The 57,671-nt window shown below is 44.3% G+C and carries 54 protein-coding genes (1 of these 54 cut by a window edge); 35 read left to right on the top strand and 19 right to left on the bottom strand.

Annotated features, from left to right (window positions below):
- From B3V56_RS05785 to B3V56_RS05775, 3 genes are all read right to left on the bottom strand, one after another.
- A protein-coding gene (locus B3V56_RS05785; protein WP_289282677.1) for a methanol/ethanol family PQQ-dependent dehydrogenase crosses the window boundary here: on the bottom strand, positions 1-1,475 show its 5' portion. It extends 409 nt beyond the left edge of the window; the window shows 1,475 of its 1,884 coding nt (coding positions 1-1,475); its start codon is at positions 1,473-1,475; its stop codon lies off the left edge, out of view.
- A gap of 274 nt (positions 1,476-1,749) precedes the next feature.
- On the bottom strand, positions 1,750-2,394 hold the full coding sequence (locus tag B3V56_RS05780) for a response regulator transcription factor (RefSeq protein ID WP_286305791.1): 645 nt from the start codon (positions 2,392-2,394) through the stop codon (positions 1,750-1,752).
- Between the two features lie 9 nt (positions 2,395-2,403).
- On the bottom strand, positions 2,404-3,390 hold the full coding sequence (locus B3V56_RS05775; protein WP_289284048.1) for a sensor histidine kinase: 987 nt from the start codon (positions 3,388-3,390) through the stop codon (positions 2,404-2,406).
- A 197-nt stretch (positions 3,391-3,587) separates the two neighbouring features.
- On the opposite strand from B3V56_RS05775, the gene B3V56_RS05770 reads away from it, so the two are divergent.
- Genes B3V56_RS05770 through B3V56_RS05760 form a run of 3 tightly spaced genes read left to right on the top strand, consistent with a single transcriptional unit; the run spans position 3,588 to position 5,428 of the window.
- Positions 3,588-3,911, top strand: a complete 324-nt coding sequence (locus B3V56_RS05770) for a hypothetical protein (protein ID WP_289284047.1) — start codon at positions 3,588-3,590, stop codon at positions 3,909-3,911.
- A 47-nt stretch (positions 3,912-3,958) separates the two neighbouring features.
- Positions 3,959-4,480 (top strand): SRPBCC family protein, encoded by a 522-nt coding sequence (locus B3V56_RS05765; protein ID WP_289282674.1) that lies wholly within the window; start codon positions 3,959-3,961, stop codon positions 4,478-4,480.
- Positions 4,481-5,428: a YncE family protein gene (locus tag B3V56_RS05760; protein WP_289282673.1), complete on the top strand. Its 948-nt coding sequence runs from the start codon at positions 4,481-4,483 to the stop codon at positions 5,426-5,428. It abuts the gene before it with no gap.
- Here the strand turns inward: B3V56_RS05760 and B3V56_RS05755 are convergent.
- The 3 genes from B3V56_RS05755 to B3V56_RS05745 form a co-directional block, all read right to left on the bottom strand.
- Positions 5,425-9,684 carry an EAL domain-containing protein gene (locus B3V56_RS05755; RefSeq protein ID WP_289284046.1) on the bottom strand — a complete coding sequence of 1,420 codons (4,260 nt, stop codon included), beginning with the start codon at positions 9,682-9,684 and terminating at the stop codon, positions 5,425-5,427. The two genes, B3V56_RS05760 and B3V56_RS05755, sit on opposite strands and share 4 nt — an antisense overlap.
- A 271-nt stretch (positions 9,685-9,955) precedes the next feature.
- Positions 9,956-10,426, bottom strand: coding sequence for a tRNA (uridine(34)/cytosine(34)/5-carboxymethylaminomethyluridine(34)-2'-O)-methyltransferase TrmL (trmL, locus tag B3V56_RS05750; RefSeq protein ID WP_289282670.1), 471 nt, complete (start codon positions 10,424-10,426; stop codon positions 9,956-9,958).
- A 6-nt stretch (positions 10,427-10,432) separates the two neighbouring features.
- Positions 10,433-12,013, bottom strand: a complete 1,581-nt coding sequence (locus B3V56_RS05745; RefSeq protein ID WP_289284045.1) for a lytic transglycosylase — start codon at positions 12,011-12,013, stop codon at positions 10,433-10,435.
- An 80-nt stretch (positions 12,014-12,093) separates the two neighbouring features.
- Between B3V56_RS05745 and B3V56_RS05740 the strand changes: the two genes are divergently transcribed.
- The 5 genes from B3V56_RS05740 (at position 12,094) to B3V56_RS05720 (ending at position 16,521) form a co-directional block, all read left to right on the top strand.
- A complete protein-coding gene (locus B3V56_RS05740; protein ID WP_286305781.1) occupies positions 12,094-12,891 on the top strand; it encodes a hypothetical protein in 798 nt (265 codons plus the stop codon).
- Between the two features lie 18 nt (positions 12,892-12,909).
- A complete protein-coding gene (locus B3V56_RS05735; RefSeq protein ID WP_286305780.1) occupies positions 12,910-13,764 on the top strand; it encodes a mechanosensitive ion channel family protein in 855 nt (284 codons plus the stop codon).
- Between the two features lie 107 nt (positions 13,765-13,871).
- On the top strand, positions 13,872-14,672 hold the full coding sequence (locus B3V56_RS05730; RefSeq protein WP_289243773.1) for a DUF2797 domain-containing protein: 801 nt from the start codon (positions 13,872-13,874) through the stop codon (positions 14,670-14,672).
- Positions 14,673-14,684: 12 nt separating this feature from the next.
- The gene (locus tag B3V56_RS05725) at positions 14,685-15,695 is read left to right on the top strand and encodes a quinone-dependent dihydroorotate dehydrogenase (RefSeq protein ID WP_414673347.1); all 1,011 of its coding nucleotides are present in this window, start codon (positions 14,685-14,687) and stop codon (positions 15,693-15,695) included.
- A 1-nt stretch (position 15,696) separates the two neighbouring features.
- Complete coding sequence (locus B3V56_RS05720) at positions 15,697-16,521, top strand: mechanosensitive ion channel family protein (protein ID WP_286305777.1); 825 nt, start codon at positions 15,697-15,699, stop codon at positions 16,519-16,521.
- On the opposite strand, the gene gloB is transcribed toward B3V56_RS05720, so the two are convergent.
- Entirely contained in the window at positions 16,518-17,288 is a 771-nt protein-coding gene (gene gloB / locus B3V56_RS05715) for a hydroxyacylglutathione hydrolase (RefSeq protein ID WP_289284044.1), read from the bottom strand. The two genes, B3V56_RS05720 and gloB, sit on opposite strands and share 4 nt — an antisense overlap.
- A gap of 25 nt (positions 17,289-17,313) precedes the next feature.
- Here gloB and B3V56_RS05710 point away from each other — a divergent pair, with 25 nt between their 5' ends.
- From B3V56_RS05710 to B3V56_RS05670, 9 genes are all read left to right on the top strand, one after another.
- The gene (locus tag B3V56_RS05710) at positions 17,314-18,045 is read left to right on the top strand and encodes a class I SAM-dependent methyltransferase (protein WP_286305775.1); all 732 of its coding nucleotides are present in this window, start codon (positions 17,314-17,316) and stop codon (positions 18,043-18,045) included.
- On the top strand, positions 18,032-18,475 hold the full coding sequence (rnhA, locus tag B3V56_RS05705; RefSeq protein WP_286305774.1) for a ribonuclease HI: 444 nt from the start codon (positions 18,032-18,034) through the stop codon (positions 18,473-18,475). Before B3V56_RS05710 ends, rnhA begins: the two co-directional genes overlap by 14 nt.
- Positions 18,476-18,484: 9 nt before the next feature.
- Positions 18,485-19,222 carry a DNA polymerase III subunit epsilon gene (dnaQ, locus tag B3V56_RS05700; RefSeq protein WP_289282662.1) on the top strand — a complete coding sequence of 246 codons (738 nt, stop codon included), beginning with the start codon at positions 18,485-18,487 and terminating at the stop codon, positions 19,220-19,222.
- 805 nt (positions 19,223-20,027) lie between these two features.
- Positions 20,028-20,567 (top strand): nucleotide exchange factor GrpE, encoded by a 540-nt coding sequence (gene grpE / locus B3V56_RS05695; protein WP_289282660.1) that lies wholly within the window; start codon positions 20,028-20,030, stop codon positions 20,565-20,567.
- A 98-nt stretch (positions 20,568-20,665) separates the two neighbouring features.
- A complete protein-coding gene (gene dnaK / locus B3V56_RS05690; protein WP_289282659.1) occupies positions 20,666-22,588 on the top strand; it encodes a molecular chaperone DnaK in 1,923 nt (640 codons plus the stop codon).
- A 90-nt stretch (positions 22,589-22,678) separates the two neighbouring features.
- Complete coding sequence (gene dnaJ / locus B3V56_RS05685; RefSeq protein ID WP_286305770.1) at positions 22,679-23,791, top strand: molecular chaperone DnaJ; 1,113 nt, start codon at positions 22,679-22,681, stop codon at positions 23,789-23,791.
- A gap of 44 nt (positions 23,792-23,835) precedes the next feature.
- Positions 23,836-24,642, top strand: coding sequence for a 4-hydroxy-tetrahydrodipicolinate reductase (dapB, locus tag B3V56_RS05680; protein WP_286305769.1), 807 nt, complete (start codon positions 23,836-23,838; stop codon positions 24,640-24,642).
- Positions 24,643-24,780: 138 nt separating this feature from the next.
- Positions 24,781-25,830: an HD domain-containing phosphohydrolase gene (locus tag B3V56_RS05675; RefSeq protein WP_289282658.1), complete on the top strand. Its 1,050-nt coding sequence runs from the start codon at positions 24,781-24,783 to the stop codon at positions 25,828-25,830.
- Between the two features lie 38 nt (positions 25,831-25,868).
- Positions 25,869-29,363 carry a transporter substrate-binding domain-containing protein gene (locus tag B3V56_RS05670; protein ID WP_289284043.1) on the top strand — a complete coding sequence of 1,165 codons (3,495 nt, stop codon included), beginning with the start codon at positions 25,869-25,871 and terminating at the stop codon, positions 29,361-29,363.
- Here B3V56_RS05670 and B3V56_RS05665 read toward each other — a convergent pair.
- Together B3V56_RS05665 and mrcB are read right to left on the bottom strand one after the other, a co-directional pair.
- Positions 29,360-29,914, bottom strand: coding sequence for a hypothetical protein (locus B3V56_RS05665; RefSeq protein WP_286305766.1), 555 nt, complete (start codon positions 29,912-29,914; stop codon positions 29,360-29,362). The genes B3V56_RS05670 and B3V56_RS05665 overlap by 4 nt on opposite strands.
- Positions 29,915-29,923: 9 nt before the next feature.
- Positions 29,924-32,281 carry a penicillin-binding protein 1B gene (gene mrcB, locus B3V56_RS05660; protein WP_289284042.1) on the bottom strand — a complete coding sequence of 786 codons (2,358 nt, stop codon included), beginning with the start codon at positions 32,279-32,281 and terminating at the stop codon, positions 29,924-29,926.
- Between the two features lie 365 nt (positions 32,282-32,646).
- Here mrcB and B3V56_RS05655 point away from each other — a divergent pair, with 365 nt between their 5' ends.
- From B3V56_RS05655 to rluB, 12 genes are all read left to right on the top strand, one after another.
- Positions 32,647-33,201, top strand: coding sequence for a thioredoxin family protein (locus tag B3V56_RS05655; protein WP_286305764.1), 555 nt, complete (start codon positions 32,647-32,649; stop codon positions 33,199-33,201).
- Positions 33,202-33,227: 26 nt separating this feature from the next.
- Positions 33,228-35,216: a transketolase gene (gene tkt, locus B3V56_RS05650; protein WP_289284041.1), complete on the top strand. Its 1,989-nt coding sequence runs from the start codon at positions 33,228-33,230 to the stop codon at positions 35,214-35,216.
- Between the two features lie 153 nt (positions 35,217-35,369).
- Positions 35,370-36,368, top strand: coding sequence for a type I glyceraldehyde-3-phosphate dehydrogenase (gene gap / locus B3V56_RS05645; RefSeq protein WP_286305762.1), 999 nt, complete (start codon positions 35,370-35,372; stop codon positions 36,366-36,368).
- A gap of 131 nt (positions 36,369-36,499) precedes the next feature.
- Positions 36,500-37,687 carry a phosphoglycerate kinase gene (locus B3V56_RS05640; protein WP_289282652.1) on the top strand — a complete coding sequence of 396 codons (1,188 nt, stop codon included), beginning with the start codon at positions 36,500-36,502 and terminating at the stop codon, positions 37,685-37,687.
- An 11-nt stretch (positions 37,688-37,698) separates the two neighbouring features.
- Positions 37,699-39,153: a pyruvate kinase gene (pyk, locus tag B3V56_RS05635; protein WP_289243735.1), complete on the top strand. Its 1,455-nt coding sequence runs from the start codon at positions 37,699-37,701 to the stop codon at positions 39,151-39,153.
- A gap of 38 nt (positions 39,154-39,191) precedes the next feature.
- On the top strand, positions 39,192-40,235 hold the full coding sequence (gene fba / locus B3V56_RS05630) for a class II fructose-bisphosphate aldolase (protein ID WP_289282651.1): 1,044 nt from the start codon (positions 39,192-39,194) through the stop codon (positions 40,233-40,235).
- Positions 40,236-40,380: 145 nt separating this feature from the next.
- Positions 40,381-40,755: a fluoride efflux transporter CrcB gene (gene crcB / locus B3V56_RS05625; protein WP_289243737.1), complete on the top strand. Its 375-nt coding sequence runs from the start codon at positions 40,381-40,383 to the stop codon at positions 40,753-40,755.
- A complete protein-coding gene (locus tag B3V56_RS05620; protein WP_289282650.1) occupies positions 40,752-41,054 on the top strand; it encodes a DUF190 domain-containing protein in 303 nt (100 codons plus the stop codon). The genes crcB and B3V56_RS05620 overlap by 4 nt, the downstream gene beginning before the upstream one ends.
- Before the next feature lie 4 nt (positions 41,055-41,058).
- Entirely contained in the window at positions 41,059-42,330 is a 1,272-nt protein-coding gene (gene serS, locus B3V56_RS05615; protein WP_289282649.1) for a serine--tRNA ligase, read from the top strand.
- Positions 42,323-43,000 (top strand): site-2 protease family protein, encoded by a 678-nt coding sequence (locus B3V56_RS05610; protein WP_289282648.1) that lies wholly within the window; start codon positions 42,323-42,325, stop codon positions 42,998-43,000. The genes serS and B3V56_RS05610 overlap by 8 nt, the downstream gene beginning before the upstream one ends.
- A 31-nt stretch (positions 43,001-43,031) precedes the next feature.
- Positions 43,032-44,249 (top strand): tryptophan--tRNA ligase, encoded by a 1,218-nt coding sequence (locus B3V56_RS05605; RefSeq protein ID WP_286305754.1) that lies wholly within the window; start codon positions 43,032-43,034, stop codon positions 44,247-44,249.
- A gap of 20 nt (positions 44,250-44,269) precedes the next feature.
- Entirely contained in the window at positions 44,270-45,169 is a 900-nt protein-coding gene (gene rluB / locus B3V56_RS05600) for a 23S rRNA pseudouridine(2605) synthase RluB (RefSeq protein ID WP_289282647.1), read from the top strand.
- Between the two features lie 15 nt (positions 45,170-45,184).
- Here rluB and B3V56_RS05595 read toward each other — a convergent pair whose 3' ends face one another.
- The 8 genes from B3V56_RS05595 to ispB all read right to left on the bottom strand — a co-directional run bounded on the left by B3V56_RS05595 (position 45,185) and on the right by ispB (position 51,951).
- Positions 45,185-46,102, bottom strand: a complete 918-nt coding sequence (locus B3V56_RS05595) for a GGDEF domain-containing protein (protein WP_289282646.1) — start codon at positions 46,100-46,102, stop codon at positions 45,185-45,187.
- A gap of 113 nt (positions 46,103-46,215) precedes the next feature.
- Positions 46,216-46,923 carry an SDR family NAD(P)-dependent oxidoreductase gene (locus B3V56_RS05590; RefSeq protein WP_289284040.1) on the bottom strand — a complete coding sequence of 236 codons (708 nt, stop codon included), beginning with the start codon at positions 46,921-46,923 and terminating at the stop codon, positions 46,216-46,218.
- A gap of 6 nt (positions 46,924-46,929) precedes the next feature.
- Entirely contained in the window at positions 46,930-47,289 is a 360-nt protein-coding gene (locus B3V56_RS05585; RefSeq protein ID WP_286305750.1) for a hypothetical protein, read from the bottom strand.
- 57 nt (positions 47,290-47,346) lie between these two features.
- Positions 47,347-48,621 carry a hydroxysqualene dehydroxylase HpnE gene (gene hpnE / locus B3V56_RS05580; protein WP_289282643.1) on the bottom strand — a complete coding sequence of 425 codons (1,275 nt, stop codon included), beginning with the start codon at positions 48,619-48,621 and terminating at the stop codon, positions 47,347-47,349.
- On the bottom strand, positions 48,618-49,466 hold the full coding sequence (hpnD, locus tag B3V56_RS05575; protein WP_289282642.1) for a presqualene diphosphate synthase HpnD: 849 nt from the start codon (positions 49,464-49,466) through the stop codon (positions 48,618-48,620). The genes hpnE and hpnD overlap by 4 nt, the downstream gene beginning before the upstream one ends.
- Positions 49,463-49,579, bottom strand: a complete 117-nt coding sequence (locus B3V56_RS14690; RefSeq protein ID WP_339608336.1) for a ferredoxin — start codon at positions 49,577-49,579, stop codon at positions 49,463-49,465. Before B3V56_RS14690 ends, hpnD begins: the two co-directional genes overlap by 4 nt.
- A gap of 237 nt (positions 49,580-49,816) precedes the next feature.
- Positions 49,817-50,902, bottom strand: coding sequence for an HD domain-containing phosphohydrolase (locus B3V56_RS05565; RefSeq protein WP_289243745.1), 1,086 nt, complete (start codon positions 50,900-50,902; stop codon positions 49,817-49,819).
- Positions 50,903-50,982: 80 nt separating this feature from the next.
- Positions 50,983-51,951, bottom strand: coding sequence for an octaprenyl diphosphate synthase (gene ispB, locus B3V56_RS05560; RefSeq protein ID WP_286305745.1), 969 nt, complete (start codon positions 51,949-51,951; stop codon positions 50,983-50,985).
- A gap of 168 nt (positions 51,952-52,119) precedes the next feature.
- Between ispB and rplU the strand changes: the two genes are divergently transcribed.
- The 4 genes from rplU to proB all read left to right on the top strand — a co-directional run bounded on the left by rplU (position 52,120) and on the right by proB (position 55,034).
- The gene (rplU, locus tag B3V56_RS05555) at positions 52,120-52,431 is read left to right on the top strand and encodes a 50S ribosomal protein L21 (RefSeq protein ID WP_007144452.1); all 312 of its coding nucleotides are present in this window, start codon (positions 52,120-52,122) and stop codon (positions 52,429-52,431) included.
- 23 nt (positions 52,432-52,454) lie between these two features.
- Positions 52,455-52,712 carry a 50S ribosomal protein L27 gene (gene rpmA, locus B3V56_RS05550; protein WP_289283084.1) on the top strand — a complete coding sequence of 86 codons (258 nt, stop codon included), beginning with the start codon at positions 52,455-52,457 and terminating at the stop codon, positions 52,710-52,712.
- A gap of 120 nt (positions 52,713-52,832) precedes the next feature.
- A complete protein-coding gene (gene cgtA, locus B3V56_RS05545) occupies positions 52,833-53,897 on the top strand; it encodes an Obg family GTPase CgtA (RefSeq protein WP_286305744.1) in 1,065 nt (354 codons plus the stop codon).
- 6 nt (positions 53,898-53,903) lie between these two features.
- Positions 53,904-55,034 carry a glutamate 5-kinase gene (gene proB / locus B3V56_RS05540; protein WP_286305743.1) on the top strand — a complete coding sequence of 377 codons (1,131 nt, stop codon included), beginning with the start codon at positions 53,904-53,906 and terminating at the stop codon, positions 55,032-55,034.
- A gap of 75 nt (positions 55,035-55,109) precedes the next feature.
- Here proB and rpsT read toward each other — a convergent pair whose 3' ends face one another.
- Positions 55,110-55,370 carry a 30S ribosomal protein S20 gene (rpsT, locus tag B3V56_RS05535; RefSeq protein WP_091712336.1) on the bottom strand — a complete coding sequence of 87 codons (261 nt, stop codon included), beginning with the start codon at positions 55,368-55,370 and terminating at the stop codon, positions 55,110-55,112.
- A gap of 133 nt (positions 55,371-55,503) precedes the next feature.
- Between rpsT and B3V56_RS05530 the strand changes: the two genes are divergently transcribed.
- On the top strand, positions 55,504-56,283 hold the full coding sequence (locus B3V56_RS05530) for an exodeoxyribonuclease III (RefSeq protein ID WP_289243746.1): 780 nt from the start codon (positions 55,504-55,506) through the stop codon (positions 56,281-56,283).
- A 57-nt stretch (positions 56,284-56,340) separates the two neighbouring features.
- Positions 56,341-56,517 (top strand): DUF6435 family protein, encoded by a 177-nt coding sequence (locus B3V56_RS05525; protein WP_289243747.1) that lies wholly within the window; start codon positions 56,341-56,343, stop codon positions 56,515-56,517.
- An 18-nt stretch (positions 56,518-56,535) separates the two neighbouring features.
- Here B3V56_RS05525 and B3V56_RS05520 read toward each other — a convergent pair.
- Positions 56,536-57,671, bottom strand: a 1,136-nt coding sequence (locus B3V56_RS05520) for an RQC domain-containing protein (protein WP_289284039.1), incomplete at its 5' end; no start/stop codon positions are given.

The raw sequence follows: 57,671 nt of genomic DNA, 5'->3' as shown, positions 1-57,671 counted from the left end.
ATCGCGTTGTAGGCTTTAACTTGGCCTGAACCGATACCGTTTTGACGATCACCTTTAGGACCAGGGTATGTCCATACGTTGGCACCAACGAAGAACTGACCTGCACGGTATGGAAGCATGAATGGTTCCCAATCCATACATAGGTGGTTAATACCTAAGTAGAACAGTTCACGTTTAGGATCATAAGAATCGAAACCTTGGTTATGGAAGCCCATCGCTGAAGGACATACATCGCGTGAACGGTGTCCCATGCGTGTGCCATATTCAGGGTCACGAATTGGTAGACCTGTTTCTAGGTCAACTTTTTTCACCCAGTTGGCCGTGTCATCCATTTTGTTGGCAGAGACTAAGTCACCCGTTTCACGATCCAGTGTGTAAACGATACCGTTACGATCAGGGTGAGTCAGCAGTTTACGCATTTTGCCGTTTTTGTCTTTTTGCTCAGAGAGCATCATGACGTTAACGCCGGCGTAATCCCACTCATCATGAGGTGTTTTTTGGTAACCGAATTTAGCTAAACCCGTTTCCAGATCACGACCCCAAATAGTCATGGTCCATTTGTTATCACCTGGACGCATAGTTTCGTTCCATGGAGCAGGGTTACCTGAACCATAATAGAACATGTCTAAATCTGGATCATAAGCGTACCAACCCCAGTTAGTACCACCACCGATTTTCCATGCGTTATCTTCCCAGGTAGATGTACCTAGACCTTTTTGACCATAATGAGGGTTATGTTTGTTGAAGTCTTTATCCAGCCCCACATCTGCGTCAGGACCAGTCGCATACCAACGCCATACCATTTCACCAGTATGAATATCGTAAGCAGTGACATAACCACGAACACCTAATTCCGCACCAGAAGAACCTTGGATAACCAGGTCTTTAGCAACGAATGGTGCTGCAGTTTCTGTTTGGCCTACGCTGATGTCACCGTTTTCTACTTTCCAGTATTCTTCACCTGTTTCAGCATTTAACGCGACAACGTGACCATCCAGTAAGCTCTTAACGATCATGGCTGGTGCTTTGTCGTCACCTGGCCAGTAAGCTAAACCACGGTTTACAACGTCACAACATGCCACAGCACGAGCTGCAGGATCTTGTTTTGGTTTGTGTTCCCATTTGATTACGCCTGGCTCATCCAGATCGATGGCAAAGGTGTTATTTGGGAATGGTGTATGAATAAACATTGTGCCATCTACAACAAGTGGCGCACCTTCGTGACCGTTGAGTACACCTGTTGAGAATGACCATGATGGACGTAGTTTTTTAACGTTATCTTTATTAATTTGTTTGGCAGTACTGTAGTGGGTGCCTGAGAAGTCTTTCCCTTGCATTACCCAGTTTTCATTGCTTTTTGACAGTTCTACTAACTTATCATTTGCAACTGACATGCCTGACATCAATCCGAGTGCGGATGAGACAGCAAGCGCAGTACCGATTTTTGACCACCGGCTATGATGCATTTCTCTCATATATCCTCCTATTTGTTTTGAGAGTCAGTCAATGCTGACTTTGTGTATCAGCTGTAAAAAAGCACGGCTGAGCACAAAGCTCATCTTCTTATCTTTGCTGTGATAGGGGATAGAGAGCGACACCTAAAAGGGTCAGGGAAGTTATCCTTAATTCGGCGGTGAGGCTTTGATGCTATTTATGAATAAATATATTTAACAATGGTTTATAAATATTTTGTTGCTTTCTCAGGGAGTGATGTGAAGAAAGTTCATGAACTTTTTCACTAGCCAAATTTTAATTAGGCGGTGTAGTGATCAGCCCCGTTTTTTGAGCCAGAAAAATAATCTCAGCTAAATTATTGGTGCCTAGTTTTCGCATCATATTTGTTTTGTAGTTGGATACGGTTTTGGGTGCTAAGGCCAGGTTATCTGCCATTTCATTGATACTTTTTCCCTCAGCGACCATACGAAATACAGCAAATTCCTGGTGCGATAAGGAGTGCACTTTTTGATCAGCATGAATCAACTTTTCCATGGCGATGGAGCGAGCAATCTCGGTACTGAGATAATGACCACGGTTTGCAATGGTTTTTACTGCCTCAATTAACACAGAAGAAGGACAGGACTTCGTGATATAGCCTCGAGCGCCCATATCCATTGCCCGCATAGCCAGTGTTGAGTCATCATGCATTGTGCAGACAAGAATTTTAGCTTGTGGGTCACGTGCGATAATACGCCTGATACATTCGAGGCCACCGGCGCCAGGCATACTGATATCGATAATGCAGACATCAGGCTTATGTGTCACATAAAGACGATAGCCCTCTTCAGAGTTGCTGGCCTGATCAATCACATGAAATCCTGATGAATTTAATAAATGTTGGTAACCATCACGCAAAATGGCATGGTCATCAATTAGTAAGATAGTAGTTTTAGACATAATAATTACTCAAACAATGGGGTCATAAGGAAGCGTAATAGTTAACGTTGTTCCCTGTGGTTGACGTGTTGATATATAAAACTCGCCACTTAATGCTTCGCAACGTTCTCGAATACTTACAAGCCCAAGTCCGGATTGGTTCTCTATGTTTGTATCCATACCTTGCCCGTCATCTTCCAGTCTAAGTTGAATACACATATGCTCAGGTTCACGAAACTGGTGTAAGTAAATAAACACATTTTCTGCATTGGCATGTCGACTAATATTACTCAACCCTTCCTGCAGAGCTCGATATAAGGTCAACGCAATAGGTTTAGGGATCTCATCATCATGTACATTCAAAGAGATGTTGTCAGTGCCAGAAAAGGATTGTCTCCATTCTGATAACAGTTCACGAATAGCACCTTTAAGACCAATACTATCTAGGCTGGGTGGCTTGAGATGACGTAGCTTATTGCGTGTAATCGAGCGTAATACCGTGGTGCTGTCCATCACGGACTCGAGAATGGATGTGAGATTTGAGTTGTTTGTCTGGTTTAGAGCGACAGTCAGGTTGGCATCCATTGCAGCAAGATGTTGACCAAAGATGTCATGAAGTTCAGAGGCTAAGTGATCACGTTCAGACTCTCTAACCAACGTGATTCGTTGTACCAGTGACTGTTTTTCGTTAAGCAGCTGTCGGATTTTTTTATTGTTATGCGTAAGCTCAGCCTGCATGGCCAAGTTATGTCTCAATGCTTGTGATAATTCAGATATTCGCCGTTTACTGAACCATATGAGCCCGGCACAGAAAACCAACAACACAAAAATTATCTCATCAAGTTGATATAACTCGCCTAATGCTGTCCAGTTGATATAGCGCTCAGCTAAATCGAAATATAAGGCCAGAAGGTAAGTAGCCAAAGAGAGTGCTGTAACCCAGACAATGTCATGTCTGATACGTTTGGGTTGCTCATTGTCACTGGTGCGGTCGAGCTGTCGCTGCAGGCCATCCATATTTCGAGTTCATTAACAATTAAAAGCAAAATTATGAAGGACTGAAATAGATTAACCCATAGGCAGATATACGATGGGGAGCAAATCACGCAGACATAGATGAAAAGGTCCTGCTGAAATACGAGGACATGTCTCTAACGGTATTGGCACAATGCTCAGTAGGATGGTCGAGTTTTCTATTCACTTTGAGGAAGAACATGAAACTCTTGCCATTACTCCTGTCTTTACTACTTTTTATTCCAGGTATCAGCCATGCTGCTGATGCTACTATGCAAAAACCTTACGAGGAAATGGCCTTCCTCAAACACTTCACAGGTAAAACCCCAGAATTTATCAAAGCGGAGTTAGGTGAACCTGATTCTATTTCTAAAAGAGAAAACTCCAGCGGCAAGATCGAGTTTTGGATTTATCACGATCTCGTGCAGCAGGCTCACTCAGACAAAATTTATCGTTATACCCAATTCGGCATTGTAAACGGTCATGTTGAGACACTTGGTCATACCAACCGCGATCCGAAATAACCTTCTACATTACAAGTCAGCACTTCAATTTTAAAGAGGAATTTTTAATGAAATTATGGGCAACCGCCTTCATGGCAAGTCAATTATTCGTCACTAGTCTTGCTTTCGCTCATGGGCCAACACCGCAGAAAATTGATGAAAAAATGGTGATCGATGCACCGGTTGAGACAGTTTGGAAGAAAGTGTCAGACTTTAACGCCATAGCAGATTGGCACCCCATGGTTGAGTCAGTCACATCACCTGAAGAAGGAACACGAGTACTTAAGATAAAAGGCAAAGGTGAAATTACTGATAGCCTAGATGAAAAAGATGATGCTAAACATTATATGAGTTATCGCTTGCTGGAGGAGAATATCGAAGCATTTCCAGTCAGCTTTTATACCGTCAGCATTGAACTCACGGAAGCAGATAAAGGTACTGAAATGAGTTGGAAGGGGCGTTTCTATCGTGCTGACACAGGTAACTTCCCACCTGAACAGTACAATGATGAATCGGCAGTTAAAGCCATGGAAGCCTTTGCTAAAACCGGTATGGGCAGCTTAAAAGAATCTCTTGAAGGAAAGAAATAAGTGAGGCTGCGTTTAGGTCTCTCATTGAGTTTATTGCTAGTGGCCATGCCACTAGCAGCTCAACATGCTTATATCAGCAGTCAGGCTGCCAATAAAATTACCGTTTTAGATATTGATACACAAAAAATAACAGCCACCGTAGAGGTCACTACCGGACCTGTAGGTGTTTCATTGGATAACAAGCGGCATGAATTATTTGTCACGCACCCTGAGCAAGGGGTGGTGACGATGATAGATACCAGAGATAACAAGAAATTAGCTGAAATTAATACGGGCGGGCAACCTTTTGCCATTGCGGTCGACCCTTCTGAGAAGCATCAGGTATTTGTTTCTGACTGGCATCGTAATGCTGTTGTGGTCATTAATCCTGAAACGAAGCTAGTGGTTGATCTCTTGTCAGTGGGTAAGAATCCTGCTGGTTTAGCACTAGATAATGCAACTCGTCGTATCTTTGTAGCTAACCGCAATAGTGATACTTTAACGGTGCTTGATGCTGATACGCCGCGCCAATATGCTGAGGTTAAGACTGGAAAAGCGCCTTATGCCGTCGCTGTGAGTCCTGATAGCAAACATATCTTTGTCACAGCCATCCAGGATAATACCATTACAGTCATTGATGGTGAGAGCTATGAGGTGGTGAAAACGCTGAAAGCAGGCACTGCGCCATATGGTGTTGCGGTCACACCGGATAACCAGTGGTTATTTGTGGCTAACCAAGGCACGAATGATGTTTGGGTGTTTGATACTGAAACATTAGAAATGGTCACAAAAATCAAAGTAGGCGAAATGCCGGAAACAGTCGCTTTTTCAGATGACAGCCAGTATGCCTATGTAACGAATTGGTTCAGCAATACCTTATCGGTGATTGATATTAAACAACAGCAAGTCGTCCAACATTTGCCGATGCCTGACGGCCCAAGAAGTCTTGGTCGTTTTATCGGTGATTAATGACTTTGTTTTTTTGCATTCAAGAGTGATTGAATGATTCCAAAATGAGATTTTAATTCAGTAATACCAGTATCGTTGGCGCGATGCTGGTTTTCCTGAAACTGGTATTTGAGGCTGTTTGCATTGTGATATAGCTCGGTATAAGCCAGTTTCATTGATTCTATCCAGACTTTATCAAACAGGTTCTGTTTCTTAGCTTGTTCCAGCCATAGACCAAAGTGACACTTTTTATGGTTCATTAAAGGCCAGTACTCAATTTTGTCTGAGGTCGATTGCAGGTTGCTGACAACCCGATTAAGCCAATAATTTATTTGCAAATCCATCAACTCAAGTAGTGTTTGTTCAGCGTCAAGTTTTCTCTCGGCCAAATCTATCCAGCGTACATTCGGCTGATAAGTGCTAATCCATTGATTACAGTCATCCGCTGACATGGGATAGGCAATGCCATATCCTTGAGCCAAATCACAGCCCATGGCTAGTAACATCAAGCCATGCTCCGTTGTCTCTACTCCTTCAGCAATGACTTGGTGATGGAAGGCATCTGTGAGGCCGATAACACCATCAATGATGGTGTAGTCATTGGGGTCATCAATGAGATCACGGACAAAACTCTGATCGATTTTAACGGTGTCGACAGGCAGATGACGTAGATGTGTTAAAGAGGAATAACCAGTACCAAAATCATCCAAGGAAATTTTGAGGCCTAGGGTATGACGACAGGTCTTAATAATTGAGGAGATATTGTTGATGTCTGTCAAAACACTGCTTTCCAAAATCTCTAACTGGATCATATAAGAGGGCACATTCGGATACCTGGCAAGCACACGATCCAGATGGTCAAAAAAGCCATTCCATTGCAAGTGTCGTGATGAAATATTAATACTCATTTCAAGCGACCAGCCACGTTGAATCCAGTCATCAAGTTGCTTGATAGCGTGTTCAATTACCCAGTTGCCGATATTAATTTCCAATGGGCTACCTTCCGTAGCAGGCAAAAATGCCCCCGGCATGATTAAACCTTGCTCAGGATGCTGCCAGCGAATCAATGCCTCAGCACCAATAATTTCACCTGTACGCATATTCACTTTTGGCTGATAGAACAAGACCAGCTGATCGGATATAAGCGCATCTTCGATTGATTTAAATTGATTCTGCTTTTCGGAAATTTGCTCGTCTTGCTGCATATCAAACATATGATGACGCTGACGACCTGAGACTTTGGCTTGATACATGGCCTGATCGGCATGACGCAATAAGGTGTCAGCATCGGCATCATCGAGAGGGTATAACGTTACACCAATACTGGCGCTACAGCTGATACTGTTGTCATCGATGATGTAAGGGAGCTCGATGGCATTTCTTATACGGTTGATGAGCGTTTCACAGTGATCAGCGCTGCTTACATCGTTCAACAATAAGGCGAACTCATCGCCACCAAGACGCGAGGCGGTATCGTCTTGTCTGATACATGACTGGATACGGGCTGAGACCTCAATCAGTAACTGGTCACCTGCTTCATGACCATAGGTATCATTGACCGGTTTGAAACCATCCAAATCCAGAAAAACAACAGCTAATAAACTGTTATTACGATTGCTGTGTGCAATTGCCTGTTTGAACCTGTCAGCAAATAGGGTGCGGTTAGGCAGTTGAGTTAACACATCATAATGCGCCATCATTTCCAGTGCATGTTGTTGCTCTTTGCTCTGGGTGATGTCTGAAAACATGCCGAGATAATGCAACGTTTCGCCAAAATCATCGACTAATGTTGATATCGTTAATAGTTCAGCATAGATCTGACCATCTTTGCGCTTGTTCCAGATTTCTCCTTGCCAGTGACCTTGATGACGAAGCTCTTGCCACATCTCTTCAAAATACAAAGCATCATGTTTATCTGAACGTAATATTGATGGATTCTGATGTAGAACATCTTCGCGGCTGTAGCCTGTGATCTCTGAAAACGCCGGGTTAACGTCGACTATTAATCCATCTGCGTCGGTGATTAATATACCTTCATGCGCCTGGGTAAATACCCGTCCTGACAGTTTGAGTTTTTCTTCAGCACGTTTACGTTCTGTAATATCGTAGAGAATAATCAATGTATCAGGGATGGCATCACTACTAACTTTTCGTGCGTTAGCAATAACAGCCCGGCGTTGACCATCCATACAAACTAGGTCTGTTTCGATAGATTCGAAGTTGAAAGATACGTATTGCTTGTGTGTGGAAATGTTGGCCTGCTGAATAAAACGTTCACGTGTTTCTTGTTTAGGAAAGGTCCTCAATAACCAATCATCCAATGTCGGGATATCAGTCTGAGTAAAACCAAATGACTGAATAAAGGCCTGATTGATATAAGTCACCTTACCTTGATTATCAATAATGATTTCTGGCACAGGTGAGGTATTGAGCACATCACTTAACCGACTTTCACTTTCCTGAAGAGCACGGCGGGACTGTCGCAGACGATGAATCCAGTAGCCAAATAATAAGAATAACAGCAGGATACCAACGCCGAATTGTATTAATGTTTTTAATTGAGGGCCGGGAGTGACTTTGATGCCCAGCCATTGTGATTCAATTTCTTTTTTTTCTTTTTCAGAGAGCTGTCCCAGCACTTTATTGATGATACTCAATAACTCAGGTTGGTTTTCGACGACACCCATCCGGTAGACGGCACGTGCTTGTGTTTGTCCAGCAAATTGAAGGTTTATCAGATCATTGTTTTTAATTTGATAGTTGGCATAGGCGGCATCACCAATATAAGCATCAGCCTCACCCCGAGCCACTTTTTCCAATGCCTGTCTGGGCGTGTCGGTAAACAGTAAGGTAATTTCTGGGTAGTCATCACTCAATAAGGTATTACTGAAATTACCTTTTTCAATGGCAACCGTTTTACCTGCCAGGTTTTTCAGTGCGCCAACATAACCGTTGATATCGGTATTAATGATGACGACGGGATTTTGAATATAAGGATCGGTAAAGTTGAGGTATTGTTCTCGCTCTGGCGTCTCATTTAAGCATGCCAACATGTCAAGTTCATTTTGCTGAGCCATAGTCATCAACTCATCCCAGCTATGGTTGGAAATGATGTCAAATCTAACGCCGAGTCTTTCTTCAAGCAGGTTAATATATTCAGCTGCAATACCGACATATTCACCATCATCATTCACCCACTCGTAAGGAGCGAAGTTTTTATCTACACCGACTTTAATCACCGGATGTGCCTGCAACCAGGCTTGTTCCGCTTCTGTCAGTGATAACGTTGTGCTAGGTTGGTGTATGAAGTGGTTGAGCGCCTTTTCAGAAAGTGCGGGCGTGACACCCAGTTGAGTATAAATATCAGCAATGCGTTTAAGGCGAGGTGTTTCGATGCTTCCGAGGGGGATTAACTCAGCTAAGATCAACTTCTTCGTTTCTCTTGCTTCAAACCGTAGTCGAGATAGACTCTGCTCTGCACCGTATTTTTCTTTGATGATATGAATCATTTCCTCACTGTGCTCAAGCGCATACTGCCAGCCTTTCAGTGATGCTTTGAGCATGCGTTGTGCACGGCCAGGGTAGTTTTTCAGCTCATCATCGCTGGTAAATAAAATATCACCATAGAAATCAAACCCGTAGTTACGCGGATTGATGATGTTGATGGGAAACTTTTTCTGTAAAAACGCATAGGGCTGATCGGTGATATAGCCTGAAATGACATCGACTTCATCATTAAGCAGACTGTCTATACTCATTTGTTGAGGGATAATATTGATATCTTTGAGTTGAATGCCGGCATCATTCAATAAGGTCCTCAAGATGGCATCGTTACCGCTGGTACCATCAAACATGACGCGTTTACCCACCATTTCATATGGGCTGACAATGCCGGACTCGGCTTGGCTCATAAAGACTAAAGCATCATGCTGAAAGATAGCAGCTAATGCTTTTATTGGAGAACCATTCGCATATTGTGACAAAATACCGATACCACCGATGCCATAATCGGCTTTGTCATTGACGACCTCATCAACGACGTTTAACTCAGTCTGACGAGGGCGTAGCTCCACATCCAAACCTTGTTCTTTATAAAAACCTTTTTCTACGGCAGCAATATAACCTGCAAACTGAAACTGATATTTCCACTTCAGTTGCAAGCTCACTTTTTCTAACGCCAGGTCATCTTCCGTTTGAGCAACTTGGGCATGAATCGAGACTGAGAAGCTCAGTAGCAAACTAAGAATGCATGCACAAAAAAATTGATAGCCTGTCATTGGTAGCAATCTAAATCCGTGGTGAGGTTAGGTGAAGTACATAAAAAAAAACGATCTGATACATCATGGTTATTTACCTTCCATAGCGCATAACACATAACTGAAGTTTTATTGAATGGCGAATAATAACCCAACTGGGCCAAACAAGCGTAGCGCCATTAGCACTAAACAAGCATGATACTCACCTATTCGTGAGAGGATGAATCATAGAGTAGATGCGAAAATAGGACATTGAACTGGCTCAGGTTTTGAACACATTCTTGACCAATACTCAGAACCGTTTTGCTCCTGCAAAGTCTAGCTGTTCCCATGCCTGATATAAGATGATGGCCGTCGCATTAGACAGGTTTAAACTTCGGCTATCAGGAAGCATTGGAATGCGTATTTTCTGACTGTCTTGCACTTGATTCAAAACATTATCAGGTAAGCCGCGCGACTCAGGACCAAATAATAAAATGTCTTCATCGATGTAGCTGACCTGATGATGATGTTGTGTCGCTTTTGTGGTGCAGGCAAAAATTCGTCTGCTATCGCTCCAGACTAAGAATTCATCAAAGTTCTTATGCACAGTGACGTGGGCAAATTCATGATAATCCAGACCGGCACGTCGTAAACGTTTATCATCAATCACAAAACCAAGAGGTTCTATCAAATGAAGACTGGCACCAGCGTTGGCGCATAAACGAATAATATTGCCCGTGTTGGGTGGAATCTCGGGCTCGTAGAGAGCAACGTGCAGCACTGTGAATCAGGTTTCGTCTATATACAGTTTCAAATTCTGGCCAGGCTGTAATGTTGAACGATCACTTAAACCATTCCACTCTTTCACATCAGCCACACTGACATTGAACTTGCGTGATATTGCCCAGAGAGAGTCGCCATTTTTGATGGTATAGTTAACTGACTTTCTAATATCTTCAGCAGTTGTAGTGATAACGAGTTTTTGACCTGCATGCAAAATATCTCTGGCGGACTTTTTATTCTGTTTAGTCAGAGATTGAACATCGGTATTGTTTTTCCGTGCGATATCCCACCAAGTGTCACCGGCTTTAACAATGTAAGTCGTTTTTTTGGTTTTTGCTGCTGACAGATTCCGTTGTGCTTTTTTCAGCGCTAGCTGGCTGACATCATGCGATGCCACTGGGATAAGTAAGTTTTTGCCTGCCCTAATTTGTGTGCTACCCAACTTATTGGCTTGTTTAATCACTTCAACAGTTGTGTCATAGTTGCTGGCGATGACACTGAGTGATTCACCGCGTTTGATTTCATGGCGAGCCCATTGCACACGCTGTGATGCTGGTGTTTTAGCCAGAGCTGCCTTAAATGTGGGGATTTTTTCCAGCGGCAGTACTAGCTTATGATCGCCATGTGGGGCGGTTGCCCAGCGATTAAATGCTGGATTGAGTTGATGCATTTGTTTTTCAGTGATACCAGCCAGCTTGGCTGCCATGGCTAGATCGATTTGTGAGCCAACATTAACTTGCCCAAAGAAAGGCTTGTTATCGATTGGGCTAAGTTCTAGCTCATAGCGTTCAGGATATTTCACCATATGGCTGACGGCCATTAAGCGAGGTACATAGGCCGAGGTTTCTCTTGGTAGATCCAGTGACCAGAAATCAGTCGGCTTACCTTGTTCCTGATTCTTCTTAATAGCGCGGCCAACGGTACCTTCACCGCAGTTATAGGCTGCGAGAGCAAGCTGCCAGTCACCGAAATCATTATGCAGTTTTTCAAGATAATTGAGGGCGGCCTGTGTTGACTTAACAACATCACGTCTGCCGTCATACCACCAATTTTGTTCCAAGCCGTAAACCTGTCCGGTACCGGGGATAAACTGCCATAAACCGGATGCATGACTAGGTGAGTAAGCCATCGGCTTAAAACCGCTTTCCACGACAGGTAACAACGCAACCTCCATAGGCATGTTGCGTTTGTTGACTTCTTCAACAATGTGATAGAGATAAGGTCTGGCTCGTTCTACCACTCGGCCGACATAGTCCTGATGATCAATGAACCAGCGAAGTTGACGCTCGGTATCTGGTTCTAAGGTTTTGTAATCAGAAATCACGAAGCCATCGCGAATGCGATCCCAGACGTCAGTGGGTGCTTGAGGGGGGAGGGTGATGGGGGGATTTTCTGAGGAGAGTGGGTTTTCAGTGTCGTCTAAGGATTCGTTGTAGGCTTGTTCCCAAGGCGTATGTTTCAGTTTTTGTTTTGCCTTAGAATAAGTAACTGACGGAGTCGTTGACGCTTCCGCGCCTTTTTCCGGTGTACTACTACATGAAGCGACAAGTAGGGTAATCACCGAAACGAGCGCTATTTTTATCATATTTCGAGTAAACATCTGCGCTATTATAAGGAAGGATTTTCGACCTGTCTCCGAATAATTTATATAAGTTGTTATTTACCATGGTTGGACGACAAAATAGGTGGTGGGGTGATTTCGGTTTTCCCCAGCAAACTCAATGGGTTATGCGGTGTGCGGATGTGTGTCTGGAAATGCATTCTGCTCCACATCAATGGTGGTTGGGCTACGAGTGGCAGCATACGACTGAGCAAATTGAACCGTCGCTAAAAAATGAAACCAGTACATTTGAATCACCACCCAAACATGAACATCGTTTTGTGTTTGCAGAACTCCCCGAAAGGGTCGCGATTAAACCAGCCTTAGCGGATCGCCCTGTTGTTTGTCGGCCTGATGTATCTGTGAGTTTATTGCCGTTCCAAGAGGTCACTTTGTTTGTGTGTCTTCCGCTCTGGTTGAAGATTGCTTCTACTTCTTCTGAGCAGACTTTATTAGATATTCCGACAGTGAAGGTATGTGATTCATGGTTTGGCCCGAATACGCGTGAAGGCGTTTTAAGTTATGCCTCACAGGTCAGTGAGCAATTAGATGTGAAGCCCATTGCCAATAATAAGGCGAGAGCGGCAATAGAAGTACGCATTCAAAATCAGTCGGATCAAATGTTAACACTCGATAAAATTAGTGTGCCTGCTCCCAACTTGAGTCTATATGTGGATAAGCAGGGACAGTTCTGGACACAACGGATTACACTGGTTAGACGAAATCTGGATGATGCCATATTGAGCTTGGATGACGTCATCAGTGGTGGATTACCATTGAGTGCGCTGGAGCTGGTATGTGCAGCCAGAGAGGACATTGGACGCAGTAAAATTACCAAAGCTATTTCAGCTTTATTTGGTTAAGAACTCAGGCGAGTAAGAATGACAGAATGGATTAACAATATCGATGCAGCATGGTTTATGTCTGTATTTGAAGCCCTGATTTATTTTATCGTCGGTCTTATTTTGGCAAAGATGGCCAGCCGGGCTGTACGTCAGTGGAGTAAAAATCGTTTTGATACGCACCAACAGCTTTTAATGGCTCGCGTGGCCTCATATTTGATTCTGTTGGTATTTGTTGTCATGGGGCTGAATGCCATCGGCTTTAATTTGGGGGTACTGATTGGCGCTGCTGGTGTATTGTCAGTCGCCATAGGGTTTGCTTCACAAACATCAGCATCGAATATCATCAGCGGATTATTTTTAGTCGCTGAACGACCTTTTTCTGTTGGTGATCTCATCAAGGTGGGAGAGACTACAGGAGAAGTGCTGTCCATAGATCTGTTGTCAGTAAAACTTCGCACATTTGATAATTTGTTTGTGCGAATACCTAATGAAACACTGATTAAATCTGAAGTCACGACACTGACGCGTTTTCCTATCAGACGGATTGATTTAAGCATCGCCGTGGCTCTAAAAGAGGATATTAAAGCTGTCAGAAAAGTGCTGGAAAAAGTGGCAGAGGCAAACCCCTTATGTCTTGATGAGCCGAAACCGAAGTTTGTGTTTCTTGGCTTTGGTGATTCTTCGCTGAATATGCAGTTTTCGGTATGGGTGAAACGAGAAAGTTTTATCGAGCTAAAAAACAGTATCCATGAAGAAATTAAAGAAGCGTTTGATGCTGAGTCAATAGAAATTCCTTTCCCACACCGTTCCTTATATACCGGCTCCGTGACCGAACCGTTTCCGATTCGCCTGGTTTCTGATGCTGACTCAAAACCAGAGAACAAAGATTAAGATATAGCGACCCTGTTGGCGGGTGCCTATCTGCGATAAGATGCCTAGAAAAAAACTTCAGATTAAAGGGAAACTCAGTGACAAAGCTTAGTGGACAATTGTCCAAAATGCAGGTCAGTCTGGCTGATGATACGCAAGCTAACTACGCTATGAGGCTTGATGAGCAATTGTTGCCTTTGAACCAGACCATTGGACAGCCGATTTCATTACATTATCAAGGGGAGATTCACTGTCAGGCTTGTAATCGTTTAACGAAAAAAAGCTTCAGTGGTGGTTTTTGTTTCCCCTGTTCACAGAAGCTAGCACAGTGTGATCTGTGTTTTATGAAGCCAGAGCTTTGCCATTATGAACAAGGCACGTGCCGCGAGCCTGAGTGGGGTGAAGCGGTATGTATGCAGGATCATATTGTTTATCTCGCCAATAGTTCGGGGCTAAAAGTGGGCATCACCCGCATTAATCAAATTCCGACGCGTTGGATTGATCAGGGTGCGACTCAAGCTGTGCCGATTTTTCGGGTGAAAAGTCGCTATCAATCGGGCCTGGTTGAGGTGATGTTTAAACAGCATGTCTCTGACCGGACAGATTGGCGGAAAATGTTGAAAGGTGAGGCTGAACCACTTGATCTGGCCGCTGAAAGAGACCGACTCTTAGCCCTGTGTGAAAGTGAGGTATCTGAGTTACAACAGCAGTTTGGTGAATCTGCCATTCAGGTTTTAACGGCCGAGAATGTGCAGACAATTGAATACCCAGTGAACACCTATCCCAATAAAGTCAGTTCGTTTAATTTTGACAAAACAGCACATGTTGAAGGACGACTGGAGGGCATTAAAGGCCAGTATCTGATTTTGGATAAGGGTGTCATCAATCTCCGCAAGTTCAGCGGTTATCAAATCGAAGTGGAGGTATAAATGGTTTATCGCATGATGAGAGATCTGATGTTTCGTCTGGATGCTGAAAAAGCGCATCACCTAGGATTAGTGGGACTTGATTGCTTGGAAATGAGCGGACTGTCGTGGCTGATGACACGAAAAATGCACATGAAACCCGTGCGAGTGATGGGGCTGACCTTTCCCAATGCAGTTGGACTGGCCGCGGGGCTTGATAAAAATGGTGATCACATTGAAGCCATGTCCGCACTGGGTTTTGGATTTGTTGAAATCGGTACAGTGACACCCAGACCACAGCCAGGCAACCCGAAACCGCGATTATTCCGTATTCCAGAAGCTCAAGGCATCATTAATCGCATGGGCTTTAATAATCTGGGCGTTGACCATCTTATTGAGCAAGTTCAAGCAGCGGATACCAACACTTTAATCGGCATAAATATTGGCAAAAATTTTGATACGCCAGTTGAAAAGGCCGTAGACGATTATTTGATAGGACTGAATAAAGTCTATCCACATGCTGATTATGTCACTATCAATATTTCTTCCCCCAATACTCCGGGTTTACGCACACTTCAGTTTGGCGAATCCTTGGATACATTATTAGCTGAGTTAAAAAAGGCGCAGTCAGAGCTCGCACAGCAGCATGAAAAATATGTGCCGATGGCAGTGAAAGTTGCGCCGGATTTGACGTTAGATGAAGTCTCACAGCTAGCTGAAGCATTCAATAAACATAAAATCGATGCCGTTATTGCCACCAATACAACGATGGATCGCGATGCTGTGGCCGGACTCGATAATGCGGAAGAAGCAGGTGGTCTAAGTGGCGCGCCTGTGTTTGAAAAATCAACAGAGATTGTCAAACTTTTCAGAGAAGCATTGGATGATGACTTGCCTATCATCGCCGCGGGTGGAATCATGTCTGCTGAACAGGCGTTAGCCAAGTTGGATGCAGGTGCATCACTAGTACAAATTTATAGTGGCCTTATTTACCATGGCCCCAAGTTAATTCGTGAAGTAATTCAATCCATATCAAAGAGGAACTAACATGGAAACTGCAACGGGAAGCATAGTCGTGTTTTGGCTTATCAATATTCTCTATGCTGCGATCATTGTTTTTGTCGGTCGAATCGTGGTCAAGTGGCTGGTCAAAATGTCACGCAAATTAATGGTAAGAGCAAACCTTGACCCTATTCTGATTAATTTCTTCAGTACCATTGCCAATGCCATTTTATTGTTATTTGTATTGATAGCAGCGCTCGATCAATTGGGGGTGGATACCACCTCGATGATTGCCGTGCTGGGTGCGGCAGGTTTAGCTGTTGGCCTGGCTTTGAAAGATTCATTACAAAACTTTGCTGCCGGCGTGATGCTGATTTTATTCAGACCTTTCAAAATTGGTGATTTTGTTGAAGCGGGTGGTACCGCAGGTGTGATTGAGTCAATTACGATTTTTAACACCATTATGAAAACAGGTGATAACCGTGAAGTTATCGTGCCGAATGGTCTAATTTATGACGATACTATTACCAACTATTCAGCCAAAGATACCCGACGTATCGATATGGTCTTTGGTATTGGTTATGACGATGATCTGCTCAAAGCCAAACAATTACTGACCGATATCGTGACCGGGCATGAGAAAGTGATGGCCGATCCTGCCCCTGTTATTCGGGTATCAGAATTAGGTGATAGCAGTGTGAATTTTGATGTCCGTCCATGGGTGGCAGCTGCTGATTACTGGCCAGTACGTTCGGAATTAATTGAAACCATAAAACTCGCGTTCGATGAAAATGGTATCTCCATTCCTTACCCACAAATGGACATCCATTTTAATAACCTTGATAAAGAACAAGACGATAAAGCTGCTTAAAACTCGTCTTTCCATGCTCTTAATGAGCTAAAGACAGCTTGGCTATCTGGAAGAGGGTGACCGGAAAATTTTTCGGTCGCCTTTTTTATTCTGTCTACATCACAACGAAGAAACGGGTTGGTTGCCAGCTCATCCTGCATTAATGAAGGTACAGTGGCCTGTTTTTTCTGACGCATTGTTACAGTTTGTTCAAAGCGTTGCTGCAGTTGTTTATTTTCTGGCTCTACTGTTTTAGCAAAACGTAGGTTAGCTAGTGTGTATTCATGAGCGCAATAGATGGTTGTTGTGGGAGGTAAGCTTGCCAATAGATTCAGTGAGGCATGCAATTGTTCTGCGGTACCACCCAATAATCGTCCGCATCCTGCGGCAAACAATGTATCACCACAAAACAGCTTGCCTTCAGCTAAATAGCTGATGTGGCCAGGCGTGTGGCCTGGTGTATTCAGCACAGTGAAGATAGGAAAGTCGGGATCAACAACGATGGGTTCTCTGCCTGATTGCGGGTGAGTTACCCCTTTAATGGTCTCATTTAGCGGACCATAAACCGGAAGAGCCGCGGCTTTTGTTAACTCAGCAATGCCTGCAGTATGATCGGCATGGTGATGTGTGATGAAGATGGCAATCAGTTCCAGATCGTGGGATTTTAATGTGTTCAGAACGGGAGTTGCATCACCAGGATCAACCACAATTGCTTTATTTGTGCCTTGCGCCTGGATTAGCCAGATATAATTGTCATCAAATGCGGGAATTCGGTGCACCTTCAGCATGATTTCTCCTTAATGGGCTCAGACTATGAATGAGAACAAACAACGGCGGTTGAATCAATGGTGGCATAGTCCACTGGGTGAGTTGGTCATACAGCAGGAACAGGCGGTTTTGACTTCACTTAATCACCCGCTGGTGGGTTATTTTTATGTGCAATTAGGTGGACATTATTCTTTATTTCCACCTTCAAACCGTATTATCAAAACCAGCATTGTGGGTCCTTCAGGAGACTTAAATGCCAGTGCTGAGTCTTTGCCGCTTAAGTCACACAGTATAGATAATTTACTGCTTTTGCATGTATTGGAATATGCACATGACCCGCATCAAGTGCTACGAGAAACAGAGCGCGTGTTGGCTGCCGATGGGAAATTAATATTATGCAGCTTCAGCCCTTGGAGCTTATGGGGGCTGAGACGATTATTTTCCTGGCAGGATAATGCGCCTTGGCATGGTCATTTTTTTACTCAAACCCGAATTCGGGATTGGTTAGCATTATTAAATTTTGAGGTGGTCGAACATCATAAGGTGATGTTCAGGCCTCCTTTCAGTCGGACCAGTTGGCTAAACAGATGTCGTTTTTTGGAACGATGGGGCAAACGACTATGGCCGTGTTTTGGTGGTGTGACGATAGTGGTGGCATGCAAGAGAACCATCCCGCTCAATCCGCTTAAACAACGCTGGCGTCAACCGAACTTATTTCCGTCAGCCGGTTTAGTGAACAAACCGATAACAAGAGAAGGAACCGATGGACCACGTTGAGTTATTTACAGATGGTGCCTGCAGTGGCAATCCTGGCCCGGGTGGCTGGGGCGTCATATTACGTGCAAAGGGGCAGGAAAAAGAGCTATCCGGTGCTGAAAAAAACACCACCAATAATCAGATGGAAATGATGGCCGTCATCGCTGGTCTTGAAGCGTTAAAGCGTCCATGTCAGGTCACCATCACCACGGATTCACAATATGTCATTAAAGGCATGACGGAATGGCTAGCGGGTTGGAAAGCCAAAAACTGGAAGACAGCAGCAAAGAAACCGGTGAAGAATGTCGAACTGTGGCAACGACTCGACAAGGCCGTAGCCCCTCATCAGGTAAAATGGGAATGGGTCCGAGGCCATCAGGGACATATTGAAAACGAGCGTGCGGATCAATTAGCTGTTGCCGCCAGAGAACACATAGCCGCCAAGAAATAAGAGGACGTCATGACAGAAAATGTTGTTAAACGACAAGTGATTCTGGATACCGAAACTACCGGTATCAGCACTGCTGAAGATCATCGGATTATTGAGATTGGCTGTGTGGAAATGGTGAATCGTCGCCTGACAGGGCAAACATTTCACCAATATATCAATCCACATCGTGAAATTGATGCCGGTGCAATTGAAGTCCACGGCATTACCAATGAATTTTTAGCCGACAAACCCAGTTTTGAAGATGTTGCTGAAGACTTCTTACAATTCATTGATGGCGCTGAACTCATCATTCATAACGCCCCGTTCGATGTTGGCTTTATTGATCACGAACTGAAAAAGCTCAAAGGTGAAAAGCGCAGGGTCAATACCTTGTGCAGTGTATTAGACACCTTAAAAATGGCTAGAGACAAACATCCAGGCCAGAAAAATAATCTCGACGCCCTATGTAAACGTTATGACGTGGATAACTCAAACCGTGAGTTACACGGAGCCTTACTGGATGCTGAGATCTTAGCAGACGTTTATTTGGCCATGACCGGTGGGCAGGTTGCCATGCTGTTGGCGGCTGAGGAAGTGGAACCCAAAACGTCATCAGAGAATGAGACAGAAGAAATGCTTACAGCCGTTCCGCCAAGAAAACTCAGAGTTATCCGTGCCTCTGAAGAAGAACTTGCTGCGCATGAAGCAATGCTAGAGAAAGTGCAGAAAAGTAGTGGTGGGGAGTGTGTTTGGTTGAGAGAATCATAGTCTTTAAGACTTTTAGGGTTGTAGGTTGGGTTGAGGAACGAAACCCAACACGCTCGTTGAATTAAAGTATCGAAGCTGCCGCGGGGCGTTCATTTATTTTGCTTGCCCAAAATAAACGAACCAAACAAAAGGGCACCCGATATTGCCTCGTCGCTAAAAATTCACTGCATTTTATGGCGTGGACACCAACTCGCTACGCTCAAACACGTGTCCACTTAACCCATAAAATGAAGCCAATTTTTAGCGGCAATAGACGGGAAGAAAAAATTCTCTCTTTCCCCATTTGTGCTGGCGAGGAGTGACATTTATTCAGGTCTGAGGGAGGCTAGTGTTTGATTCGTGGCATCCATGCCACTCCCCCTTTGGGCGCCTCCGGCGTCCAAATTTGTTCCAGACAAATTTGTGAGCGTAGCGAGTTTTAGCCGACCGCCTGAATCAATGTTATGACGAGTGGAGCCGCAGGCCAGCACGGTGGGGTGCCCTAGGGTTGTTAGGGAAATGGGCAAGCATTGCCCTGACTCGCCATCAAGGCGAAACTAATGACTGATAACTCTGAAGATAAATCTCTGTGTATTGATGATGGTTTGTTTTTTTATACGTTGTCATTGAGGCGTGCGTTTATATTTGGACAAGCAGAATAAATGAACTCGGGCTTAGCCCGAAACTTTGAAGCTCTAATAATCAGATAACGCTTTGAATACAAGTAGAATCACAAAAAATCAATAAATTCCAAAGTTTTCCTTGAAATCAAAATTTTCACCCCCAGATTGACGGTCTGTGATTAGCAAACCGGAATGATTCAATCATGAGCAACGAAGAAATCGAAAAGCCAGATGTAGAAGCAAATGAGCAAGCTGATACTGAGGCATCAGCAGAAACTGAAAAAACGACTGAACAGTTACTGGAAGAAGCACAACAACAAGCCGAAGAAAACTGGAATCAAGTGTTATTGGCTCGCGCTGATCTGGAAAACGTTCGTCGTCGTCATGCACGAGACCTGGAAAACGCCCACAAACATGCTCTAGATAAGTTTGTGAATGAGCTTTTACCTATTTGTGACAGCCTTGAGCTTGGCCTGAATGCCGCCAAGTCAGAATCAGCTACTTTAGAGGCTGTACGTGATGGCATGAGTATGACGATGAAAATGTTACTCGACAATATTGGCAAACTCGGACTGGAGCAAGTTGATCCTGTTGGACAGCCTTTTGATCCTGAATTACATCAAGCCGTTTCTATGCAGCCGGCAGATGGTATCGATGCCAATCATGTGATCAGCGTGATGCAAAAAGGGTATAGCTTTAACGGCCGTTTACTTCGACCTGCAATGGTTGTGGTCTCTCAATAAAAATAGGTTCGGGGCTTGAAATTTAAATTTTGCCCCCCAATTACATACCCGAAGGCTGCATAAATAGTCAGCAAGAATAAGATTGATGGAGTATAAAAATGGGAAAAATTATTGGTATTGACTTAGGAACAACAAATTCCTGTGTCGCAGTGATGGAAGATGGTAAAGCGCGCGTTATCGAAAACAGCGAAGGCGATCGCACTACGCCATCAATCATCGCTTTCACAAAAGATGATGAAGTATTGGTAGGTCAGTCTGCGAAGCGTCAAGCAGTTACTAACCCTAACAACACACTTTACGGTATTAAGCGTCTGATCGGCCGTAAATTTAAAGAAGATGTCGTTCAGCGTGATATCGACATGGTGCCATACAAAATTGTTGAAGCAGACAATGGCGATGCCTGGGTTTCTGTGAATGACAAAAAAATGGCGCCACCTGAAATTTCAGCTCGTGTTTTGATGAAAATGAAGAAAACAGCTGAAGAGTTTTTAGGTGAAGAAGTGACTGAAGCTGTTGTCACTGTACCTGCCTATTTTAACGACTCACAACGTCAGGCGACCAAAGACGCAGGTAAAATTGCCGGTCTTGAAGTGAAACGTATCATCAACGAACCAACCGCTGCAGCCTTGGCTTACGGTATGGATAAAAAACGCGGTGACTCTACCGTGGTTGTCTATGACTTAGGTGGTGGTACATTCGACGTATCAATCATCGAGATAGCGGATATTGAAGGCGAACACCAGTTTGAAGTATTAGCGACTAATGGTGATACATTCTTGGGTGGTGAAGACTTTGACCAACGCATCATTGATTATTTAGTTGCAGAGTTCAAAAAAGACCAAGGTGTTGATCTGGCAAAAGATCCACTGGCTCTGCAACGTCTGAAAGATGCGGCTGAAAAAGCGAAGATCGAGTTATCTTCAAGCCAACAAACAGATATCAACCTGCCTTACATCACTGCTGATGCATCAGGTCCTAAACACATGGAAATGCGTTTAACCCGTGCCAAGCTGGAATCACTGGTTGAAGACCTGATTTCACGCAGCATGGAGCCATGTAAAATGGCACTGAAAGATGCTGGCTTATCAACGTCTGAAATCAGCGATGTGATTTTGGTCGGTGGTCAAACCCGTATGCCTAAAGTACAGGAAGCGGTTAAAGACATGTTCGGTAAGGAGCCGCGCCGTGATGTGAATCCTGATGAAGCGGTAGCAGTGGGTGCGGCTATCCAAGCGGCTGTACTTTCTGGTGATGTCAAAGACGTATTATTACTTGACGTTACACCACTGAGCCTGGGTATCGAAACCATGGGTGGCGTGATGACCAAACTGGTTGAGAAAAACACCACGATTCCTACTAAAGCGAATCAAGTGTTCTCAACGGCAGAAGACAATCAGCCTGCAGTGACCATTCATGTGCTTCAAGGTGAGCGTGAAATGGCATCAGCGAATAAATCACTGGGCCGTTTTGACCTGGCGGACATTCCTCCAGCACCACGTGGTACACCACAAATCGAAGTGACATTTGATATTGATGCGAATGGTATTCTTAACGTATCAGCAGCTGATAAAGCCACAGGCAAAAAACAATCTATCGTGATTAAAGCCTCTAGTGGTTTATCAGACGATGAAGTTGAGAAAATGGTGAAAGATGCAGAAGCGCATGCGGATGAAGATCGTAAATTCCATGAGCTTGTCACTGTACGTAACCAAGCTGATGCATTGATTCACGGCACAGAAAAATCACTTAAAGATTTAGGTGATAAAGTTGAAGCTGACGAAAAAGAAAAAATCGAATCAGCGATTGCCGCTTTACAAGAAGCCATCAAAGGCGAAGACAAAGACGACATTGAAGCGAAAACAACCGCTTTAAGTGAAGTCGCTGGCAAACTGGCAGAACGTGCTTATGCTGAAAACGCGGAAGCTGGTGCTGCTGATGCGGGTCAAGCTGATGATGCGAAAGCCGGTGATGATGTTGTCGACGCAGAGTTTGAAGAAGTCGACGACGACAAGAAAAAATAATCTTTAACAAGATTATGTTGAGCATGGCAAACAGGCGTCAGGAATCTCCGGCGCCTGTTTTGTCGTTTTAGGTAGTTGGGAAAAAGAATAATGGCCAAAAAAGACTATTACGAAGTTTTAGAGTTATCACGCACGGCGACTGAAGCTGAAATTAAAAAAGCCTACCGTCGCATGGCGATGAAATATCATCCGGACAGAAATCCTGATGATGCTGAAGCTGAGTCCAAGTTTAAGGAAGCCAAAGAAGCCTACGAAATTCTATCTGACAGCCAGAAGCGTGCTGCTTACGACCAGTTTGGTCATGAAGGTGTCGACCAATCCATGGGCGGAGGCTTTAGAAGCAGTGGCGGCTTCAGCGATATTTTTGGTGATGTATTCAATGATATCTTTGGCGGTGGAGGTGGCGGCCGGCAACAAGCCTATCGTGGTGCTGATTTAAGATATCGACTTGATTTGTCATTGGAAGATGCTGTGGCGGGAACCACGGCGACTATTCGCATACCAGTCAATGTTGAATGTAACACCTGTGATGGTTCTGGTGCGAAGAAAGGGACACAACCCGTCACGTGTACTACCTGTGGTGGGCATGGTCAGGTTCGAATTCAGCAAGGTTTCTTTACCATGCAGCAAACCTGCCCACATTGTCGTGGTACCGGTAAGATGATCAAAGAGCCTTGTCCGGATTGTCATGGTGAAGGGCTGGTTCAAGAAGAGAAAACCTTACAGGTCAAAGTGCCTGCTGGTGTTGATACCGGCGACCGAATTCGACTCTCAGGTGAAGGTGAAGCGGGCACCCATGGTGCACCTGCTGGTGATCTTTACGTGGAAGTATCGGTAAATCGTCATGACGTGTTTACCCGTGATGGCACGAATTTATTCTGCGATGTACCTTTAAGTTTTGTCACTGCTGCGTTGGGGGGTGAAGTGGAAGTACCCACGCTGGAAGGTAAGGCTAATCTTAAGATCCCAGAGGGCACACAAACCGGACAACAATTCCGACTTAAAGGTAAAGGTGTTCAGTCAGTTCGTGGCGGCGCAACCGGTGATCTTTTATGCCGGGTTATCATCGAAACACCGGTGAAATTATCAAAGAAACAAAAAGAGTTACTGCAAGAGTTTGAGGGCGATCTGCAAGGCGGTGGTGAAAAGCATAACCCGAAACACAGCTCTTGGTTGGATGCGGTAAAACGTTTTTTTGAATAAGATGATGCGCTGTCATCACTAGGTGAAATGAAAAAGGAATAAATATGGCAACTAAGATTGCGATAAATGGCGCTGCTGGCAGAATGGGACGTTGTTTGATTCAGGCTGTAGAACAGACTGAGGGCTTAGCTCTCAGTGCAGCGATCGATCGTGCCGATTCATCATTAATCGGGGCAGATGCAGGTGAAGTCGCAGGCGTTGGCAAGTTAGGTATTGCGATTAGCTCGGATATTGAGCAGGCCACAAAAGACTCCGACATCATTATTGATTTCACTTTGCCCGAAGTGACCATGGCTTTATTGCCGTTTTGTGTGGCTAATCAATGTCGACCTGTTATCGGCACAACGGGGTTTGATGCAGACCAAAAACAAGCCATCGACGATGCGGCCAAACAAGTTGCCACTATCCTGGCGCCGAATATGAGTGTTGGGGTGAACTTATCATTAAAACTATTAGATATGGCTGCCCGGGTATTGGGGGATGACGTTGATATCGAAATAGTGGAAGCCCACCATCGCCATAAGGTAGATGCACCGTCTGGAACGGCATTGCGTATGGGCGAAGTGGTGGCTGATGCCTTAGGCCGTGATTTGAAAACATGTGCGGTATATGGTCGTGAAGGCCGCACAGGCGAACGCGACAGAGATACCATCGGTTTTGCGACAGTGCGTGCTGGCGATATTGTTGGTGATCACACCGTTATGTTTGCGGCAGAAGGTGAGCGGGTTGAAATCACCCACAAAGCCTCAAGTCGTATGACGTTTGCTTTCGGTGCCATGCGGGCATCAAGCTGGTTAATGCAAAAACAAAATGGTTTGTTTGATATGCAGGATGTCTTGGGCTTGTCATAACATCACTTATTCATGCTGCTGTCACTTGCCCGATGTAGTAGCTGAATTTATTTTCTAATACCCTGCTTGATGCAGGGTATTGTACTTTTCTTTCAACTTGCTTATATAATCGAACCACCTTTTTAATAGGTTGGATTGATGGCACCACATGCTCAGATTCTTATAGTTGACGACGTCCCTGACAATATTCAGGTCGCTATGAGCTTACTGAGGGAAGACAGCTATGAGTTTTCCTTTGCCAATAGTGGTGAAAAAGCACTGTCAATTCTGCAAAACGATGATGCTGCGTTTGATCTGATTCTGCTCGACATCATGATGCCTGGCTTAGATGGCTATGAAACCTGTCAGCGTATAAAAAGCCAAACTCAACTCAAAGACATTCCAATCATTTTTCTCACCGCAAAAGCGGATGTGGATTCTATAGCCAGAGCTTTTAAAGTCGGTGGGGTCGATTATGTGACCAAGCCTTTTCATGCCGCCGAACTCCTTGCTCGTGTTAGAACGCATGTCCAGTTATATCAGACAAAAAAATGGCTTGAGCAGCAAAATATTGATCTGGAAACAAAATCCCGTTTTGCACAGGCGCGCTTATTATCTGAGTTAGAAAATAGCCAAAAAGAACTCATCTGGTTTCTAACTGAATTGATGGAATCCACATCAGATGAAACAGGTAAACACATTAGGCGAGTGGCTGAGATTTCTGCACTCTTGGCCAAACTGCATCCCACATTAAACGATACTGATGCCGATACTCTTTACCATGCGTCACCCATGCATGATATCGGTAAGATGACAGTCCCTCATGAGATTCTTCACAAGCCAGGAAAATACACGCCAGAAGAATTTGAGGTGATGAAATCGCATACGACAAACGCGTATAAATTATTATCAGGTTCCAAACGAAAATTAATTAAATCAGCCGCGATTATTGCCTATCAGCATCATGAAAAATGGGATGGGAGCGGTTATCCCCGTGGTTTAAAAGGATCTGACATACACATCTATGGGCGAATTGTTGCTCTGGCGGATGTATTTGATGCCTTGACTCATCAACGTTGCTATAAAACAGCCTGGACAGTTGATGATGCGGTTGCTTTCATCCAGGAACAGCGCGGTTTTCACTTTGATCCTGAGTTAGTCGACTTGATGATAAGCCACCTCGATCAGTTTGCTGACATTGTTAAATAGATGCTTATAAGATGAATTATCCTTTAGTAACCACAAGAATGACATTAATCACAACGTTCATTCTGTTACTGAATTCAATCCTCATCTTCTATAGTCCAACTGTCCAATCCGCCGCGGAAACAGTCCGAGCTCAGTACCAATCACCTGTGCTATTAACGAAAGAAGAAATTGCCTGGATAGACACCCATCCTGAAATTATTGTGGGGGCCGGGAGTGAATGGCCACCTTATGATTTTGTGAACGAAAATAATCAATACATCGGTATTGCCAGGGATTATCTCAACATCGTTTCTTCATTAACAGGCTTAAAATTTACCTATGAAACGGAAGGCTCTTGGCGTGATCATCTAAAACAGTTTGTTGATGGAGAGATTGATTTATTACCTGCAGTATTTATGACGCAGGAAAAAATGGCTTATATGACATTCTCCAGTCCGTATCATGAGGCTGTTGAATATTTTTTTATTCGTAATGACATTAAACTCGACAATAAAAACTCGCTGGATGGATTGCGAGTGGCTTTACCAAAAGATGACTCCAGAATTAGTACGATCAAACGCTATTTCCCCAGGCTTAATATCATTGAAACCGGCTCATTAGATGAGGCTATCCACTTAGTCCTGAATGGCGATGCCGAACTGTTATACGACACTTATGCTGTTTTGAGCTACAAACTTGATAACAAAGCTATTTTGAATATCGAACCATTACAGTCGACACGCTATTTAGGGAGTGAGAATCTCTACATGGCTACGCAAAAATCAGAGCCGATGTTGTCATCAATTATTGATAAAGCTTTACTTGCGATATCAGCAGTACAGAAACGTAGTATCGATGATAAATGGTTTAAACGAAATATTACTGATGAGGCCGTATCGAAGAATATTATTTTGTCACCGAGTGAACAATTCTGGTTAAACGAGCATAAAACGATTCGTTTTACCGGTGACCCTAACTGGTTGCCATATGAAGCCTTTGATAAAGATGGAAATTATATTGGTATTGTTGCTGAGTATTTGCAACTGATAGAAAACAAACTGGGCATCACTATTGAGTACGTGCCTACTTCCACTTGGGCAGAGTCAATTGAGCTTATTAAAGCAGGTAAGGTCGATATGATTTCAGAAACCAGTGATTCAACACGGGGTCAGTTTCTGACCTTTACCAGGCCATATTTAAACAGCCCAATAGTCATTGTCATGCGTGATGATAATGTTTATGTCGAAAATATCTCGTCAATAAAAAAGAAAAAAATTGCCGTGATTCATGAATATGGCTATGTAGATAATATTCGTAGTCAGTATCCAGATATCAACTTTATTGAAGTCATGTCGATTCAAGAGGGCTTGACTGCCGTGTCTACTGGAAAAGTAGATGCATTAATAGCCACACTGGCTCAGGCCAGTTATCACATTGCCGAAATGAGTATTAACAACATACGCATAGTAGGGGAAACCGGCTTCAAAACCTCACTGGCATTTGGGTTTAGCGAGGCTTATCAACCGATGGTTAGCCTTTTTAACCGGGCCTTTAATGCTATCTCACTCGCAGATAAGCAACGCATACTTGATGAGTGGGGGAAAGATAAATATGCGGCGATTGTCGATTACAGTTTGATGTTGAAAATTGTGATCTTGTTTTTAGTTGTGGTGGCTTGGATTTTATTCTGGAATAGAAAACTAGCCGCTCAAGTCCGCTTACGTGAGGCTGCCGAAGCACAAACAAAAACCTTGATTGATCATATGCCCTTACAGATTGCCGTCACACATTTTGACGGTCAGATCATCACCGCTAACCCTCAGGCATTATTAGACTACAACATGCAGCTGGATGAATTACCTCAGTTTAATATTCTGAGTTTTTATTCGAACCCGAAACAACGTGAAGAAGTACTTAATGAGATAAAAACCCAAGGGTTTGTGGATCAAAAGATCGTCGAATTCAAAAAAATGGACGGTGAAGAACGCTCGATGATGGTATCTATTATGCCCATCAAATACCAAGGGCAAGAGGCGTTATTGGGCATCGCTGTAGATATGACGGATCGGATCGAGATGGAGGCTCAACTCGTCGAGGCGAAGGAAAAAGCGGAAGTGGCTAACCGTACAAAATCTGAGTTTCTTGCCAATATGAGCCATGAAATCCGGACGCCGATGAATGCCATTATTGGCTTTACCGAGTTGCTCTATGAGCAGGTTAAAGACAATAAGTTGAAATCCTATGTAAAAACGATTCAGTCGGCTGGCAATGATTTAATGTTATTAATTAATGACATTTTGGATTTATCCAAAATCGAAGCCGGAAAACTCGACATACAATATGCTGCCACCAACCCACATGTCTTGTTTGAAGAGTTATCGCATATATTCAGTGTGCCATTACGGAATAAAGGTGTTGAACTGATTCTGGAAGTCGATTCAGACATTCCTCATAGTCTGATGCTGGATGTGGTTCGTCTGCGTCAGGTATTACTCAACTTACTGGGAAATGCGGTTAAATTTACTCAGTCAGGTCGAATAACGATGCGGGCAAGTGTCGAGAGCGCTGTGGGTAGTCATCTAAAATTACGAATTGATATTGAAGATACTGGTTTAGGCATACCTGAGGATCAGTTAGATCGAATATTTGAAGACTTTCATCAAACGCCTGGTCAGGACAATGCAAAATTTGGCGGAACGGGTCTCGGTTTATCCATTTGTAGTCGTCTGATTAAACTAATGGGTGGAGCTCTCACAGTGAAAAGTGAAGTAGGTAAGGGGTCTACTTTTACGGTGCATCTGAATAACGTTGTCGTCGCATCAATTGCGGCTGATTCAAGCTTGAGGCAGTACTCGGCATCTTCACTGCCTGTTTTTTCACCTGCAACTATTCTTGTGGTGGATGATATTGAAGATAACCGTCGTTTGGTCACGGAAAGCTTTTCCTCTTCTGCGCTAGAGATTGTAGAAGCTGAAAATGGTAAAGAGGCCGTCGCAGCCGTAAAAGCCCAGGGTATTGATTTGATTCTGATGGATCTACGTATGCCTGTGATGGATGGGTATCAGGCGGCAGAGAAAATTAAAGCGGAATTTAATATCCCGATCATTGCCCTGACAGCATCTGTAATGAAAGATGACTTCGAACGTCTTAAATCAGAGCATTTTGATGACCATATCCGTAAGCCGGTCAAAAAGTCTGAACTCTACAGCAAGCTGGCAGAATTTTTAGAACATGAAGCTTCGATACCTGACGGATCTGAAGAGACTCGCGGCCTGACATTGTCCGATCATGAAATGGCCATATTACCAGTGATCCTTAGCTTTATGGAGAGCAAAATGCCGATTTGGAAAATGGTCAATGAAAGCAACAATATGAGTGAAATTAAACGTTTTGCTGCTGATCTGAAGCAAATCGCAGAGAAAGAAACATTCACGCCATTAGCTCATTACGCGCAACAGCTTCTAGAAAAAGTGGAAGTCTTTGACATTGAGGGCATGACCGAACTGTTGACAGACTACCCTTCTCTTTATCAGCAACTTAGCCAGTCTGCTTAATATTTCTGTGCTCTGAGTTTCGCCACTTCGGCACCCGAGACATCTCCTGCTCTGAGTCTTATTTCGGTCAGTAACTGCCAGAAACGCTTAAGCAGTACATTATTACCAGATGATAAGGAGACACCTTTAAGCGCGACCTGTTCTGCAAGGTCATAATCTTCCAGACTCATATGTGTCTGAGCGAGTGAGTAATACACTTTAGGATCCCGCGGTGCTATACGTTGCGCACGCTGCAAGTTGTTTTGTGCGCCCCGTAAGTCACCACTTACTCTCGCTTGTTCCGCTTTATCCAGTAACGCCACGACAGCAGGACTTTGTTTTATCGGTGTTTGTACCTGGGGGGATGGTGCTGGCTGAGCAGATCTTGGCTGTTCAGGAGTGACGTCCTCTACTGGCGGGTAAGTAGGTGTTTCCGGCGGCTGTGGCAGCGTCGGTTCGCTGCTTCGATCATCCACGGGTGGTTGAGATGGCTGGTAAGGTGTCGTCGAACATGCCGCAAGCATACTTAACATCAAACCCGTCATGAAAAAGCGTAAAGCAGAATTTGTCATTGTTAACCCTTATTGAAACCAATCTTTAATCCAGTCCAGTGACCGAGTCACCGGATTAGATTGCTGCCCTGGCTGAGTGGCACATTCAGACATCTCGACAGGCTCTGTTCCCGAGATGAAAGGCAGTTGCCGGGAATGTTCACATTCTTGAGCTGATAAAAGGCCCGTTTGTGTGTCTATCCAGAGCCATTTTATATCGTCAGGCAATGGTGCCTCAAACGAATCCAGAGGCTGACTCCTCATAAAGTTTTTCCAGACACGCAACGCTCCGCCTGAACCGGTGAATGGTAAGGGGGAATTATCATCCTGACCAAGCCATACCACGGCGAGACGATTATTGCTGAAACCCGCAAACCAGCTATCTCGTTGATCATCGGTTGTGCCCGTCTTACCGGCAGTATTGATATGACTGGGTAAGCTGGAGTAAATGCTGGCAGCCGTGCCACTGTGAGTGACTTCTTGCATGGCTGTTTGAATCAGATAAACATCATCTGCATCGATAGTCTGACGCAGTTGGAATGGATAGCTGGATAGCGCTTCACCTTGACTGTCTGTGACCGTGCGAATAGCTCGGGCAGGGGTCTGAAAACCATTGGCAGCAATGGTTTGATACATTGTCGCGACTTCAAGCGGAGATAAGCCCTGAGCACCTAATAAGAGCGAGGGGTAGGCATCGAGCTGACGTTTAATGCCTAATCGGTTCAACGTATTAATGACCTCATCCAAACCTGCTTCCATTCCAAGGCGAACGGTAGCTATGTTGTAAGAGTGGGCTAAGGCATCAATCAGTAAAACATCCTCATGGGATTGTTTGCTGAAGTTTTGTGGTTTCCATGTTTGACCATTGGGAAGTGTCAGAGTGAAGCTTGAATCATCCACCATACTGGCCAGTGTTTTACCTTGTTCTAAGGCTGTTAAATACACGGCAGGTTTTACCAACGAGCCGATGGGGCGTACAGAGTCCAATGCGCGATTAAAGCCTTTATAGCGTGTATTTTTGTCACCTATGACCGCTAGGACTTCACCCGTTTGTGGGTCTGTCACTACCATACTGCCCTGTAGCGATTTCAATTTAGAGCCATGGTGTTGTTGCAGACTCGTAATGGTGGATTTTAAAGATGACTCAGCATGACGTTGAGTGATCGGATCCAGGCTGGTATAGACCCGTAGCCCTTCTGAGTTCAGATCTTCATCACGATAATCACGACGTAATTGTCGTTTCACTAAGTCCAAAAAGGCTGGATACGCTTCTTTTAATAGTGTGCCTTTCTCGACAACATCAAGGCTGGCATTTCTCGCTTGCTGATATTGTTGTTGTGTAATTTTATCTTGCTCATACAAAACTTTTAGCACCAGATTGCGTCGATTTTTTGCTCGCTCAGGGTGGCGTCTGGGGTCGTAATAAGAAGGCCCCTTCACCAGGCCGGCAAGTAATGCTAACTGATGCAGTTTTAACTCTTGTAGCGGTTGTGCGAAAAAGTAATGTGCACCCAAACCGAAACCATGAATGGCTCGTGCGCCATCTTGTCCCAGATAGACTTCATTCAGATAGGCTTCCAAAATGTCATCTTTGTCGTAGTGCAGCTCTAACAATAAAGCCATCGGAATTTCGAGTAGCTTTCTAACCAGACTACGGTCAGAGGTGAGATAGAAGTTCTTAATAAGCTGTTGAGTCAGGGTACTACCACCCTGAACAAAGCTACCAGCCTTAATATTGGCAACCATAGCACGGGCTATGCCTTTGGGGGAGATGCCATGATGCTGGTAAAAATCTCTGTCTTCGATAGCGATTAAAGCTTCGCTCAACATCGGAGGGGCATCTTTTAACTGAATAAGATCCCGGTCTTCATTATTAAGTGGGTAGATGCCTCCTATCAGAACAGGTTCAAGGCGAACCAATGGCACATCCTGACCTTGATAATCTCTTAGGCGTGTTACACCTTCAGCATTAAAGTCGAGAATGAGTTTTCTTGCCGGCTCCATGCCATCGCTAAAACGAAAGCCACGTGTGGCGATGATGGCCTTCGATGAGGAGAAGGCGGCCTGGCCAGGCTGTGCGGCTTTTGAACGAAATTGATACCCCAAACCTTTTAATTCAATTTTCAGGTCGGAGAGTGAGACAGGAGCCCCAGCATACAACTCTAATGGGCGAGCATATACCTTGGCAGGAACAGCCCAGCGCTTGCCTTCAAACTGACTACGAATCTGAACATCAAGGAAAAGGGTTAATAAGCCAAGTAGAACCAGTAGAGTAAAAGCAATTTTCAGCAAACTTGCGCGGCTGATAAACCCCGTTTGTTTTTTTCTACGTGGTGATGACTTTTTTGAGCGGGTACGCTTTTTAGAAGGCGCTTTTTTTTGAGCCATGAAATTCTCAGCTAGGAAATGAACCTGATTAAAGGTAGTAATTCAATAAATACATTAAAACATGATGTTGGCATGAAGTGATAACAGTTCACCTTAATATGCGATGTTCAGCTTGAGGCGATCAAAGAAACCGCGCAGTGCCAGAAATTGTTCTATTTCTGCTGCGATTGGCTGAGAGGAATTTCATCGGTGCCTCATCTAAGTCATTACTTTTTTTACAGATCATCGCAAAGGGCAAGGCTAAAAATCGCTGACAGCTTCATTTCGCATTATGTAAATTGTCTGGTAATATGCAGAACTCCAAAAGAGTTTCATGCGTCGTTTTTCATCTTAAACGACATAAAGTATAACTGTAGTGAGCGTTTATGGCTTTAGAGACACCAGTCTGTGAATTTGGTTTGCCTGCTGTGGATTTTTCTCTGCCAGGAACAGACGGTAAAATCTGGACATTAGAAGACTGTCGTGGTGAAAATGGATTGTTAGTTATGTTCATTTGTAACCATTGCCCTTATGTAAAAGCGGTAATAGATAGATTGGTACGTGATACGAATGAGTTGAAAGCATTAGGTATCAATTCTGTCGCGATTATGTCTAATGATGTGAACGAGTACCCTGAAGACGCGTTCGACAATATGAAACAGCTTGCGATACAGCAAGCGTTCTCATTTCCATATCTGTACGACGAAACACAACAGGTTGCCCAGGCTTATGGTGCAGTCTGCACACCCGATTTTTTTGGTTATAACAGTGATTTGCAACTACAATATCGCGGTCGTTTGGATGCCAGTAGAAAAGAAGCCGCAGCATCTGATGTCAGACGAGATTTGTTTGAAGCAATGAAACAAGTGGCAGAAACAGGCCACGGCCCAGAAAATCAAATACCTAGTATGGGTTGCTCGATCAAATGGCGGGCAGCTTAATTTTTTTTAATAGGAGAATGTAGATAATGGCTACACGTAGACATTTAGCTAATGCAATCCGTGCGCTCAGCATGGATGCAGTACAAAAGGCAAACTCGGGTCACCCCGGTGCGCCTATGGGTATGGCAGATATTGCCGAAGTGTTATGGAATGACCATTTAAAACACAACCCAAATAACCCAAATTGGGCTGATCGTGACCGTTTCATCCTATCTAATGGTCACGGTTCAATGTTGATTTATTCATTGTTGCATTTGTCAGGTTATGACTTGCCAATGGATTCACTCAAAACATTCCGTCAATTACATTCACAATGTGCAGGTCACCCAGAGTATGGTTATGCACCAGGTGTTGAAACAACAACAGGTCCATTAGGTCAAGGTATCACCAACGGTGTTGGTTTTGCGATGGCTGAAAAACTGATGGCTGATCAATTCAACAAGCCAGGTCATGACATCGTTAACCACCACACTTATGTCTTCATGGGCGATGGTTGTTTAATGGAAGGTGTTTCTCATGAAGCATGTGCTCTTGCTGGTACATGGGGTCTGGGTAATCTGATCGCATTCTGGGATGACAACAACATCTCTATCGACGGTCACATTGATGGCTGGTACACAGATGACACTGTTAAACGTTTCGAAGCTTACGGCTGGCACGTTCAATCAGTAGATGGTCACGACTCTGATGCAATCAATGCAGCTATTGAAGCAGCGAAAAAAGTGACTGACAAACCGTCATTGATTTGCTGTAAAACCATCATTGGTTTCGGTTCACCAAACAAATCTGCTAGCCATGATTGTCATGGTGCGGCATTAGGTGAAGAAGAAGTTGCATTAACTCGTAAAGAGTTAGGTTGGGACTACGAACCTTTTGTTATTCCTGAAGACGTTTATGCGGGTTGGGATGCGAAAGCGAAAGGTGATGCTGCGGAAGCTGAATGGAACAAAAAATTCGACGCTTATGCTGCTGAATACCCAGAATTAGCTGCTGAATTTAAACGCCGCATGGCAGGTGAATTACCCGCTGACTGGAAACAATTCACAGATAAAATGATCGCTGATTTCAACGATAAAGCAGAAAGCGTTGCTTCACGTAAAGCATCACAAAACGTTATCACTGCTTTAGCACCTGAATTACCAGAATTTATCGGTGGTTCTGCTGACTTAACAGGTTCTAATCTGACAAGCTGTTCAAGCTTCAAACATGTTTCTGGTAAAGAGTCAGGTAACTACATTTCATACGGTGTTCGTGAGTTTGGTATGTATGCCATCATGAATGGTATGGCACTGCACGGTGGTTTACTGCCTTACGGTGGTACGTTCCACATGTTCTCTGACTATGCTAAGTCTGCTTTACGTATGGCGGCATTGATGAAACAACGCACAATCGCTATTTTGACTCATGACTCTATCGGTCAGGGTGAAGACGGTCCTACTCACCAACCAATCGAAAACACAGCAGGTCTGCGTTACATTCCTAACATGGATGTATGGCGTCCTTCTGATGAAACTGAAGTGGCTGTTGCTTGGGTTGCTGCGGTTGAACGTAAAGATGGTCCTTCAAGCTTAGTATTAAGCCGTCAAGGTATTCCTGGTCGTAAACACGAGACAGCTGACTTTGAAGGTATCCGTAAAGGTGCTTATGTTCTGTCTGAAGCAGAAGGCGGCGCAGCGGATGTCATCATTATCGCGACAGGTTCTGAAGTTGACTTAGCGGTTAAAGCACAAGAAGAACTGAAAGCTGACGGTGTGAAAGCACGCGTTGTTTCTATGCCTTCAACTAACGTGTTTGATCGTCAAGACCAAGCTTACAAAGACAGCGTATTAACACCAGGTGTTAAACGTGTATCTGTTGAAGCGGGTGTGACTGACTTCTGGCGCAAGTATGTTGGCCTGGAAGGTGGTGTTGTTGGTATCGACACATTTGGTGAATCTGCGCCAGGTGGTGTGTTGATGAAACACTTCGGCTTCACCGTTGAAAATGTCGTTAAGACAGTTAAATCAGTACTGTAATTATTACTGGTTTAGAAATGAAGTAAAGAGATTGAACCAGTGGGCATCTGCTCACTGGTTTTTCTCTCTCTAAAGCTCGAAAGTCTAATAAGTGAAATTTCAAACTGAGATTTCAGTTCTTAGACAGACGGATATAGTGATAGGGGACTAAGCATGACGATTAGAGTCGGTATAAACGGTTTTGGCCGTATTGGTCGCATGGCGTTTCGTGCAGCCATCAAAGATTTTACAGATATTGAAGTGGTCGCTATCAATGATTTGTTAGATCCAGAGTATCTGGCCTACATGCTCAAATATGATTCTGTACATGGTCGCTTCCATGGTGAAGTCGAAGTCAGAGACGGCAACCTGGTGGTCAATGGTAAAACTATTCGCATTACTGCCGAACGTAACCCAGCAGACTTAAAATGGGATGAAGTCGGCGCTGATCTAATCATCGAATGTACAGGTTTTTTCCTGACTGAAGAAAGTTGTCAGGCACATATTGAGGCGGGTGCTAAAAAAGTAGTGCAGTCTGCGCCATCAAAAGATCACACCCCGATGTTTGTTTTCGGGGTTAATCACAAAGATTATGACGGTCAGTCAATTGTATCTGCCGCATCCTGTACAACCAATGCCCTAGCGCCTGTTGCCAAAGTATTACACGATAGCTTTGGTATTAAGCGCGGCTTGATGACCACCGTCCACGCGGCGACAGCGACTCAAAAAACAGTCGATGGCCCATCAATGAAAGATTGGCGTGGTGGTCGTGGCATTTTAGAAAATATCATCCCATCATCAACTGGTGCTGCGAAAGCGGTCGGTAAAGTTCTACCTGATTTGAATGGCAAATTAACGGGTATGGCTTTCCGTGTGCCCACGTCAGACGTCTCTGTTGTGGACTTGACGGTTGAACTGGAAAAAGACGCAAGCTACGACGATATCTGCACAGCGATGAAAGCAGCCTCAGACGCTGAATTAAAAGATGTACTCGGTTATACAGATGAAAGCGTAGTATCAACAGACTTCCGTGGTCATACTGCGCCTTCTAACTTTGATGCGGGTGCGGGTATCGCACTGGACAAGACCTTCGTAAAAGTGGTTGCATGGTATGACAATGAATATGGTTATACTTGCAATATGATGCGTCTTGTTCAATACGTCGGTCGTTAATTCATTCTTTTTCCAATAAAAAAACGAAGGCTTTCTGAATCCAGAAAGCCTTTTTTTATGGTCAAACTGTTCTAGAACGTTATACTTTGTGATGAAAGTCACAATTTTAATTATTCACGAGGAAAATCATCATGTCTGTAATCAAGATGGCTGATCTGGATTTGGCGGGTAAGCGTGTACTGATTCGCCAGGATCTCAATGTGCCACTGAAAAAAGGTGTGGTTGCTGATGGCACCCGAATTCATGCTTCATTGCCTACTATCGAAATGGCATTAAAAGCTGGTGCAAAAGTCATGATCATGTCACACCTTGGCAGACCCACTGAAGGTGAATACGAACATCAATACTCATTGGCGCCGGTAGCCAATTATTTATCTGCTTTATTAGATCGCCCGGTGCGACTTGAACAAAACTGGTTGGAACCCGAGTTCATTCCTGTTGAAGCGGGTGAAGTCGTACTTTGCGAAAATGTGCGATTTAATAAGGGTGAAAAGGCGAATGATGAAGCCTTATCTCGTCGCATGGCGAAGTTATGTGATGTGTTTGTGATGGACGCGTTTGGCACCGCCCATCGTGCTCAGGCTTCGACTCATGGTGTGGCGAAGTATGCGCCCATTGCTTGTGCTGGTCCACTACTGGCAACAGAATTCGAGGCACTGGCTAAGGCATTAGATAATCCAGCAAGACCACTTGTCGCCATTGTGGGTGGCTCAAAAGTATCAACAAAATTAACCGTTCTAGAATCATTATCAAAAAAAGTGGATCAGCTTATCGTCGGCGGCGGGATAGCCAACACCTTTATTGCAGCCGAAGGTTATCAAGTGGGTAATTCACTTTATGAAGAAGATTTGATTGATACCTGTAAAAAATTACGCGCAGAAGCCCAAAATCGTGGCGGGGATATTCCGGTCCCTGTTGATGTCGTATGTGGAAAGCACTTTGCTGAGAATGCAGAAGCTGAAACCAAAAAAGTGGCTGATATTGTGGCTGATGACATGATTTTTGATATTGGTCCAAAATCTGCCGCTGCTTTAACAGAAATTTTAAAAAATGCCGGTACCATTGTTTGGAACGGTCCTGTGGGTGTATTTGAATTTAATCAGTTTGGTGAAGGTACAAAAGAAGTCGCGATGGCCATCGCTGAGTCTGATGCATTTTCTATTGCTGGTGGTGGTGATACATTAGCGGCAGTGTCTAAATATAAAATTTGTGACGATATTTCTTATATTTCAACCGGTGGCGGTGCATTTCTAGAGTTTCTTGAAGGCAAGAAGTTACCTGCTGTTGATATTCTGGAGCAGCGCGCCGCACAATCATAAAGGAGTTTCATGTGACGGCCATAAGACGAACAAAAATTGTTGCGACTTTAGGGCCGGCCACACAAAGCCCTCAAGTACTGGATGCGATGATCGCAGCCGGAATGAATGTGGTCAGGCTCAACTTTTCTCATGGTGAGTCTGACACACATCTTGCACTTGCTGAGCTTGTCAGAGAGCGTGCCCGTTTGCAGAATAAACAAGTCGGTATTCTGGCTGATCTGCAGGGGCCTAAAATTCGTATTTCTCGATTCAAGCAAGGGTCGGTAGTACTGGAGGAGGGAGCACCTTTCATTCTGGATGCCCAGCTTGGCAAAGAGGATGGAAACGAACAACAAGTCGGTATCGACTACAAAGCGCTACCACGAGACGTCAAAGCGAAAGATACCTTGCTGTTAGATGACGGTAGAATCGTGTTACGAGTGGATACGGTCGATGCACATAAAATTCATACAACAGTGAGTTTTGGTGGCGTTCTCTCCAATAACAAGGGTATCAACCGTCTTGGTGGCGGCCTTTCTGCAAAAGCCTTAACAGATAAAGATAAACAAGACATAAAGACTGCTGCCAGTATGCAGGCGGATTACCTTGCAGTGTCTTTCCCTCGCTCGGCTGATGATATTCATCAGGCGAGACAATTATTACGTGACGCAGGCGGCTATGGGGCTATAGTGGCAAAAATCGAGCGTGCTGAAGCCGTTGAGGCGATTGACGAGATTATTGCGGCGACGGATGCGATTATGGTGGCGCGCGGTGATCTGGGTGTGGAAATGGGAGACGCCGCATTACCGCCTATCCAAAAACGTATCATTGGGCTGGCTCGCAAAAAGAACTGTCTGACCATCACCGCCACTCAGATGATGGAGTCAATGATAACGAACCCAATCCCGACTCGGGCAGAAGTCTTTGACGTGGCTAATGCCGTACTCGATGGCACAGACGCGGTGATGCTATCCGGAGAAACCGCTGTAGGCAAAAACCCAATAAAAACGATAGCAGCGGTTGACCGTGTCTGTCTTCAAGCTGAACTGGAGCGTGAGATACGGGTATCACGACACCGGATAGACTCACACTTTGAACGCATGGATGAAGCCATCGCGATGGCTGCGATGTATACTGCAAATCATCTTGATGTCAAAGCGATCGCGGCGTTGACAGACTCAGGAGCGACCACATTATGGATGTCCAGAATTAGTTCAGGCATCCCCATCTTTGCCCTGACGCCTCACGAAAAAACGGCACGAAAAGTCACCTTATATCGAGGTGTATATCCGTTGGAATTTGATGTAGAACATCACGACCATGCACGGATGAATAAAGAGATGATTGATGAACTTGTGCGCCGGGGTGTAGTTGCTGAGGGGGATATTGTCATCATAACCAAAGGTGATCTTGAAATTCAGGGCAGCACCAATGCCATGAAAATTGTCAGGGTGGGAGATATGGCTGAACCCAGACAGATAGACTAAGCTCACCTCAAAATAAATTTTTCTTTACAGGAGGCTTTATGGCCCTGATTACGTTGCGACAATTATTAGACTATGCAGCTGAACATGATTTTGCTGTTCCCGCATTTAATGTCAGTAATATGGAGCAAGTACATGCCATCATGCAAGCGGCTGACAAGGTAGATAGTCCGGTGATCATGCAAGCCAGTGCTGGCGCCAGAAAATATGCCGGTGAGCCATTTTTACGTCACTTGGTACTCGCAGCAGTTGAAGCCTATCCTCATATTCCTATCGTTCTGCATCAGGATCATGGGGCCAATCCGGATATTTGTATTCGCTCGATTCAGTCAGGTTTTACCTCTGTGATGATGGATGGCTCTTTACGTGAGGACATGAAAACGCCTTCAGACTTTGAATACAACAGTCAGGTAACAAAAACGGTGGTCGATATTGCCCACGCTTGTGGTGTGTCTGTTGAGGGGGAATTGGGCTGTCTAGGCTCGCTGGAAACAGGCATGATGGGCGAAGAAGATGGTCATGGTGCTGATTCAGCCTTAGACCACAGTCAATTACTGACGGATCCTGAAGAGGCAGTGGAATTCGTCAAAATCACCCAGGTAGATGCTTTAGCTGTGGCTATTGGCACCAGTCATGGTGCTTATAAATTTACACAACCACCGACAGGCGATGTGCTCGCCATTAGCCACTTGAAAACATTGCAACAAAAACTACCTGATACGCATTTTGTGATGCATGGTTCAAGCTCTGTGCCGCAAGATTGGCTGAAAATCATTAATACGCATGGTGGTGATATTGGCCAAACCTATGGTGTACCAGTGGAAGAAATTGTTGAAGGTATTCAATACGGGGTGCGTAAGGTGAATATCGACACCGATTTGCGTATGGCATCAACGGGATCCATTCGTCAGTTTCTCACTGATGAACACAATAAAGCTGAATTTGATCCAAGAAAATTCTTTAAAGCAGCTACTCAAGCTATGCAAACAATTTGTGAAGCGCGTTATCAGGCGTTTGGCAGCGCAGGTCATGCTAGCAAAATTGTGCCTGTTTCCTTAGGCAAAATGGTTGAAAGATACGGCTAATGCTTGATAACAGTTTGTTTGTCAGTGATTTGTATTCGCTATGACAGGCATATGATTGAATGCTATTTTCCTCATTAAACAATCAGTTGCGAGCCTTAGGCCAGAATACGGTAAACTACCTGTTTTTGGGTAGGGAATGTTGTTCGTGCACCAAATAATTGCTATTGCCGCAGGTGGTGCAGTGGGTGCCGTACTGAGGTTTGTTGTTTCCAATGGTGTCTATCGTATTTTAGGCCGGGACTTTCCATATGGCACGTTGGCTGTTAATGTGCTCGGTTCTCTACTGATGGGGTTTCTCTTCATTATCTTTATCGAGAGAGAGTTAGGCATGACGGAATGGCGTTCTGCCATTTTAATTGGGTTACTTGGTGCTTTTACAACGTTTTCGACATTTTCAATGGAAACCATGGCTCTGCTTGAAGCAGGCGATGTGACCAAGGCGATGCTGAATATACTTCTAAGCGTTTTACTCTGCCTGATGGCGACATGGGTAGGATTGAGCTTGGGGAGACAATTATGAGTCGGATAGATGTCACGATGGTGCGAGTGTACCTGGCTGAAGGACGCGATCATGGCGATAGCGTTATAAAGTTATTGGAAAGCTCCGATATTAAAGGTTTTACCGTGTTTCGCGGGATTGCTGGATTGGGTGCTGAACATCAATTGCATAAAGCGTCGTTATTGGATTTATCACCCGAGTTACCCTTAGTGGTCGAGTTTTTTGATTCCCCACAAAAAGTAGAAAAAATTATCACACAGCTAGAAAGTATGGTTAAGCCAGATCATATTGTGAGCTGGACGGCACAATCTGGAAAATAAAAGAATGTTAGATCCTAAGTTATTAAGAAATGAAACTGAACAGGTAGCTGAGCAATTAGCCCGTCGAGGCTTTGTTTTAGATGTTGCCCTATTAGCAAAACTCGAAGAAGAACGAAAACAGGCCCAACTTGAAGCTCAGGAGTTACAAACTGAACGAAACAGTCGTTCTAAAAATATTGGTAAAGCCAAGGCCGCGGGTGAAGATATCTCGCCATTACTTAAAGAGATTGAAGATTTAGGTGATCGCCATAAAGCGGCTGAGTCACGATTGAATGAAGTTTTGGCGCAGTTAGAACAGATCGCCATGGGAATACCTAATATTCCACAAGCTGATGTGCCTGCCGGTCAAGATGAGAGTGAAAATCAGGAAGTCTTGCGTTGGGGAGAGCCACGACAGTTTGATTTTGAACCAAAAGATCATGTTGATCTGGGTGCAACTTTAGGCATGGACTTTGATACCGCAGCAAAAATCAGTGCTGCCCGTTTTGTGACTTTATCAGGGCCTTTAGCTAAGTTACAACGTGCTTTAACGCAATTTATGCTGGATTTACATAGTGAGAAGCATGGTTACACTGAAACCTATGTGCCTTACTTGGTCAATGCAGACTCTTTAAGAGGAACGGGGCAGTTACCTAAATTTGAAGAAGATCTGTTCAAAGTGAATGATGGTGAGTTTTATCTTATTCCCACAGCTGAAGTGCCTGTCACTAATATTGTTCGTGACAGCATTTCTGAAGATGCTTCTCTACCATTGAAATTTGTTGCTCACACACCCTGTTTCAGAAGTGAGGCCGGTTCATACGGTCGTGATGTGCGCGGGTTAATTCGTCAGCATCAGTTTGAAAAAGTTGAGTTGGTACAAATCGTTCGCCCAGAGGATTCTGCTGCTGCACATGAAGAATTAACTGCACATGCTGAGAAAGTATTGCAGCTATTAGATTTACCTTATCGCAAGGTGAATCTGTGCACGGGTGACTTAGGGTTTTCTTCAACAAAAACTTATGATCTGGAAGTCTGGTTGCCAAGTCAACAAACGTACCGAGAGATTTCATCTTGTAGTAATTTTGGTGATTTCCAGGCGCGTCGTTTACAAGCTCGCTGGCGCAATCCTGCGACAGGTAAACCTGAGTTGGTTCACACCTTAAATGGTTCAGGTCTGGCCGTTGGTCGAACTCTGCTGGCGTTGATGGAAAATCATCAACAAGCGGATGGTTCTGTCCTCATTCCTGAGGCATTACGTTACTATATGGGCGGTCAGGACAGTATTCGTGTTTGAGTTTAGTCTGGTCCAGAAAATCATTATCTGGGCGATACCTGTGTTATTTGCCATCACGGTTCATGAAGTTGCACATGGCTGGGTAGCACTAAAATTAGGTGACAGAACAGCACAAATGTTGGGAAGGCTCACACTCAACCCATTCAAACATATTGATCCTATCGGTACGGTGCTGGTTCCCGGCTTATTATTGCTGCTCGGTGGCTTTGTGTTTGGCTGGGCAAAACCCGTACCGGTGAGCTATCAGAATCTGCGTCAGCCCAAACGCGATATGGCTTGGGTGGCTGCAGCAGGTCCCGCTGCTAATTTTATTATGGCGGTGATATGGGCCATCGTTGCCAAGCTAGGATTAATGTTAATCCAGGCTGACATCAGTTTGGGGCAGCCAATGATGTTTATGGGCGTGGCAGGCGTATTAATCAATACAATGTTAATGATGCTTAATTTACTGCCTATTCCACCCCTCGATGGTAGCCGTGTGTTATCGAGTTGGTTACCAGGGCCGGTGGCTTATAAATTCAGCAGAATAGAACCTTATGGTTTCTTTATTTTGTTGGGACTACTTTATTTCGGTATTTTAAGTTTGATTTTATGGCCATTGGTCAGTGCAATGCTCAATTTGCTGGTGATGGTGTTTGGTTTACCAGCGCAAATATTCAGTATTTTATAGTTAGCTAATTAAGGCTTATCAGGAGAACATTTTGGATACGGTTGCAATACAGTCCCGTCGCATTGTTTCAGGCATGCGTCCCACAGGACAACTGCATTTAGGGCACTATCATGGCGTTCTGAAAAACTGGATTAAATTACAGCACGAATTTGACTGCTTTTTCTTTGTTGCAGACTGGCATGCGCTGACAACACATTATGAAGACAGCAGCATTATCGAAAATAGTGTCTGGGAAATGGTGATCGACTGGTTAGCCGCTGGCATTGAGCCATCAACAGCATCGCTTTTTTTACAGTCAAAAGTCCCCGAGCATGCGGAATTACACTTGTTATTGTCGATGATGACGCCACTGTCATGGTTGGAACGTGTTCCGACCTATAAGGATCAACAAGAAAAGTTGAAAGAAAAAGATCTATCAACATATGGTTTCTTAGGCTATCCCTTATTACAAAGTGCTGACATTCTCATTTATCGTGCAGGACAAGTACCTGTCGGTGAAGATCAGGTAGCCCATGTTGAGTTAACACGTGAAGTCGCTCGTCGTTTTAATCATCTTTATGGTCGTGAAAAAGATTTTGAAGAAAAAGCAGAAGCTGCGATCAAAAAAATGGGTAAGAAAAACGCAAAGTTGTACAATAACTTGCGTAAGTCTTATCAAGAACAGGGTGACGCGGACGCACTTGCTACGGCTAGAGAGTTGCTTAAAAATCAGCAAAACCTAGCTCTGGGTGATATGGAACGTTTGTTTGGCTATCTTGAAGGGGCAGGTAAAGTTATCTTGCCAGAACCAAAAGCGTTATTAACACCGGCATCCAAAATGCCGGGACTGGATGGACAGAAAATGTCCAAGTCCTATGGTAATACGATTTCGCTGCGCGAGCCTGATGATAGTCTTGCCGAGAAAATTAAACGTATGCCAACGGATACCAATCGTGTCCGTCGAACTGATCCCGGTGAACCTGAGCGCTGTCCTGTATGGCAGCTGCATGAGGTTTACGCTTCAGAAGATCAAAAACAATGGGTACAAGAAGGTTGTCGCAGTGCAAGTATCGGGTGTCTGGACTGTAAAGGTCCACTGATTGATGCTGTGAGTGCCGAACTGAGACCCATCCGTGAACGGGCGTTGGATTTAAGTCAACACCCAGAGGATGTCCGCCGTATTATTGATGATGGTAATGCTGCTGCCCGTGAAGTGGCGCAGGAAACCTTGGCGGAAGTCCGTTCATCAATGGGTTTAAATTATAAATAAAAGGTTGCTGACGCGGTTTTATGGCTGAACGTATTCAAAAAGTATTAGCAAGAGCGGGTTATGGCTCTCGTCGACAGGTTGAAACCTGGATTAAGGAAGGGCGCGTCACTCGAAATGGTGAGCTTGCAAGTTTAGGTGATCAGATTAGTGAAGGTGATCGTTTAAAACTCGATAATAAACCGCTTTCGCCGAAACGCTTGTGGCAAGAGCCTGCTAAGCAGGTCATTCTTTATAACAAGCCTGTTGGTGAAGTATGCACGCGTAAGGACCCTGAAGGTCGCCGTACGATCTTTCAGTCGCTGCCTATTCCGGAGCAGGGTCGTTGGGTGAGTGTTGGACGACTCGATTTAAATACCAGCGGCCTAATTATTCTGACCACTGATGGTGAGCTGGCGAATCGTTTGATGCATCCTTCCCTTGAAATGGATCGTGAGTATGCGGTACGTGTCTTGGGTGAAGTCACATCAGACATGATGCAGGCGCTGCGTGACGGCGTTATGCTTGAGGACGGTGAAGCTAAGTTTGCTGATATTCAGGAGTCTGGTGGCGAAGGTGCCAATAAGTGGTATCACGTGGTTATTCAGGAAGGTCGTAACCGTGAAGTGCGTCGTTTATGGGAAAGCCAAGGGGTACAAGTCAGTCGTCTGATGCGGGTGCGTTATGGACCTATCATTATTCCTAATAACCTGCGTATGGGGCACTGGACTAAGCTTGAAGGCTCAGATTTAGATTATCTCTATGAGCAAGCAGGGATGAAGCCTGTTAGCAAAGCCACCTCTGGACGTAAACAGCCGGCGGCAAAGCAAGAACGAGCTAAAAAAACGCGCCCGAGAAAAGAGTTTAGTACAAATAAAGCTGAACAAAAGCGTGATGCGGAAGAGGCTGCTCCAAAGAGAAGACCACGTATCAGAGGACATTAGTCAGTTTATAGTTACTTACGGTTGTCTGGCGCATACGGTCACATTTTTGCCCGTGTGTTTGGCTTCATAGAGGGCCATATCAGCGCGCTCAAACAAGTGGTAGCCCTCTTCATTCGTGTGGAGCTGGGCTACACCTAAACTCACCGTAAAGCTAAAGCTGTTTTTTCCATCATGTGACAGTATTTGAGAGACAGATTCACGTACTCTCTCTGCCACAATTTCTGCATCATGAATATTGGTTTCAGGCAGTAATAAAACAAACTCTTCACCACCAAATCTGAATGCCATATCACTACTACGGAGTGAATGATTAATCATATCAGCAAGTATTTTTAGTGCCTTGTCACCAGATGAGTGACCAAATTTATCATTGATAGATTTGAAATTATCGATATCGATCACGATAAGTGACAGAGGCGTGTCATGGCGTTTTGTTCTTTCTACTTCTCGTTGTAAGTTCTTCTCATAAGCTGCACGATTCCCTAGGTTTGTCAGATCATCTAACAATGCTGCAGCTAACGCTTTTTTATAAAGCAGACAGTTTTTGAGAGGGTGAACCAACAAGCTGAGTAAGTCTTCCAGGAAATTAATGTCAGCATCAGAAAACTTTTTACGCTGAGTGAAGGTGATGTCACCCAGATAATCCCCATTCATTTCAAGTTTGTAGTGGCAACGATGATGAAATTTCTGTGCGGAATCAATCTGCACTTTCATGCTACTGTTTTGATAATGGAAACTGCACTCAGGGAAAACGGCATCAACTTCGCGTTGAAATAATCCAAGCATGTCTTCAAGGATAAGACTGGTTTGTAGTATATAAGGCAGCTGTTGATGAACTTGTTCTGCTGTTTTTGTCTGCGCAATATCTTGTTTTGGCTTTAAGCCTTCAACAAGGCTTAGTCTTAGTTGATTTGTTGTTGATACGTGTTCCATGGGAGCACATCCTTATTCAAGTTATGAATATAACCTGCTATAAGTGTGCCAACAACTATTAATGTAATTAAATCAGTGTCTTACATTATTGATGCCGAAACTTTGACGCTAAACTAACCGGCTTGTTCCGCTTTTGTCATGAGTTTGGATAAGTATAAACCGACTATATCATCAGGTGATTTCAAGCCTTCAGGATTGCGTGCTGGATAAGCCCGTGCAAATAAGCTCGTTCTCACTTCACCAGGATCAATGGTGCTGACGCTGACTTTTCCTTCAGCTTCAAGCTCGTCCTGCAGTTGAGCCGCAAAGGCTTCTATCGCAGCCTTACTGATACCGTAAGCGCCCCAGTAAGCAGTATGCTTGTGAATATCTGTAGTGAAAATAAGCTGGCTATTTTGCTGCTTGAGCAGAGGAAGACAAGCCTGGGTAAGTAAATAGGCAGCTGTCAGGTTGATATGCAGGGTTTCAGCCCATGTTTTAGCATCTTGATTGATAACCGGCGCTAACTGTCCCAAGGTAGCGGCGCAGTGCACTAATGCATCTAATCTGCCAAAGTTATCAGAGATAGTTTTGGCTAACTGTTTATAGTCATCCACTGTTGCTCCCTTGAGATCAAGAGGGTAGATGGCTGGAGTGATACCCGTTTGTTCCACAATCTCATCATAAACACTCTCAAGTTGTGGAACCTGTTTGTCCAGTAGGATGACTGTAGCACCTGCGTTTGCGCAGGCTTTTGCTACTGAGGCACCGATGCCTTGAGCGGCACCGGTGATAAGAATAATTTGCTGAGCCAATTGGCCATCCTCAGTATGTAATTGCATTAAGATTTATTCAGCTGGTACGAATTGGCTGAATTGTGCAACATCGTTGTGGAATTGTACTGCTGTAATACCATCTTTTTTATGCCATTCAAGGTGATCAACCGTCAATGAGTCGATTTTGTGTGTCTGGGTAACATCGGGTTCACCCCATTTTGCAATGGCTTCTTCTTTGGTCATACCAGCAATGGTGTCAGTTTCATCAGTCACTGTACCGGCTGTGTCCGTTGTATCATCACTGCTCATTTCAGCAGATGAAGGGGTAGAGGCATCGTTAGATTCTGTTTGGGCAGTGTTGTCATCGCCGCAAGCAACGATAAATGTACCTAAAAATAACGCAATTAAAAGTAATTTAATCTGTTTCAGCATAGCATTCCCTTATTGTTATAAATATTGAGCCATAAAGTATAGCAAGTGATTAATCGCTTAGCGAACCGTGTTGATTGTCATTATCAATTCGGCGGCTTTCTCACCATTAATCACCGCACCCTCTAGTGTAGCAGGATACAGGTTATGAATAATATCACCGGCTAAATACAATCCATTTACTGAGGATTGTGTATGTGGCCGATCTGAGCTGACATCAACGTAACTGCTGAAGGTAGCTCGTTTTTCACGGATAACATAACCATCAATCAATGCTGAGGTAATGACTAAGTCAGCTTGGCAAAGTTCATCGTGTAAGCGATCGATAAGCTCATCATTCGTTGACTCAAGATGCTTGCCCGGCCCACTGATGACAATGGCAAGTAGACCATTACCCCGATCAAATACCCATTGCCCTAAAGTGCCGCTTAAACCCAATAGTGGACGGGACAGTTTTGTGTCAGGCGTATATTGCAAATAGACGGTAATAATTGGGTAAAAACTTGGTTGAGAGGATGACCAATATTTACCCATCAGACGTTGTGTCGTGTGAGATCCAGTCGCGATAATAATATTGTCAGCTTTCAGGTGCCTATCATCGGCTGTGACAACACCCATCGCTTTATTCTCTTCTATCAGAATGGATTTGACACGTTTTTGCAAAGAAATTTCTCCGCCTTTTTGCTGAATATAGCGTTCAGCATAGGCAGGTAAACTATCTCCAAGAGGGACTTTGGGAATGAGAAAGTCAGCATATTCACGTTTTTTGAAGGTGCCTAATAAAACGTTAGCAAAAAGATGAGTAGATGCTTCTGAAACAGGTGTGTTCATGGTCGCGAGACATAGTGGTTCCCATAATTGCTTAATGAGTCGCTCGCTTTGTTTTTCTTTTTTTAGCCAGGTTAAGACAGGAATATCGTCTAGTTTCTTTTGCAAACGAGCCTTAAACATAAGCCGAGATAGTTGCACAAAAACAGGAAAGCCATTGAGTTGCCAAGTTTTTATTATCAGTGAGAGTGGCCAGGGGAGATACCGGGTATCTGTCAAGGTTAAATCAGCAAAATAAGGGTGGTGTATTGATACATTTAAAGGAAGACGTCGAAACAGCTCAGATTCTTCGGCACCTATGTCCTGCAATAATTTTAAAGTCTGCTGATAGGCGCCAATCAGCAGATGCTGGCCGTTATCAATGGTTTGCTCGTTCCAAGAAACATTTCGCGCGCGCCCTCCTAACTGCTTTGCCGACTCGATTAGATGGACCGACTCACCTTGTTCAAGTAAACGCACAGCAGCAGCAAGTCCACTCCAGCCGCCGCCAACAATTATGGTGGTCATTGTTGATGTTTTTTTTCTGCTCTGGATGTACGCCAGGCTAACCAGAGTTTTTTTAAGGGCGTTAAAGAGACGCGCTGTTTCATCACGCGAAACTGGTCTTTTTCTATTTCATCAAGTGTCGCTTCATAGATAGCAGACATAATGAGTCCGGTGCGCTGAGCGTAACGATCTTCAGGAGGTAACAAGCCTTTTGCTTCTTGATAAAAAGTACGGGCACGATCCGTTTCAAAGGCCAGAAGAGCGGTTAGTTCTGGTGTTTGCTTAAGTGCCAGGATGTCATCTACTTTAACACCAAATTGGTCCATATCCTCTTGAGGTAAATAGATACGGCCACGCTCAGCATCTTCACGAACATCACGAATAATATTGGTTAACTGAAAAGCCAACCCCAGTTTTTCTGCATATTTAAGCGTCTGGCGGTGTTGATAACCAAAAATCTCTGCAGCAAGTAACCCGACAACACTGGCAACACGATGACAATACAACGCAAGATGTTTAAATGCCTCATATCTGTGTTGGTATAAGTCCATTTCCATGCCATCAATAATTTCAAGGAAATATTCTTGATGCAGCTCGAAATGCTGTAGTGCTTCTTCTAAGGCTTTACCAACTGGATGTGTGGCTGTTTTGTTGAATATATTCTCTACTTCCGTTCGCCACCAAGCTAAGGTTTGTGCCGCGACTTCTGGATCCGCTATTTCATCAACAGCATCATCGACCTCTCGACAAAAAGCGTATAACGCAGTGATGGCCTGGCGTCGTTGTGGCGGTAAGAACATAAAGCTGTAATAAAAGCTTGAGCCACTTTTTGCTGCTTTGTCGCGACAGTATTGATCCGGCGTCATTTAACTAGGCGTTCCACAATCGTGTCGTTTAGCAAGTGGGACTCAATGATTTCATCAATATCTGCTTCAGTTTCAAAGTGATACCAAGTCCCTTCAGGATAGATAACTAACATGGGCCCCAGCTTGCATCGATTTAGACATCCTGCATTATTCACCCGGACTTTCTTTATTTTTAGTTCTTTCACACGTTGTTTTGCGTAATCACGAAGCGACTGTGAACCATGCTCTCCGCAATTAGCACTGCCATCGTCTCGCTGATGAGTACAGAAGAATAAGTGATATTTATATATTTGAGCCATAGTTAGTAAGGATAGCGAACCTTTCAGCAACTAAAAAGCATTTAAGTGAAATTAAGCCATATCGGATGTTTCTGCGACATGATCAGGGAAGCGGGCACGGTAATGAAGGACTTGTTCGATGATGGTAAGAAAGTGTGTCACTAACTCTGGATCAAAATGTCGACCTTTTTGTTCAATGAGATAATCGACGGCTTTTTCAATTGGCCAGGCTTTCTTGTATGGACGCTCTGACGTCAACGCATCAAAAACATCCGATATGGAACAGATGCGGCCTTCAATAGGAATATCCTTGCCTTTTAAACCCTGTGGGTAACCTGATCCGTCCCATTTTTCATGATGAGTCAGTGCAATATTGCTGGCCAGTTTGAGTAGCGGCACATTCGTATCAGCTAATAGATCAGCCCCAATCCTGACGTGTGTTTTCATCACTTCCCACTCGTCAGCATCTAACTTTCCAGGTTTAAGGAGAATATGGTCAGGAATACCGATTTTTCCAATATCATGCATTGGTGCCGCAGTCAGTATATCGGCGGCAAAACTCTCATCTAAACCTGCTGCAAGCGCTAGCATTTGCGCAAAATGGCTCATACGCAATATGTGATTGCCGGTTTCATTGTCTTTATATTCTGCAGCCCTGCCTAAGCGTTTAATAATTTCAAGACGACTTTGTTCTAGCTGTTGTGTCCTGTGTCTGACCTGTTGTTCAAGTGTTTCATTCTGCGTCTTTACCTGTTTGTGTAACAAGCGGACTTCCAGCATGTTTCTGATACGTTGGATCACTTCAGTTTGATCAAAGGGTTTGGTGATGAAATCTTTGGCACCGGAACAGAGCGATTTTTTTCTGATTTCCTGAGTAAGTTCTGCAGTAATAACGAGAACTGGCAGGTAATCGTTCTGAATCGCTGTTTGTAGTGTTTGCATTACCTGAAAACCATCCATATCCGGCATGCGAATATCCAGTAGGATGAGATCGATTTCGTATTCAAAATAACGCTGTTCTACTTCCGCACCTCGTGTCGTAGAAAAAAGAGAAGTGAAACCAGCCTGATGCAGCATCTTCTCCAGTAATTTAATGTTGACGAGCTGGTCATCAACAATAAGAATTCTGGCATTTAAAATGTCACTGTTTGAGATCATATGCTGCTAATACCTCTAGCTATGCGAGCGGGATGGATTATGGTCTGCTCTTGTTAGCATATCGATGACATTAAATGCATTTAGTAATCGCGCTGTACTGAAAAGTCAGCTAACGATAATAGTGCTTGTTTATATTCACTATCTACAAGCAGGTCGAGTGAATCTTTAGCTTGCTTAACTTCCTGTTCTGCTGCCTTCGCTGTGTAGTCAATGGCGCCGGTTTCTTGAATGATCTGGATGATTTCAGTGATTCTATCCCGTTGCCCATTTTCTATCGCTTCTCGAATAATGGCTGCTTGCTCTGCATTGCCATGCTGCATGGCGTATATCAGTGGTAAAGTGGGTTTGCCTTCTGCAAGATCATCGCCGATATTTTTACCAATAGTCTCGCTGGATTGGCTGTAATCCAGTAAGTCATCCACTAATTGGAAGGCGCTGCCCAAGTGCATGGCGTAATTGGCCATTGCGGTTTCAATATGGGGCTCAGAGCCAGAGATGACTGCACCTAACTGGCCAGCAGCCTCGAATAATTTCGCGGTTTTATGATGGATAACCTCAAGATACCGTGCTTCGGTAGTATCTGCATCGTGACAATTTAATAGTTGCAGTACCTCGCCTTCAGCAATGACATTCGTCGTATGAGAGAGAATTTGCATCAATCGCATTGATTCAATTTCGACCATCATTTCAAAGGATCGAGTGTAGAGAAAGTCACCGACCAATACACTGGCTTCATTTCCCCACAGAGAGTTCGCTGTCTCCTGGCCGCGACGCATATCAGAATTATCCACGACGTCATCATGTAATAAGGTGGCGGTGTGAATGAATTCGATAATGGTGGCAAGATTAATGTGTTGGCTACCTTCATAGCCACATGCTCTGGCGGATAATATAGCGATGGCGGGGCGAAGCCTTTTACCGCCACTATTGATAATATAAAAGCCAAGTTGGTTAATGAGAGCAACATCTGACTGTAAGCGTTGTTGGATCAACTCGTCTACAGCTTTCATGTCATCTTGAATTAAAGAATAGATGGATTGGATATCCACGGAACCGTAATCTGCCTATAATGTGTAATTTAAACGCGTACTTTCTCATGAGCGAGAATACTGCGCAAATATTTCAATATGAATTTGATCTCCTTGAAGAAAGGAGATACAATTGCCGGTCTTTTGTGGGGTAACCCGCATTAACACTATTATACTTTGGAGACAGCGATGTACGCTATTGTCGCGACTGGCGGTAAACAATACCGAGTTAAAGAGGGCGAAAAGCTCCGCATTGAAAAATTGACTGCTGAAGCCGGTGATACGGTTGAGCTTGATAAAGTTCTGTTAGTTGGCGAAGGTGAAGACATCAAAGTTGGTGCGCCTTACCTGGACGGTGCAAAAGTGACTGCAAAAGTGGCAGCTAACGGCCGTGGCGATAAAGTGAAAATCGTCAAATTCAAACGTCGTAAGCACCATCAAAAACAGATGGGTCACCGTCAAGCATATACTGAAATCGAAATCACAGGCATCTCAGCCTAAGAATCGGAAAAGAGGTTTAAGAAATGGCTCATAAGAAAGCTGGTGGTAGTACTCGTAACGGACGTGATTCAGAGTCTAAACGCCTTGGTGTAAAACGCTACGGTGGTGAATTAGTGTCTGGTGGTAACATTTTAATACGTCAGCGTGGTACACGTTACCATGCAGGTCGTAACGTAGGTATCGGTAAAGACCATACTTTATTTGCAACAGCTGAAGGTAAAGTATTATTTGAGACCAAAGGTCCTCAAAACCGTACTTTCGTCAGTGTTGTTGCTGACTAAGAATATTTGTTAGCCCGTATGGGGCAAACAGCACAAAGCCCCGCTGATGCGGGGTTTTTTGTTTCTGGCATATACGTTTTATGACCAGAAAGAACATAAGATTAAGGTCGGGAAGCGACAATGAAATTTGTGGATGAAGCGAAAATTAAAATCAGTGCCGGTGGCGGTGGTAACGGCTGTTTGAGTTTTCGCCGTGAGAAATTCATTCCTTTTGGCGGTCCTGACGGTGGTGATGGCGGCGATGGTGGTGATGTCTACCTATTGGCAGATTCTCAGGTCAACACGCTGATTGATTTTCGTTATCAACGTAACTTTAGAGCGCAGCGTGGTGAGCATGGTCGTGGTCGTCTGTGTAGTGGTGCACGCGGTGAAGACTTGGTTATCAAAGTGCCTATTGGTACTGAAGCTTGGGATGATGATACCGATGAACTCATTGGCGACTTAACTAAGGACGGTGATAAGTTACTCGTCGCAAAAGGTGGTTGGCATGGTCTGGGTAATGCGCGCTATAAATCCAGTATTAACCGAGCCCCACGTCAAACCAGTGATGGTACTCCCGGGGAAGAACGTACATTGCGGCTGGAGATGAAGCTGCTCGCTGATGTCGGACTGTTGGGATTACCCAATGCGGGTAAATCAACCTTTATTAGTCAGGTGTCAGCTGCGCAACCTAAAGTCGCAAACTATCCTTTCACCACACTTTATCCGAATTTAGGTGTGGTTACCTTAAAAGACGTGCGCAGTTTTGTGATTGCCGATATTCCTGGCTTGGTCGAAGGTGCGGCAGAAGGCGCGGGTTTGGGGATTCAGTTTCTGAAACACTTAACGCGCACACGTTTACTTTTACATCTTGTTGATATGGCGCCAGTTGATGTGAAACAGGATCCGGTAGAAAGTGTACAGATTATTAATCGTGAACTGGAAAACTACAGTGAAGCTTTAGGTAGTCAGGACCAGTGGTTGGTTCTGAATAAAATGGACCTAGTCCCAGAAGATATTCGCGAAGATTTATGTCAAGAAGTGCTGGACCGACTGCAATGGAAAGGTAAAGTGTTCTACATTAGTGGTCAGAGTGGTGAAGGGTGTGATGCCCTCGTCAACGATGTCATGAATTATCTGGAAGAGTCTCGTGCCAGTGAAAAAGACAAAAGTGCAGATAGTTCACAGGATGATGTTCAGGAATAAACTTCAGTGACAGAGCCGCATCAGCAATTATTGAACACTAAGCGCTGGGTTATCAAAATTGGCAGTGCTTTATTGACCCGTATTGGTGAAGGTTTGGATACGGATCGTATCCGTTGGTTAAGCGCGGAAATAGCCGAATTGCGTCGCCAAGGTAAAGAAGTCGTGCTAGTCACATCTGGCTCTGTGGCTGCAGGCATGCAGAAGTTGGGCTGGAAAAGACGTCCACATGAAATTCATCGTCTGCAAGCGGCTGCCAGTGTTGGTCAGATGGAGTTGGTCAACGCCTATGCCACAGAATGTGGCAAGCACGGTATCCATACGGCCCAAATCTTACTGACTCACTCTGACTTATCAGATCGTGGTCGCCATCTTAATGCACGAAGTGCACTGCAAACGCTGCTCGAACTCGATATTCTGCCCGTGGTGAATGAGAACGATACCATTGCCACAGAAGAAATCCGCTTCGGAGATAACGATACCTTAGCTGCTATGACGGCCAATCTTGTTGAAGCCGATGTATTAGTTATTTTGACAGATCAAGATGGCTTGTTTGATTCTGACCCCCGCACAAATCCGAATGCTCGCATGATTGCCGCATCAGCTGCCAGCAATGCGGCACTTGATCAAATGGCCGGTGATAGCAAAGGTGAGCTCGGTCGCGGTGGTATGACCACTAAACTATTAGCTGCACGTCGTGCAGCACGTTCAGGTGCTTACACCGTTATCTTATCCGGTAAACATCCTGACAATCTTCGCCATCTGGCCGCGGGAAACGGCGTAGGCACATTACTGTGGCCTGACAATAAACCGATTACAGCGCGCCAACAGTGGTTGGTGGGACACTTAATTGCTAAAGGGCAATTGGTACTCGATGATGGTGCTGTGGCTGTGTTAAGAGAGCAGGGAAGAAGCTTGTTACCGGTTGGCGTAACCCATGTGGAAGGCCAGTTTACCCGCGGTGAACTGGTGATTTGTCGTGATGTGAATGGTAAAGAAATCGCCAGAGGCTTAGCCAATTATAATGCTGACGAAGCGCGTCTGATTAAAGGCAAACCCAGCACTGAAATTGAATCTATTCTGGGCTATGTTGGCGAACCAGAATTAATTCACCGTGATAATCTGGTATTAACCAGCTAATCAATAAAAAAACAAAATTGCAGACATAAAAAAACCGACGTAAAGTCGGTTTTTTTATAAAGTCGAAACTTTAAATTACATTGCGCGAACAGCGTTGTTCAAGCGGCTTTTACCACGAGCAGCAGTATTCTTGTGAATAATGCCTTTACCCGCCATACGATCTAATGCAGGCGCTGCAACTTTGAAAGCAGCAACAGCTTGTTCTTTATCACCAGCTGCGATTGCTTTTCTCAGTGCTTTAATCGTTGTACGCATCGCTGAACGTTGGCTGGCGTTACGCTGACGGTGTACTTCTGCTTGACGCGCGCGTTTTCTTGCTTGTGCCGAATTTGCCAAAGTGCTTCTCCTAAAAATTCATTTATCTGTAGCTAAACCTAGCTATCTGTATTTACAGATGAGCCCGACATTATCCGGATTTTAATCTGATTTGTAAATGGTATTATGTGATTATTTTTCAATAGGATGACCCATGCGCATAATCACAGCCAATGTGAACGGTATTCGAGCCGCCGCCCGTAAAGGTTTTTTTGACTGGTTGCCTAAACAAAACGCAGATGTTGTCTGTATTCAGGAAACCAAAGCCCAAGTTCATCAACTCGAAGATGATATTTTCAGGCCGCAAGGATATCACTGTTATTACCATGATGCTGAAAAAAAGGGCTACAGCGGTGTGGCATTGTATTGCAAAGCAGAGCCCGATGAAGTCATTGTTGGTATGGGCAATGAGGAGTTTGATGCAGAAGGTCGTTATATCGAAGCGCGTTTTGGTAATTTGAGCGTCATTTCACTGTATATGCCCTCAGGATCATCAAAAGAAGAGCGTCAATTGGTTAAGTATCGCTGCATGGATTTTTTCGAAATAAAAATGCAGGAAATGAAAGATTCCGGTCGCGATGTCTTAATCTGCGGCGATTGGAATATTGCACATAAAAATGAAGATATTCGTAACTGGAAAGGCAATTTGAAAAATTCAGGCTTCCTGCCTGAAGAACGAGCCTGGCTAGACAAGTTGTTTGATGACATGGGCTTTATTGATGCCTTCCGTGAGTTACCTCAGGAAGAACACCAATATACTTGGTGGTCAAACCGTGGTCAGGCCAGAGCGAACAACGTCGGATGGCGCATTGATTACCATATCTTAACGCCAAGTATGAAAGGCAAAGTTAAAGCAACTGAAATCTATCGAGACGAGTCATTTTCAGATCATGCACCACTTATTATTGATTACGACTACGAGCTGGCAGAATAAAAACGAACTTTATCGCGACATAACTCTCTGACTTATTTATTCATCAGAGAGTTATGTATGTGGTCATTATTCAAGTCCGATCCAGAGAAAAAGCTAAAAAAGCAACTAGCGCAAAAGCGTGAACAGGCATTAACTGCTCAGCGTAATGGTGATATGCGACTGTTTGCCTCGCTGACACAGGAATCTGAGGCAATATTGAAGCAGTTACAACAAGTGCAGTCTGATAAAGCCTGAACTTAGTCTATGTGTGCTCTAATACATTGAGGCAAGCACGCAACGAATTACACCATAATCATAAGCTTCATCCAGCGCCTGATAAATCGCTTTGAGGCTCTGCGACTCATCGCCTAAAGATTCAATGGTGAGCACAATTGTGTTGAGCTCGGCATCTTCCAGATCTAATACGTCTTTCACATCCAGCAAGCCGGCGTTGATGCCTTCAGCCAGATGGCTGTATACCGTGCTGAGTTTCAAATTGCGCTGTTTAGCAATGTTATCTATGCCATGTCCCTTTTCAAGTAATAACAGCGTGTCATTAATGGTGTCACTCAAGCCGTTATTAAGTAATTCTGATAAGGGATGCTGTTGAATCAGCTCTAAAAACGCATGACCATAATGATTGAGTTTCTGCTCGCCCACTCCGGAAATCCGTTGCATTGCCGCCATATCTGCAGGCCGGTAACGACACATTTCCAATAATGTCGCATCATGAAAAATAACATAAGGTGGCACACCATGCTGTTTGGCTATATCAGAACGTAATTGACGCAAGGCTTCCCATAGACGCTCGTCTTGTGGGCGAACAGCGGTTTGTCTTTTACTGGCTTTAGCCGTAGATTTTTTTGGAGACTGTTTTCTTAATTTTAATGTTTGCTCGCCGCGTAATACGGGCCGACATTTTTCTGTCAGTCGTAATGCGCCATAACGTTGAATATCAATATCGAGATAACCTGTGGCAATTAACTGCCGGAAAATGCCTCGCCATTGCGTCGCATTCAGTTCAGTGCCGATGCCATAAGTGCTCAACTTATCATGCTGATTATGTTTGATACGATCATCGTCACTACCCAGTAACACATCGATTAAATAATTCACCCCAAAACGCTGCTCAGTGCGGTAAACGCAGGATAGGGCTTTCTGTGCTATTTCTGTCGCATCAAAGCTTTCTGGCGGCGTTTGGCAGTTATCGCATTGGCCGCATTTTTCAGGGGCTTCTTCATCAAAATAGGCCAGTATGGCCTGACGACGGCAAGTGATGAGTTCACATAAACCGAGCATGGCATCTAATTTATGCTGTTCAACCCGCTTGATCATATCGGGCGCATTAGAGTCTTGCATAAACTGCCGCAGGGTAATGACATCCTGCAGGCCATAGGCCATCCAGGCAT

The sequence above is a fragment of the Methylophaga sp. UBA2513 genome (assembly GCF_002341285.1).
Lineage (GTDB): Bacteria > Pseudomonadota > Gammaproteobacteria > Nitrosococcales > Methylophagaceae > Methylophaga > Methylophaga marina.
This window is presented reverse-complemented; position numbering and strand designations above follow the sequence as displayed.

Excerpts from the sequence above, each read along its gene's own strand:
- B3V56_RS05780 (WP_286305791.1), bottom strand. The coding sequence starts at position 2,394 with ATGTCTAAAACTACTATCTTACTAATTGATGACCATGCCATTTTGCGT.
- B3V56_RS05775 (WP_289284048.1), bottom strand. The coding sequence starts at position 3,390 with ATGGATGGCCTGCAGCGACAGCTCGACCGCACCAGTGACAATGAGCAA.
- B3V56_RS05770 (WP_289284047.1), top strand. The coding sequence starts at position 3,588 with ATGAAACTCTTGCCATTACTCCTGTCTTTACTACTTTTTATTCCAGGT.
- B3V56_RS05765 (WP_289282674.1), top strand. The coding sequence starts at position 3,959 with ATGAAATTATGGGCAACCGCCTTCATGGCAAGTCAATTATTCGTCACT.
- B3V56_RS05755 (WP_289284046.1), bottom strand. The coding sequence starts at position 9,684 with ATGACAGGCTATCAATTTTTTTGTGCATGCATTCTTAGTTTGCTACTG.
- B3V56_RS05745 (WP_289284045.1), bottom strand. The coding sequence starts at position 12,013 with ATGATAAAAATAGCGCTCGTTTCGGTGATTACCCTACTTGTCGCTTCA.
- B3V56_RS05740 (WP_286305781.1), top strand. The coding sequence starts at position 12,094 with ATGGTTGGACGACAAAATAGGTGGTGGGGTGATTTCGGTTTTCCCCAG.
- B3V56_RS05735 (WP_286305780.1), top strand. The coding sequence starts at position 12,910 with ATGACAGAATGGATTAACAATATCGATGCAGCATGGTTTATGTCTGTA.
- B3V56_RS05730 (WP_289243773.1), top strand. The coding sequence starts at position 13,872 with ATGCAGGTCAGTCTGGCTGATGATACGCAAGCTAACTACGCTATGAGG.
- B3V56_RS05725 (WP_414673347.1), top strand. The coding sequence starts at position 14,685 with ATGATGAGAGATCTGATGTTTCGTCTGGATGCTGAAAAAGCGCATCAC.
- B3V56_RS05720 (WP_286305777.1), top strand. The coding sequence starts at position 15,697 with ATGGAAACTGCAACGGGAAGCATAGTCGTGTTTTGGCTTATCAATATT.
- gloB (WP_289284044.1), bottom strand. The coding sequence starts at position 17,288 with ATGCTGAAGGTGCACCGAATTCCCGCATTTGATGACAATTATATCTGG.
- B3V56_RS05710 (WP_286305775.1), top strand. The coding sequence starts at position 17,314 with ATGAATGAGAACAAACAACGGCGGTTGAATCAATGGTGGCATAGTCCA.
- rnhA (WP_286305774.1), top strand. The coding sequence starts at position 18,032 with ATGGACCACGTTGAGTTATTTACAGATGGTGCCTGCAGTGGCAATCCT.
- dnaQ (WP_289282662.1), top strand. The coding sequence starts at position 18,485 with ATGACAGAAAATGTTGTTAAACGACAAGTGATTCTGGATACCGAAACT.
- grpE (WP_289282660.1), top strand. The coding sequence starts at position 20,028 with ATGAGCAACGAAGAAATCGAAAAGCCAGATGTAGAAGCAAATGAGCAA.
- dnaK (WP_289282659.1), top strand. The coding sequence starts at position 20,666 with ATGGGAAAAATTATTGGTATTGACTTAGGAACAACAAATTCCTGTGTC.
- dnaJ (WP_286305770.1), top strand. The coding sequence starts at position 22,679 with ATGGCCAAAAAAGACTATTACGAAGTTTTAGAGTTATCACGCACGGCG.
- dapB (WP_286305769.1), top strand. The coding sequence starts at position 23,836 with ATGGCAACTAAGATTGCGATAAATGGCGCTGCTGGCAGAATGGGACGT.
- B3V56_RS05675 (WP_289282658.1), top strand. The coding sequence starts at position 24,781 with ATGGCACCACATGCTCAGATTCTTATAGTTGACGACGTCCCTGACAAT.
- B3V56_RS05670 (WP_289284043.1), top strand. The coding sequence starts at position 25,869 with ATGACATTAATCACAACGTTCATTCTGTTACTGAATTCAATCCTCATC.
- B3V56_RS05665 (WP_286305766.1), bottom strand. The coding sequence starts at position 29,914 with ATGACAAATTCTGCTTTACGCTTTTTCATGACGGGTTTGATGTTAAGT.
- mrcB (WP_289284042.1), bottom strand. The coding sequence starts at position 32,281 with ATGGCTCAAAAAAAAGCGCCTTCTAAAAAGCGTACCCGCTCAAAAAAG.
- B3V56_RS05655 (WP_286305764.1), top strand. The coding sequence starts at position 32,647 with ATGGCTTTAGAGACACCAGTCTGTGAATTTGGTTTGCCTGCTGTGGAT.
- tkt (WP_289284041.1), top strand. The coding sequence starts at position 33,228 with ATGGCTACACGTAGACATTTAGCTAATGCAATCCGTGCGCTCAGCATG.
- gap (WP_286305762.1), top strand. The coding sequence starts at position 35,370 with ATGACGATTAGAGTCGGTATAAACGGTTTTGGCCGTATTGGTCGCATG.
- B3V56_RS05640 (WP_289282652.1), top strand. The coding sequence starts at position 36,500 with ATGTCTGTAATCAAGATGGCTGATCTGGATTTGGCGGGTAAGCGTGTA.
- fba (WP_289282651.1), top strand. The coding sequence starts at position 39,192 with ATGGCCCTGATTACGTTGCGACAATTATTAGACTATGCAGCTGAACAT.
- B3V56_RS05620 (WP_289282650.1), top strand. The coding sequence starts at position 40,752 with ATGAGTCGGATAGATGTCACGATGGTGCGAGTGTACCTGGCTGAAGGA.
- serS (WP_289282649.1), top strand. The coding sequence starts at position 41,059 with ATGTTAGATCCTAAGTTATTAAGAAATGAAACTGAACAGGTAGCTGAG.
- rluB (WP_289282647.1), top strand. The coding sequence starts at position 44,270 with ATGGCTGAACGTATTCAAAAAGTATTAGCAAGAGCGGGTTATGGCTCT.
- B3V56_RS05595 (WP_289282646.1), bottom strand. The coding sequence starts at position 46,102 with ATGGAACACGTATCAACAACAAATCAACTAAGACTAAGCCTTGTTGAA.
- B3V56_RS05590 (WP_289284040.1), bottom strand. The coding sequence starts at position 46,923 with ATGCAATTACATACTGAGGATGGCCAATTGGCTCAGCAAATTATTCTT.
- B3V56_RS05585 (WP_286305750.1), bottom strand. The coding sequence starts at position 47,289 with ATGCTGAAACAGATTAAATTACTTTTAATTGCGTTATTTTTAGGTACA.
- hpnE (WP_289282643.1), bottom strand. The coding sequence starts at position 48,621 with ATGACCACCATAATTGTTGGCGGCGGCTGGAGTGGACTTGCTGCTGCT.
- hpnD (WP_289282642.1), bottom strand. The coding sequence starts at position 49,466 with ATGACGCCGGATCAATACTGTCGCGACAAAGCAGCAAAAAGTGGCTCA.
- B3V56_RS14690 (WP_339608336.1), bottom strand. The coding sequence starts at position 49,579 with ATGTTAGTTATCTATCCTGAAGGGACTTGGTATCACTTTGAAACTGAA.
- B3V56_RS05565 (WP_289243745.1), bottom strand. The coding sequence starts at position 50,902 with ATGATCTCAAACAGTGACATTTTAAATGCCAGAATTCTTATTGTTGAT.
- rplU (WP_007144452.1), top strand. The coding sequence starts at position 52,120 with ATGTACGCTATTGTCGCGACTGGCGGTAAACAATACCGAGTTAAAGAG.
- rpmA (WP_289283084.1), top strand. The coding sequence starts at position 52,455 with ATGGCTCATAAGAAAGCTGGTGGTAGTACTCGTAACGGACGTGATTCA.
- cgtA (WP_286305744.1), top strand. The coding sequence starts at position 52,833 with ATGAAATTTGTGGATGAAGCGAAAATTAAAATCAGTGCCGGTGGCGGT.
- B3V56_RS05530 (WP_289243746.1), top strand. The coding sequence starts at position 55,504 with ATGCGCATAATCACAGCCAATGTGAACGGTATTCGAGCCGCCGCCCGT.
- B3V56_RS05525 (WP_289243747.1), top strand. The coding sequence starts at position 56,341 with ATGTGGTCATTATTCAAGTCCGATCCAGAGAAAAAGCTAAAAAAGCAA.